The organism is Pseudomonas sp. Irchel 3A18, assembly GCF_900187465.1.
Taxonomy (GTDB): domain Bacteria; phylum Pseudomonadota; class Gammaproteobacteria; order Pseudomonadales; family Pseudomonadaceae; genus Aquipseudomonas; species Aquipseudomonas cichorii.
The window spans coordinates 1-56,783 of the sequence record NZ_FYDI01000016.1 but is presented as its reverse complement, the minus strand read 5'-3'; the positions used below and the strand labels follow the sequence as shown (position 1 = coordinate 56,783).

At 59.6% G+C, this 56,783-nt stretch carries 53 protein-coding genes and 1 riboswitch (1 of these 54 running past the window's edge); of the genes, 20 read left to right on the top strand and 33 right to left on the bottom strand.

All coding sequences use genetic code 11. From position 1 onward, the window contains the following. On the top strand, positions 1-514 hold the 3' portion of the coding sequence (gene madM, locus CKW23_RS22515) for a malonate transporter subunit MadM (RefSeq protein ID WP_025262234.1). 251 nt of this gene lie to the left of the window's left edge; only the last 514 of its 765 coding nucleotides appear in the window; its start codon lies off the left edge, out of view; it ends in the stop codon at positions 512-514. An 83-nt stretch (positions 515-597) separates the two neighbouring features. Here the strand turns inward: madM and CKW23_RS22510 are convergent, their stop codons facing one another. Beyond that, the gene (locus CKW23_RS22510; protein WP_025262233.1) at positions 598-1,521 is read right to left on the bottom strand and encodes a LysR substrate-binding domain-containing protein; all 924 of its coding nucleotides are present in this window, start codon (positions 1,519-1,521) and stop codon (positions 598-600) included. A gap of 141 nt (positions 1,522-1,662) precedes the next feature. Between CKW23_RS22510 and CKW23_RS22505 the strand changes: the two genes are divergently transcribed. After that, the gene (locus CKW23_RS22505) at positions 1,663-2,277 is read left to right on the top strand and encodes a hemolysin III family protein (protein ID WP_025262232.1); all 615 of its coding nucleotides are present in this window, start codon (positions 1,663-1,665) and stop codon (positions 2,275-2,277) included. A gap of 48 nt (positions 2,278-2,325) precedes the next feature. On the opposite strand, the gene CKW23_RS22500 is transcribed toward CKW23_RS22505, so the two are convergent. After that, positions 2,326-3,045, bottom strand: a complete 720-nt coding sequence (locus CKW23_RS22500; protein ID WP_025262231.1) for a 16S rRNA (uracil(1498)-N(3))-methyltransferase — start codon at positions 3,043-3,045, stop codon at positions 2,326-2,328. Between the two features lie 74 nt (positions 3,046-3,119). Beyond that, complete coding sequence (locus CKW23_RS22495; protein ID WP_025262230.1) at positions 3,120-4,526, bottom strand: adenosylmethionine--8-amino-7-oxononanoate transaminase; 1,407 nt, start codon at positions 4,524-4,526, stop codon at positions 3,120-3,122. Positions 4,527-4,714: 188 nt separating this feature from the next. Between CKW23_RS22495 and CKW23_RS22490 the strand changes: the two genes are divergently transcribed. The 4 genes from CKW23_RS22490 to CKW23_RS22475 are packed head-to-tail and all read left to right on the top strand — an operon-like array spanning position 4,715 to position 8,025. After that, positions 4,715-6,535, top strand: coding sequence for a flavin monoamine oxidase family protein (locus CKW23_RS22490; protein ID WP_025262229.1), 1,821 nt, complete (start codon positions 4,715-4,717; stop codon positions 6,533-6,535). 4 nt (positions 6,536-6,539) lie between these two features. Next, entirely contained in the window at positions 6,540-6,848 is a 309-nt protein-coding gene (locus CKW23_RS22485) for a hypothetical protein (RefSeq protein ID WP_025262228.1), read from the top strand. A 22-nt stretch (positions 6,849-6,870) separates the two neighbouring features. Next, positions 6,871-7,419 (top strand): cytochrome b, encoded by a 549-nt coding sequence (locus tag CKW23_RS22480; RefSeq protein ID WP_025262227.1) that lies wholly within the window; start codon positions 6,871-6,873, stop codon positions 7,417-7,419. A 27-nt stretch (positions 7,420-7,446) separates the two neighbouring features. Continuing rightward, positions 7,447-8,025 (top strand): YceI family protein, encoded by a 579-nt coding sequence (locus CKW23_RS22475; RefSeq protein ID WP_025262226.1) that lies wholly within the window; start codon positions 7,447-7,449, stop codon positions 8,023-8,025. A gap of 107 nt (positions 8,026-8,132) precedes the next feature. Here CKW23_RS22475 and CKW23_RS22470 read toward each other — a convergent pair whose 3' ends face one another. The 3 genes from CKW23_RS22470 to ahcY all read right to left on the bottom strand — a co-directional run bounded on the left by CKW23_RS22470 (position 8,133) and on the right by ahcY (position 12,831). Then, positions 8,133-10,025 (bottom strand): DEAD/DEAH box helicase, encoded by a 1,893-nt coding sequence (locus CKW23_RS22470; RefSeq protein WP_025262225.1) that lies wholly within the window; start codon positions 10,023-10,025, stop codon positions 8,133-8,135. 366 nt (positions 10,026-10,391) lie between these two features. Then, the gene (gene metF, locus CKW23_RS22465) at positions 10,392-11,237 is read right to left on the bottom strand and encodes a methylenetetrahydrofolate reductase [NAD(P)H] (RefSeq protein ID WP_095068366.1); all 846 of its coding nucleotides are present in this window, start codon (positions 11,235-11,237) and stop codon (positions 10,392-10,394) included. A gap of 184 nt (positions 11,238-11,421) precedes the next feature. Next, entirely contained in the window at positions 11,422-12,831 is a 1,410-nt protein-coding gene (ahcY, locus tag CKW23_RS22460; protein WP_095068365.1) for an adenosylhomocysteinase, read from the bottom strand. Between the two features lie 23 nt (positions 12,832-12,854). After that, a riboswitch (S-adenosyl-L-homocysteine riboswitch) is annotated at positions 12,855-12,959 on the bottom strand. Between the two features lie 167 nt (positions 12,960-13,126). Here ahcY and CKW23_RS22455 point away from each other — a divergent pair. Then, positions 13,127-13,525: an acyl-CoA thioesterase gene (locus tag CKW23_RS22455; RefSeq protein WP_025262222.1), complete on the top strand. Its 399-nt coding sequence runs from the start codon at positions 13,127-13,129 to the stop codon at positions 13,523-13,525. A 46-nt stretch (positions 13,526-13,571) separates the two neighbouring features. On the opposite strand, the gene otnI is transcribed toward CKW23_RS22455, so the two are convergent. From otnI to CKW23_RS22420, 7 genes are all read right to left on the bottom strand, one after another. After that, the gene (gene otnI, locus CKW23_RS22450; RefSeq protein ID WP_025262221.1) at positions 13,572-14,351 is read right to left on the bottom strand and encodes a 2-oxo-tetronate isomerase; all 780 of its coding nucleotides are present in this window, start codon (positions 14,349-14,351) and stop codon (positions 13,572-13,574) included. Positions 14,352-14,372: 21 nt separating this feature from the next. Then, entirely contained in the window at positions 14,373-15,830 is a 1,458-nt protein-coding gene (locus CKW23_RS22445; RefSeq protein ID WP_025262220.1) for an SLC13 family permease, read from the bottom strand. Positions 15,831-15,991: 161 nt separating this feature from the next. Beyond that, positions 15,992-16,630 (bottom strand): aldolase, encoded by a 639-nt coding sequence (locus CKW23_RS22440; RefSeq protein ID WP_025262219.1) that lies wholly within the window; start codon positions 16,628-16,630, stop codon positions 15,992-15,994. Next, on the bottom strand, positions 16,630-17,919 hold the full coding sequence (gene otnK / locus CKW23_RS22435; protein ID WP_025262218.1) for a 3-oxo-tetronate kinase: 1,290 nt from the start codon (positions 17,917-17,919) through the stop codon (positions 16,630-16,632). Before otnK ends, CKW23_RS22440 begins: the two co-directional genes overlap by 1 nt. Positions 17,920-17,929: 10 nt before the next feature. Beyond that, positions 17,930-18,835, bottom strand: a complete 906-nt coding sequence (gene ltnD / locus CKW23_RS22430) for an L-threonate dehydrogenase (protein ID WP_025262217.1) — start codon at positions 18,833-18,835, stop codon at positions 17,930-17,932. Between the two features lie 243 nt (positions 18,836-19,078). Next, positions 19,079-19,792, bottom strand: coding sequence for a PolC-type DNA polymerase III (locus CKW23_RS22425; protein ID WP_025262216.1), 714 nt, complete (start codon positions 19,790-19,792; stop codon positions 19,079-19,081). After that, on the bottom strand, positions 19,789-21,723 hold the full coding sequence (locus CKW23_RS22420; protein ID WP_025262215.1) for a DUF294 nucleotidyltransferase-like domain-containing protein: 1,935 nt from the start codon (positions 21,721-21,723) through the stop codon (positions 19,789-19,791). Before CKW23_RS22420 ends, CKW23_RS22425 begins: the two co-directional genes overlap by 4 nt. Before the next feature lie 233 nt (positions 21,724-21,956). Here CKW23_RS22420 and CKW23_RS22415 point away from each other — a divergent pair, with 233 nt between their 5' ends. Then, complete coding sequence (locus CKW23_RS22415; RefSeq protein ID WP_025262214.1) at positions 21,957-22,403, top strand: response regulator; 447 nt, start codon at positions 21,957-21,959, stop codon at positions 22,401-22,403. 62 nt (positions 22,404-22,465) lie between these two features. On the opposite strand, the gene CKW23_RS22410 is transcribed toward CKW23_RS22415, so the two are convergent. Next, entirely contained in the window at positions 22,466-24,640 is a 2,175-nt protein-coding gene (locus CKW23_RS22410; protein WP_095068364.1) for a malate synthase G, read from the bottom strand. A 320-nt stretch (positions 24,641-24,960) separates the two neighbouring features. On the opposite strand from CKW23_RS22410, the gene CKW23_RS22405 reads away from it, so the two are divergent. Then, positions 24,961-25,479, top strand: coding sequence for a glycine cleavage system protein R (locus CKW23_RS22405; RefSeq protein WP_025262212.1), 519 nt, complete (start codon positions 24,961-24,963; stop codon positions 25,477-25,479). A gap of 231 nt (positions 25,480-25,710) precedes the next feature. On the opposite strand, the gene rarD is transcribed toward CKW23_RS22405, so the two are convergent. The 5 genes from rarD to CKW23_RS22380 all read right to left on the bottom strand — a co-directional run bounded on the left by rarD (position 25,711) and on the right by CKW23_RS22380 (position 31,274). Continuing rightward, a complete protein-coding gene (rarD, locus tag CKW23_RS22400; RefSeq protein WP_025262211.1) occupies positions 25,711-26,598 on the bottom strand; it encodes an EamA family transporter RarD in 888 nt (295 codons plus the stop codon). A gap of 29 nt (positions 26,599-26,627) precedes the next feature. Continuing rightward, entirely contained in the window at positions 26,628-27,602 is a 975-nt protein-coding gene (locus CKW23_RS22395) for a serine/threonine protein kinase (RefSeq protein ID WP_025262210.1), read from the bottom strand. A 125-nt stretch (positions 27,603-27,727) separates the two neighbouring features. After that, complete coding sequence (locus CKW23_RS22390) at positions 27,728-29,629, bottom strand: PhoX family phosphatase (protein WP_025262209.1); 1,902 nt, start codon at positions 29,627-29,629, stop codon at positions 27,728-27,730. Positions 29,630-29,711: 82 nt separating this feature from the next. Continuing rightward, complete coding sequence (locus tag CKW23_RS22385; protein ID WP_025262208.1) at positions 29,712-30,476, bottom strand: TOBE domain-containing protein; 765 nt, start codon at positions 30,474-30,476, stop codon at positions 29,712-29,714. A gap of 63 nt (positions 30,477-30,539) precedes the next feature. Next, a complete protein-coding gene (locus CKW23_RS22380) occupies positions 30,540-31,274 on the bottom strand; it encodes a ComF family protein (RefSeq protein ID WP_095068363.1) in 735 nt (244 codons plus the stop codon). A 92-nt stretch (positions 31,275-31,366) separates the two neighbouring features. Between CKW23_RS22380 and bioB the strand changes: the two genes are divergently transcribed. The 10 genes from bioB (at position 31,367) to CKW23_RS22330 (ending at position 42,532) form a co-directional block, all read left to right on the top strand. After that, positions 31,367-32,425 carry a biotin synthase BioB gene (gene bioB / locus CKW23_RS22375; RefSeq protein ID WP_025262206.1) on the top strand — a complete coding sequence of 353 codons (1,059 nt, stop codon included), beginning with the start codon at positions 31,367-31,369 and terminating at the stop codon, positions 32,423-32,425. A 66-nt stretch (positions 32,426-32,491) separates the two neighbouring features. Further along, entirely contained in the window at positions 32,492-33,682 is a 1,191-nt protein-coding gene (gene bioF / locus CKW23_RS22370) for an 8-amino-7-oxononanoate synthase (protein WP_025262205.1), read from the top strand. After that, positions 33,675-34,406, top strand: coding sequence for an alpha/beta fold hydrolase (locus tag CKW23_RS22365; protein WP_025262204.1), 732 nt, complete (start codon positions 33,675-33,677; stop codon positions 34,404-34,406). The genes bioF and CKW23_RS22365 overlap by 8 nt, the downstream gene beginning before the upstream one ends. Further along, on the top strand, positions 34,399-35,208 hold the full coding sequence (bioC, locus tag CKW23_RS22360; RefSeq protein WP_025262203.1) for a malonyl-ACP O-methyltransferase BioC: 810 nt from the start codon (positions 34,399-34,401) through the stop codon (positions 35,206-35,208). Before CKW23_RS22365 ends, bioC begins: the two co-directional genes overlap by 8 nt. A gap of 31 nt (positions 35,209-35,239) precedes the next feature. Then, on the top strand, positions 35,240-35,920 hold the full coding sequence (bioD, locus tag CKW23_RS22355; protein ID WP_025262202.1) for a dethiobiotin synthase: 681 nt from the start codon (positions 35,240-35,242) through the stop codon (positions 35,918-35,920). A gap of 162 nt (positions 35,921-36,082) precedes the next feature. Next, positions 36,083-36,379, top strand: coding sequence for a pyrroloquinoline quinone biosynthesis protein PqqE (locus CKW23_RS22350; protein WP_095068362.1), 297 nt, complete (start codon positions 36,083-36,085; stop codon positions 36,377-36,379). Positions 36,380-36,700: 321 nt separating this feature from the next. Beyond that, positions 36,701-38,506 (top strand): phenylacyl-CoA dehydrogenase, encoded by a 1,806-nt coding sequence (locus CKW23_RS22345; RefSeq protein WP_025262200.1) that lies wholly within the window; start codon positions 36,701-36,703, stop codon positions 38,504-38,506. Positions 38,507-38,744: 238 nt separating this feature from the next. Next, positions 38,745-40,043: a diguanylate cyclase gene (locus tag CKW23_RS22340; RefSeq protein ID WP_095068361.1), complete on the top strand. Its 1,299-nt coding sequence runs from the start codon at positions 38,745-38,747 to the stop codon at positions 40,041-40,043. A gap of 226 nt (positions 40,044-40,269) precedes the next feature. Beyond that, positions 40,270-42,048, top strand: coding sequence for an acyl-CoA dehydrogenase C-terminal domain-containing protein (locus tag CKW23_RS22335; protein WP_095068360.1), 1,779 nt, complete (start codon positions 40,270-40,272; stop codon positions 42,046-42,048). 322 nt (positions 42,049-42,370) lie between these two features. After that, positions 42,371-42,532 (top strand): YqaE/Pmp3 family membrane protein, encoded by a 162-nt coding sequence (locus CKW23_RS22330; protein WP_038400070.1) that lies wholly within the window; start codon positions 42,371-42,373, stop codon positions 42,530-42,532. Positions 42,533-42,651: 119 nt separating this feature from the next. Here CKW23_RS22330 and CKW23_RS22325 read toward each other — a convergent pair whose 3' ends face one another. From CKW23_RS22325 to CKW23_RS22270, 12 genes are all read right to left on the bottom strand, one after another. Further along, on the bottom strand, positions 42,652-44,478 hold the full coding sequence (locus CKW23_RS22325; protein ID WP_095068359.1) for a S9 family peptidase: 1,827 nt from the start codon (positions 44,476-44,478) through the stop codon (positions 42,652-42,654). Beyond that, entirely contained in the window at positions 44,444-45,610 is a 1,167-nt protein-coding gene (pqqE, locus tag CKW23_RS22320) for a pyrroloquinoline quinone biosynthesis protein PqqE (RefSeq protein ID WP_025262196.1), read from the bottom strand. Before pqqE ends, CKW23_RS22325 begins: the two co-directional genes overlap by 35 nt. Then, entirely contained in the window at positions 45,603-45,878 is a 276-nt protein-coding gene (pqqD, locus tag CKW23_RS22315; RefSeq protein WP_025262195.1) for a pyrroloquinoline quinone biosynthesis peptide chaperone PqqD, read from the bottom strand. Before pqqD ends, pqqE begins: the two co-directional genes overlap by 8 nt. Further along, complete coding sequence (gene pqqC / locus CKW23_RS22310; RefSeq protein ID WP_025262194.1) at positions 45,875-46,627, bottom strand: pyrroloquinoline-quinone synthase PqqC; 753 nt, start codon at positions 46,625-46,627, stop codon at positions 45,875-45,877. Before pqqC ends, pqqD begins: the two co-directional genes overlap by 4 nt. Before the next feature lie 8 nt (positions 46,628-46,635). Then, entirely contained in the window at positions 46,636-47,547 is a 912-nt protein-coding gene (gene pqqB, locus CKW23_RS22305) for a pyrroloquinoline quinone biosynthesis protein PqqB (protein WP_025262193.1), read from the bottom strand. Between the two features lie 96 nt (positions 47,548-47,643). Next, complete coding sequence (gene pqqA / locus CKW23_RS22300; protein WP_008365141.1) at positions 47,644-47,715, bottom strand: pyrroloquinoline quinone precursor peptide PqqA; 72 nt, start codon at positions 47,713-47,715, stop codon at positions 47,644-47,646. A 170-nt stretch (positions 47,716-47,885) separates the two neighbouring features. Then, a complete protein-coding gene (pqqF, locus tag CKW23_RS22295; protein ID WP_038400068.1) occupies positions 47,886-50,153 on the bottom strand; it encodes a pyrroloquinoline quinone biosynthesis protein PqqF in 2,268 nt (755 codons plus the stop codon). Positions 50,154-50,214: 61 nt separating this feature from the next. Beyond that, the gene (locus tag CKW23_RS22290) at positions 50,215-50,787 is read right to left on the bottom strand and encodes a HupE/UreJ family protein (protein ID WP_025262192.1); all 573 of its coding nucleotides are present in this window, start codon (positions 50,785-50,787) and stop codon (positions 50,215-50,217) included. A 26-nt stretch (positions 50,788-50,813) separates the two neighbouring features. Further along, positions 50,814-51,431 carry an urease accessory protein UreG gene (ureG, locus tag CKW23_RS22285; protein WP_025262191.1) on the bottom strand — a complete coding sequence of 206 codons (618 nt, stop codon included), beginning with the start codon at positions 51,429-51,431 and terminating at the stop codon, positions 50,814-50,816. 17 nt (positions 51,432-51,448) lie between these two features. Continuing rightward, entirely contained in the window at positions 51,449-52,123 is a 675-nt protein-coding gene (locus CKW23_RS22280; RefSeq protein ID WP_025262190.1) for an urease accessory protein UreF, read from the bottom strand. After that, positions 52,120-52,620, bottom strand: a complete 501-nt coding sequence (gene ureE, locus CKW23_RS22275; protein ID WP_025262189.1) for an urease accessory protein UreE — start codon at positions 52,618-52,620, stop codon at positions 52,120-52,122. Before ureE ends, CKW23_RS22280 begins: the two co-directional genes overlap by 4 nt. Before the next feature lie 181 nt (positions 52,621-52,801). Then, the gene (locus tag CKW23_RS22270; RefSeq protein WP_025262188.1) at positions 52,802-53,434 is read right to left on the bottom strand and encodes a TetR family transcriptional regulator; all 633 of its coding nucleotides are present in this window, start codon (positions 53,432-53,434) and stop codon (positions 52,802-52,804) included. Between the two features lie 226 nt (positions 53,435-53,660). Between CKW23_RS22270 and CKW23_RS22265 the strand changes: the two genes are divergently transcribed. Further along, on the top strand, positions 53,661-55,727 hold the full coding sequence (locus CKW23_RS22265) for an AsmA family protein (protein ID WP_025262187.1): 2,067 nt from the start codon (positions 53,661-53,663) through the stop codon (positions 55,725-55,727). A gap of 85 nt (positions 55,728-55,812) precedes the next feature. On the opposite strand, the gene CKW23_RS22260 is transcribed toward CKW23_RS22265, so the two are convergent. Together CKW23_RS22260 and CKW23_RS26370 are read right to left on the bottom strand one after the other, a co-directional pair. Continuing rightward, positions 55,813-56,346 (bottom strand): bacterioferritin, encoded by a 534-nt coding sequence (locus CKW23_RS22260; protein WP_025262186.1) that lies wholly within the window; start codon positions 56,344-56,346, stop codon positions 55,813-55,815. Positions 56,347-56,536: 190 nt separating this feature from the next. Continuing rightward, the gene (locus CKW23_RS26370; RefSeq protein WP_143499003.1) at positions 56,537-56,743 is read right to left on the bottom strand and encodes a hypothetical protein; all 207 of its coding nucleotides are present in this window, start codon (positions 56,741-56,743) and stop codon (positions 56,537-56,539) included. Positions 56,744-56,783: the final 40 nt, after the last annotated feature.

The window sequence follows — 56,783 nt, the reverse complement described above, 5'->3', positions numbered from 1 at the left end:
GCGCGACTTCGCCATCGTCGCCACGGCCTTCGAGGTGCAAGCCACCGAAGCACGCAAGGCCGGGATGATCGGCGCGGTTGCCTTGTTCCTGGGCACTATCCTGCCGTTCATCGTGGGTGCGAGCGTTGCCTGGGTGTTCGGTTATCGCGACGCCATCAGCATGACCACCATCGGCGCGGGCGCCGTCACCTACATCGTGGGGCCGGTGACGGGCGCTGCCCTGGGCGCAACCTCGGATGTGATGGCCTTGTCCATTGCCACAGGTTTGATCAAGGCGATTGTCGTGATGGTCGGCACACCCATGGCGGCCCGCTGGATGGGCCTGGACAACCCACGCTCCGCGATGGTCTTCGGCGGCCTGGCCGGCACCGTCAGCGGCGTGACGGCTGGCCTTGCCGCGACCGACCGGCGCCTGGTGCCTTACGGCGCACTGACCGCCACCTTCCACACCGGGCTGGGCTGCCTGCTCGGGCCGTCGCTGCTCTACTTTATTGTGCGAGCCATTGTGGGGTAGGGCGTTGGAGCGACAAGCTGCAAGCTTTAAGTCTCAAGTCAAAAGCTTGTAGCTTGTAGCCGCCTTCGCGAATAAATTCGCTCCTACGCGATATTGGTCAGGCGGTTGGTATACATCCGGCACTCGGCAATCAGTGCCAGCAGGTTCGGGTCCCGTTCTCTGGATTTGAGAAACACCAGGCCGATGTGTTGTTGCATGCGATAGCGTTCCTGCAGCGGGATCAGTCGCACGCGGTTTTCATAGACCGCTGCGATGCGCCCCGGCAGCAGGGCGTAACCCACGCCTGAGCTGACCATGCTCAGCAGGGTGAAGATGTCGTTCACCTGCATCGCGACCTTGGGCTCGAAGCCCGCCTGTTGAAATACCCGTATGCCGTCGCGGTGTGTGGCGAAGCCTTGGGTCAGGGTAATGAAGGTCGATTCGCACAGGTCGCTCAGGTCCACTTCCTGATGATGGGAAAAGGGCGAGTCGGCCGGTACGGCGAGGAAGATATCGTCGGAAAACAGCGGCAGGTGCTCGCAGTCCGTGTCATTGAGACTTTCATCCAGCGAGACCAGCATCGCATCGACTTCCATGTTCTTGAGCTTGTAGAACAGGTCGATGTTCGAGCCCAGGATCAGGTCGATATTCAGTTCGCTGCGGCGGATCTTCAGGCCCATGATGAGCTGCGGCACCGTCTTGACCGTCAATGAATACAACGCCCCGAGCTTGAAACGTGCAGCCGAAAAGCCGGCAGCCTGGCGGGTTGCTTCAACGGTGCTCAGCACGTCCTGGATCAGCTTCTGGGCGCGCTCTTCCAGCACATAGGCGCTTTCCATCGGCGTCAGGTTGCGGCCCTCATGCTTGAACAGCGGGCAACGCAAGGCACTCTCCAGCGAATGAATGGCGCGATGCACGCTGACATTGCTGGTCTGCAATTCCGCAGCCGCCCGCGCCAGATTGCCGGTGCGCATGAAGGCCAGGAAAATTTCAAGTTTTTTCAGGGTCAGCTCGTCATCGATCTGCATGTCGTGGCGCTTGTTGTTGGTGTGGGCACGATTGTGCCTGACCCCGAAGACGATGACTGCTGCAAATATCTGCATTGCGCTTTACATCTGTAACCGCGAGCCTCTAAAAAGGTGTTTCTTGCAGTCAGAGGTCATGTGCGGATGTACTACGGAGAAAAATTCAACGCCTGGTCGCATCTGGTGGGCGCTGTATTGGCGGCTGTCGGTGCGATCTGGTTATTGGTGATGGCGAGCCTGCAGGGCGATATCTGGAAGATTGTCGGCGTGGCCATCTACGGCCTGTGTCTGGTGAGCCTGTATAGCGTTTCGACGGTGTATCACAGCGTCCGCGGACGGGCGAAAGTCATCATGCAGAAGGTCGATCACTTTTCGATCTACCTGATGATTGCAGGCAGTTACACGCCCTTCTGTCTGGTTACGTTGCGCGGCCCGTGGGGCTGGAGCCTGTTTGGTGTGGTCTGGGGACTGGCGCTGATCGGCATCCTGCAAGAGATCAAGCCACGCTCCGAAGCCCGGATCATGTCCATCGTGATCTACGCGGTCATGGGCTGGATCGTGCTGGTGGCCGTCAAACCGCTGTTGGCGACACTTGGGTTGGCGGGTTTCATCTGGCTGGCAGGCGGTGGCGTGTTGTACACCGTGGGCATTATTTTCTTTGCCTACGACCACATTCGCCACTGGCACGGGATCTGGCACCTGTTCGTGATTGCCGGAAGCCTGATGCATTTCGTAGCGATCTGGTTTTACGTGCTGTAGAAGCAAATTCATTCGCGAAAGGTCGCGAATGATTCGCTTCTACCTGATTTAGAAATCCCCCCACAGTTGCTGAGCCACACTCAGCGCAACCACCGGCGCTGTTTCGGTGCGCAGCACGCGCGGGCCCAGGCGGGCGGCGTGGAAGCCTGATGCTTTGGCTTGCTCGACTTCTGCATCGTTCAAACCGCCTTCAGGGCCGATCAGAAAGGCCAGGGTCGTCGGTTTTTCATGACTGGTCAGGGCTTCGGCGACCGGGTGCAGGACCAGCTTGAGGTCGGCCTCGGTCTGCTTGAGCCAGTCGGCCAGTGGCATCGGCGGATGAATCACCGGCACAACCGAACGGCCGCATTGCTCGCAGGCGCTGATTGCGATCTGTTGCCAGTGCGCCTGACGTTTTTCGGCGCGTTCGTCCTTCAGGCGGACTTCGCAGCGTTCACTGACGACAGGAGTGATTTCAGTGACGCCCAGTTCTGTGGCTTTCTGGATCGCCCAGTCCATCCGCTCGCCACGAGACAGGCCCTGGCCCAGATGAATGCGCAGCGGCGATTCGATCTGCCCGGCCAGGCTTTCAGTGAGCTGGACGCGCACGCGCTTCTTGCCGACTTCCACCAGCGTGCCGCGAAACTCCGTGCCCGAGCCGTCGAACAGTTGCAGCGTATCGCCCTCGGCCATGCGCAGGACGCGACTGATGTAGTGCGCCTGAGCCTCGGGCAATTCGTGTTCGCCCAGGCTCAGGGTGGCGTCGGTAAAGAAGCGGGACAGTCTCATGGTGGGTCTCTGGGTGATTATTCTTTGTGCAGAAGAGGTTCGGGGATGAATCCCCTCCTACGGTTCAACGGGGTTTAGCCCGGATCACGAAAATCCGGATGGAAATTCTCGCGCACGGCCACGCTGATGCTGCTGCGGGTCGCGATGTCGATGCCTTCGCTGGCGACTTCGGCCAGGAAGTCGATCTGCTCGGGTGTGATCACGTAGGGCGGCAGGAAGTACACCACGCTGCCCAGTGGCCTCAACAGTGCGCCGCGCTCCAGCGCGTGCTGGAAAACCTGCAGGCCCCGGCGCTCCTGCCATGGGTAGGCGGTCTTGGTTGCCTTGTCCTGCACCATCTCGATGGCCAGCGCCATGCCGGTCTGGCGTACTTCGGCTACATGGGGATGATCCACCAGATGCGCCGTGGCAGTGGCCATGCGTTGTGCCAGCGCCTTGTTGTTTTCGATGACATTGTCCTGCTCGAAGATATCGAGAGTCGCCAATGCCGCCGCACAGGCCAGCGGATTGCCGGTGTAACTGTGGGAGTGCAGGAAGGCGCGCAGTGTCGGGTAGTCGTCGTAGAAGGCGTCGTACACTTCGTCTGTGGTCAGGCAGGCGGCCAGTGGCAGATAACCACCGGTCAGGGCTTTGGACAGGCACAGGAAGTCCGGGCGGATGCCAGCCTGTTCACAGGCAAACATGCTGCCGGTACGACCGAAACCCACGGCGATTTCATCGTGAATCAGATGCACGCCGTAACGGTCACAGGCCTCGCGCAGCAACTTGAGGTAGACCGGGTGATACATGCGCATGCCGCCTGCGCCCTGGATCAACGGCTCGACGATCACTGCCGCCACGCTGGCGTGATGTTCGGCCAGGGTCTGTTCCATGGCGGCGAACATGTTGCGTGAGTGCTCTTCCCAGCTCATGCCTTGCGGGCGGTTATAGCAGTCCGGGCTCGGCACCTTGATGGTGTCCAGCAGCAACGCCTTGTAGGTTTCGGTGAACAGCGGCACGTCACCCACCGACATGGCGGCCATGGTTTCGCCGTGATAGCTGTTGGTCAGGGTCACGAAGCGTTTCTTGTCCGGCTTGCCGCGGTTGAGCCAGTAGTGAAAGCTCATTTTCAGCGCGACTTCGATGCAGGAAGAACCATTGTCGGCGTAGAAGCAGCGTGTCAGCCCTTCGGGTGTAAGTTTGACCAGTCGCTCGGACAGCTCGATCACCGGCTGGTGGCTGAAGCCTGCCAGGATGACATGTTCAAGCTGGTCGACCTGATCCTTGATCCGCTGGTTGATGCGGGGGTTGGCATGGCCGAACACGTTGACCCACCAGGAACTGACGGCATCCAGATAACGCTTGCCTTCAAAGTCTTCCAGCCAGACGCCTTCACCGCGCTTGATCGGGATCAGTGGCAGGTTTTCGTGATCTTTCATCTGCGTGCAGGGGTGCCACAGGACCTTGAGGTCACGTTGCATCCACTGGTCATTCAGGCCCATTGGCAATCTCCGGGTAGCGACTCGCATGACGCGAGGGCGAACAATCGCGCAAGCCTATGCAATGCCTGGCTGTGGGACAACCATTTGTGTCGTTTTGAACATCGCTGGCGGGCATTTTATGGCTGGCGTATGCTGCGCGCCTCTTCTTTGTTTCTGGCAATTTTCCCCACGTTTTCGGAGTTCGCGGAATGCTTTCTGGGTGGCTGCGCGCGTGTGCGCTGATAGTGATAGGTCTGGTCAGCGTTTCGACGTTCGCCAATGAAAAACAACGTACAGCCATTGTCGTCGGAGGCGGTCTGGCCGGCCTGACGGCGGCTTATGAGTTGCAGAACAAAGGTTGGCAGGTCACGCTGCTGGAAGCCCGGCCCGTTATCGGCGGCCGTTCGGGGCTCGCTACCAGTGAGTGGATCGGCAACGCCAAGGCGCAGCCCGTCCTGAACCGCTATCTGGACAGCTTCAAGATCCAGAGCGTGCCGGCTCCGGAGTTCGTGCGCACCCCCAGCTACCTGATCGACGGCGTGCATTTCACCCAGGCCGACCTGGCGCTCAAGCAACCGGCTACTGCCGAAGCTATCAAGCGTTATGAGGAAACTCTGGATAACCTGGCTCGCTCCATCGAAGACCCGGAAAACCCGGCTGCCAACAGCACGCTGTTCGCCCTGGATCAGATCAACGTGGCCAACTGGCTGGATCGTCTGAACCTGCCTGCGACGGCGCGCCAGTTGATCAACCAGCAGATCCGCACCCGCTATGACGAGCCTTCGCGTCTGTCGCTGCTGTATTTCGCCCAGCAATCGCGGGTCTACCGTGGCGTGGACGAGCGCGATCAGCGCGCTGCACGCCTGCCGGGCGGCAGTGCGGTACTGGCCCAGGCTTTCGTCAAACAACTCAAGACCATCAAGACCAGCTCTGCGGTCTCGGCCATCGTGCAGGACAAGGACAGCGTTACGGTCAAGGTCGGCAGCGTCGGCTACAGTGCCGATTACGTGGTGCTGGCCGTGCCTTTGCGCTCGCTGGGCAACATTCAGATGACGCCGGCGCTGGATGCCCGGCACCTGGGCGCCCTGAAGGGCACCAACTATGGCTGGCGCGACCAGATCATGCTCAAGTTCAAGACGCCGGTCTGGGACAGCAAGGCGCGCATGTCGGGCGAAGTGTTCAGCAATACCGGCCTGGGCATGCTGTGGATCGAGCCCGCGCTCAAGGGTGGCGCCAATGTGGTGATCAACCTGTCTGGCGACAATGCCCGGATCATGCAGGCGTTTGGCGACAAGCAACTGGTGGATCAGGTGCTGATCCGCCTGCACACCTTTTATCCACAGGCGCGTGGTGCCTACACCGGTTATGAAATCCGCCGCTACAGCGTCGATCCATCCACCGGCGGTTCTTACCTGGCATTTGGTCCCGGCCAGATCAGCAAATACTGGCGCCTGTGGGAAAAGCCCGTGCAGCGTGTAGCTTTTGCGGGCGAACACACTGACGTTCTGTATCCGGGCACACTGGAAGGTGCTCTGCGCAGCGGTCAGCGTGCCGCCAGTCAGGTACAGGATCTGGCAGCTGGCAAGTCGTTCGAGCCGGTCAAAGTGGTTCCACCTGTGGCACCTGCGCCTGCGCCAGCGGTGAAGAAGTCGGAAGGTGGTTTCTTCAGCAACCTGTTCGGTTTCGGTGATTCTTCCGACAAGCCTGCTGAAAAACCTGCCGAGAAGCCGGTCGAAAAAGCACCCGAGCCAGCTCCAGCCCCGGCGCCTGTGCCAGCGCCTGTTGCCCCGGTGGTTGCACCTGCGGTTGAGCCGGCCAAGACGCCTGCCAAAACCGAGCCTGCCAAGAAAGCTGCGGCCAAGGCCGAGCCAGCCAAAAAGGCACCGGCAAAGGAAACCGTGAAAAAAGAGCCTGTGAAAAAAGAGGCCGCCAAGAAAGAAACGGCAAAGGAAAAGGCACCTGCCAAACCGGCTGCTGCCCCGAAAACACCGGTTAAAACCGAAGCAGCACCGGCCGACGTCAAGAACTGAAGCCATGGCTGACAGAAAAGGCGCGGATAAAACCGCGCCTTTTTTTATGGGCGATCGATTCGTTCTTTATAAAACCGTGCAGTGGAACCTCAACAATAGTGCCGTTCATCGCCATCGAAATGCCGACGGTCATAGCACAGTGTTACTGAGCGGAATTTATCGAGATGCTGCGCCAGCAGAACAGCCAGCGGTCCTCAAAAGGGCGCTGGTTGAAATCGAAAGATCGATGATGGAAAAATTTTCATCATGTTTTTCGATGGTTCAGAGCAAAATTTTGCGCTTTCAATCGATAGATAAAAAGCTAGTCTGGTAACACTTCTAACAGGGTATTTGCGATGCAGTTACGTAATTCATCCTCTCGCTACGGTCTGGTCGGCATGGTGCTGCATTGGGGCGTGGCCATTGTAGTCTTCGGGTTGTTTGCGCTTGGGCTTTGGATGATGGGGCTGGATTATTACGATACCTGGCGCAAGGCCGGGCCTGATCTGCACAAGAGCATCGGCCTCACGCTGTTTGCCGTGATGCTGTTTCGCGTGGTCTGGCGCTTTATCAGCCCGCCACCTGCGCCGTTGGCCAGCTACAGTAGGTTGACGCGCCTCGGAGCTGCATTCGGTCACTTCTTTCTGTATGCCGCTCTGTTTGCCGTGATGTTCGCCGGTTACCTGATTTCCACTGCCGATGGTGTCGGGATTCCGGTCTTCGGCCTGTTCGAGGTTCCAGCGCTGATCAGCGGCTTGCCTGGACAGTCGGAGACAGCGGGCTGGATTCACTTTTATCTGGCATGGACCATCGTGGTTTTTGCGGGGTTCCATGGCCTGGCTGCACTGAAACACCACTTCATCGATCGCGATGTGACCCTCAAGCGTATGCTGGGTCGTAACTGATTGTTCAACCAAAACGGGAATAAAAGCATGTTGAAGAAGTCTCTCGCCGCTCTGGCTCTTGGTACTGCTCTGTTGTCTGCCGGTCAGGCGATGGCTGCCGATTATGTGATCGACAAGGAAGGCCAGCACGCTTTCGTCGACTTCAAGATCAGCCACCTGGGCTACAGCTTCATCCACGGCACTTTCAAGGACTGGGACGGTACTTTCAGCTTCGATGCTGCCAAGCCTGAAGCCAGCAAGATTGCTGTCGAACTGAAAACCGCCAGCCTGTTCACCAACCATGCCGAGCGCGACAAGCACATCCTCAGCAAGGACTTCCTGGACGCTGGCAAATACCCTGAAGCCAAGTTCGTTTCCACCAGCGTCAAATCCACCGGCGCGAAAACCGCTGACGTCACTGGCGACCTGACCCTGCACGGCGTCACCAAGCCAATCGTGATCAAGGCTACCTTCAACGGCGAAGGCAAGGATCCATGGGGCGGCTACCGTGCCGGCTTCAACGGTACCAGCACTCTGAACCTGAACGACTTCGGCATCAAAGGCCCAGGTCCGACTTCTCAGACGCTGGACCTGGACATCACTCTGGAAGGTATCCAGAAGAAGTAAGCGCTGCCTGATCGACGGAACGCCGGCCTTGTGTCGGCGTTTCTGTTTTTGCAGCACATACAAAAACGCCCCGAACCAGTCGGGGCGTTTCTGTTCCAGTCGTGCTGTCAGCTATCGCGGTTGCGAGTCAGCAAGGCCGGTTTTTCACCGCGTGGTCGGCTTGGCAACTGATCGAGCTGCTCGGCAGACGGGAACCGGTCGATTTTCGATTCCTTGTGCACGATTTTCGGCTGAGGTTGCTGGCCTTCACGGGAGCTGCGAACGGCCGGTTCCTGACGTGGCTGATCGTCACGTGCCGGACGGCGATTGCGTGGCTGACCATCACGGGCACCGCCCCCAGTGCGCGGGCCGGAACCCGAGCCATTACGCTTGGCGGGTGCGCCGGTGCCAGTACCTGCACCAGAGCTACGTGGGTTGGCAGGGCGGCCCGAACCTTGTGGGCGTCCGGCGCCAGCTGGTGCTGCGCCTGGAGCGGCAGGGGCTCCGGGACGACGGCCACGGCCCTGGTTCTTGCCTTGATAAGGGCTTACATAGTCAGCGCGGTTGCCGAAGTTATCCACTTCGTCATCCCGAAACTCGTCAGGTGCGCGATCAGGCGATGGACGTGGCGGTTGCGAATGACGCTGCTCGCGTGGCGTGCCTTCGCGAGGTTTTCTTTCACGCGGCTGGCGTGCCGGACGTTCGCCGGACGCTGCGGCTGCTGCCGGCTTTTCCTTGCCTTTGTCCTTGCCCTTGTCGCGACGGCCGCCGTTGTTGCTGCTCTTTTCGCCTTCAGCACGTGGGGCACGGGCTGAGCGTGGATTGCGAACGTCCGGACGCTCACGAACTTCAGGCTTTTCAGCCTCGACTGCATTGATGTCGAAACCCATCAGGTCGCCGTCAGGGATTTTCTGACGGGTCATGCGCTCGATGCTTTTGAGCAGTTTTTCTTCGTCCGGCGCAACCAGCGAGATGGCCTCGCCGGTGCGGCCTGCACGGCCGGTACGACCGATGCGGTGCACGTAGTCTTCATCGACGTTTGGCAGCTCGAAGTTGACCACGTGTGGCAACTGGTCGATATCCAGGCCGCGGGCGGCGATATCGGTGGCGACCATGATCCGTACGTCACCGGCCTTGAAGTCGGCCAGGGCTTTGGTACGAGCGTTCTGGCTCTTGTTGCCGTGGATCGCGACAGCGCTGAGGCCGTGCTTGTCCAAGTACTCGGCCAGGCGGTTGGCGCCGTGCTTGGTGCGGGTGAAGACCAGAACCTGCTCCCATGCGCCCTGAGTGATCAGGTGGGCCAGCAGCGAACGCTTGTGGTTGGCTGGCAGGCGGAAAACCCGTTGCTCGATACGCTCGACCGTGGTGTTCGGTGGCGTGACTTCGATGCGCTCGGGGTTGTGCAGCAGCTTGCCTGCCAGGGCGGTGATGTCGTTGGAGAACGTTGCCGAGAACAGCAGGTTCTGGCGCTTGGCCGGCAGGCGGGCAAGGACCTTTTTCACGTCATGGACGAAGCCCATGTCGAGCATCCGGTCGGCTTCATCGAGCACCAGGATTTCAACGTGGGACAGATCGACGCTGCCTTGTCCGGCCAGGTCGAGCAGGCGGCCCGGGCAGGCGACCAGCACGTCCACGCCACGGGCCATGGCCTGGACCTGCGGGTTCATGCCGACGCCGCCGAAGATGCAGGCGCTGACGAACTTCAGGTCGCGGGCATACAACTTGAAGTTGTCATGCACCTGCGCAGCCAGTTCGCGGGTTGGGGTCAGGACCAGTACGCGGGGTTGGCGCGGGCCATGACGCTGGGATTTGTCCGGGTGACCGTTGGGGAACAACCGCTCCAGAATCGGGAGGGCGAAGCCACCGGTTTTACCAGTACCTGTCTGTGCCGCAACCATCAGGTCGCGACCTTGCAACACGGCGGGAATGGCCCGCTGTTGCACCGGAGTAGGCTGGGTATAGCCCGCTGCCTCGATGGCGCGGACTAAAGCCTCGGAGAGACCGAGGGAAGCAAAGGACATGAGTAATCCTGTTCTGTTGGAGCTTGAGCTCAAGGGATAGTCTGCCTGGCGCGAATGACGTTCAGCTCTTGTAGAAGCGGCCAATCGCTGGATTGCCGACCTTGTGTACGAAGACTGAGAAGACGCGATCCCGTCCGGTCCTGCAGGGTCTTTGATTCATCTCGTGTCATCGGCGCGGGTTGGAAATGCGCTGTTTTCGTGATCGAGATGGCTTCTGCAAGACCGAGCGTCCGGGCGTAAGCCTGGCGGGAAGGCTGGAGTATAACAGAGCAAACGCGCTGCGCTGCTTTCATGCTGCCCAACGGTTTCTGCTGCAGGATCTTTCGCACGGTAGTCGCCGAAAGACCCTGCCTGGAGAATGGCCTGTCAGCGTGGCAGCTTCAGGTTGTTCCAGATGGCCAGGCTCGGTTCTGCCTGGTTGAGCGTGTAGAAGTGCAGACCCGGTGCGCCGCCTTCGAGCAGGCGTTCGCACATTTCGGTGATCACCTGCTCGCCAAACGCCTGGATGCTCTGGATGTCGTCTCCATAGGCTTCCAGTTGCTTGCGAACCCAGCGCGGGATTTCCGCACCGCAGGCATCTGAGAAACGGGCCAGCTTGCTGTAGTTGGTGATAGGCATGATGCCCGGCACGATCGGCAGGTTCACGCCTTGCTTCTGGACACGGTCCACGAAGTGGAAGTAGCTGTCGGCGTTGAAGAAGTACTGGGTGATCGCACTGTCTGCACCGGCGTTGGACTTGTGCACGAAGTTTTTCAGGTCGTTTTCGAAGTTGTGAGCCTGAGGGTGCATCTCCGGGTACGCCGCCACTTCGATATGGAAGTGATCGCCGGTTTCTTCGCGGATGAAGGAAACCAGGTCGCTGGCGTAGCGAAGTTCACCGCTGGCCATACCCATGCCGGACGGCAGGTCGCCGCGCAGGGCGACGATGCGTTTGATACCGGCATTCTTGTACTGGGTCAGCAGTTCGCGCAATTCGGCCTTGCTGTCACCCACGCACGACAGGTGCGGTGCGGCAGGGATTTTGACTTCGTTTTCCAGCTGCAGCACGGTGTTGATCGTGCGGTCACGGGTAGAACCACCGGCACCATAGGTGCAGGAGAAGAAATCCGGGTTGTAACTGGCCAGCTGACGAGCAACGGTCAGTAGCTTTTCATGCCCAGCGTCGGTCTTGGTCGGGAAGAACTCGAAGCTGAAACGGCGGTCTTGGGACATGGTGGAGGGAACCTCCAGCGGCAAGCTCCAAGCTCCAGGCTGCAAGAGGGCTGTGCGCCTGTCTCCAGAGTCTGAAGCTTGCAGCTCACGGCTGCGTAATAAATAAAGATGCAAGCTCCGGTATCAAGCAGCAAGCCAATTAAGTGCTTTGACTTGCTGCTTGAAGCTTACCGCTTGCCGCTACTTAGTAACGATACGCGTGTGGCTTGAACGGGCCTTCGACGGTCACGCCGATGTAGTCGGCCTGGGTCTTGGTCAGTTTGGTCACGACGCCGCCGAAGCCGCGGACCATTTCCAGGGCCACTTCTTCGTCGAGTTTCTTCGGCAGTACTTCAACGGTCAGGCGCTCGGCTTTCTGGGCTGGCGACAGGTCGGCGTACTTCTGGTCGAACAGGAAGATCTGGGCCAGAACCTGGTTGGCGAACGAGCCGTCCATGATGCGGCTTGGGTGGCCTGTGGCGTTGCCCAGGTTAACCAGACGGCCTTCGGCCAGCAGAATCAGGTAGTCGTCGTTCTGTGGGTCGAAAGTGCCAGCGCCGGTGCGGTGGATCTTGTGAACCTGTGGCTTCACTTCTTCCCATGCCCAGTTCTTGCGCATGAAAGCGGTGTCGATTTCGTTGTCGAAGTGACCGATGTTGCAGACCACTGCGCGTTTTTTCAGCGCTTTGAGCATGTTTGCGTCGCAGACGTTGACGTTGCCGGTGGTGGTCACGATCAGGTCGATCTTGCCCAGCAGGGCCTTGTCGATGCTGGCTTCGGTACCGTCGTTTTCACCGTCGATGAACGGGGAAACCACTTCGAAACCGTCCATGCAGGCTTGCATGGCGCAGATCGGGTCGACTTCGGTGACCTTGACGATCATGCCTTCCTGACGCAGGGACTGAGCCGAGCCCTTGCCCACGTCACCGTAACCGATGACCAGCGCTTGCTTGCCGGACAGCAGGTGGTCGGTACCGCGCTTGATGGCGTCGTTCAGGCTGTGACGGCAACCGTACTTGTTGTCGTTCTTGCTCTTGGTGACCGAGTCGTTGACGTTGATGGCCGGGATTTTCAGCTCGCCCTTGGCCAGCATGTCCAGCAGGCGGTGTACGCCAGTGGTGGTTTCTTCGGTCACGCCGTGGATGCGATCAAGCATCTGTGGGTATTTCTTGTGCAGGATCTCGGTCAGGTCGCCGCCGTCGTCGAGGATCATGTTGGCGTCCCATGGCTGGCCATCTTTCAGGATGGTCTGCTCGATACACCACTCGTATTCTTCTTCGGTCTCGCCTTTCCAGGCGAAGACAGGAATGCCGGCAGCGGCGATTGCGGCAGCGGCCTGATCCTGGGTGGAGAAAATGTTGCACGACGACCAGCGAACTTCGGCGCCCAGTGCGACCAGGGTCTCGATCAGCACGGCAGTCTGGATGGTCATGTGGATGCAGCCGAGGATCTTGGCGCCCTTGAGCGGTTGCTCACCGGCGTACTTGCGGCGCAGACCCATCAGGGCAGGCATTTCGGATTCGGCGATGATGGTTTCGCGACGGCCCCAGGCAGCCAGGGAAATATCGGCCACTTTGAAATCGTTGAATTCTGCAGGCGTGATTACAGCACTCATTGAGAGTCTCCATTCCATAAAAATGCGAATGGGCGCCGTTGTGCGTTTAAGGCTTGACCAGTGGACCGGTCAAACAACGCCCCATCCGAGCCTGACAGGGAAAACCTGCTGCAGCGCCCCTCGGACAGGTGGCGGGAACGGTATCAAGCGAAGATGACCGTTTTAAAACGGATGGCAGTATAGCTGCGCTGACGATTCTTCCCAAGGTTTTCTATCGGTGAAATCCCGGACACCGGGTTTTTAGGTATGCTGCCATTGAAGACAGGCATCGATTGACAGTCGCTCAGGAGTGAATATGAATTTCCACACCCGCAAGTGGGTCAAGCCCGAAGACCTCAACCCCAACGGCACGCTGTTCGGCGGCAGTCTGTTGCGCTGGATCGATGAAGAGGCGGCGATCTACGCCATCGTCCAGTTGGGCAATCAGCGTGTGGTGACCAAGTACATCTCGGAAATCAACTTCGTCAGCGCTTCGCGCCAGGGCGACATCATCGAGTTGGGGATCACCGCCACCGAGTTCGGGCGTACGTCGATCACTCTGATGTGTGAGGTCCGTAACAAGATCACTCGCAAGAGCATCCTGACGGTAGAGAAGATGGTATTCGTCAACCTGGGCGACGACGGATTGCCTGCGCCTCATGGCCGTACTGAAATCCGCTACATCAAGGATCAGTTCGATATACCGGAAGAATAAAGAGAAGCGTCCTGCCTCAAAGCGCTTGAGGCAGGACGGCAAGCGGTCAGCCCTGCAATTGGCGCAGCCACGCCAGGCCTTCACTGGTATCGCCTTTCGGTCGATATTCGCAACCGATCCAGCCTTCATAGCCCAACTGGTCGATCACCTCGAACAGGTGCGCGTAGTTCAGCTCGCCCAGATCCGGTTCGTGACGATCCGGCACGCCAGCGATCTGGATATGGCCGATCCCTGAAAAATCACGGCGCAGCTTGGCTGTCAGATCACCTTCGACGATCTGGCAGTGGTAGCAGTCGAACTGGACCTTGAGGTTGTCGGCACCCACCTGACGGCAAATATCCTGCGCCTGATCCTGACGGTTCAGGAAGAAGCCTGGCATGTCGCGGGTGTTGATCGGCTCGATCAGCACGGTGACTCCGGCTGCCTTGGCCTGCTCGGCCGCGAAGGCCAGGTTTTCCAGGTACACCGCCTGATGGCGCTGACGCAGGTCTTCGCTGGGCAGCAGGCCTGCCATGACGTGAATCCGGTCATTGCCCAGCACCTGGGCATATTCCAGAGCCTTTTCAATGCCGCTGCGAAATTCAGCCTCGCGGGCCGGCAAGGTGGCGATGCCTCGTTCACCGGCGGCCCAGTCTCCCGGTGGAGCGTTGAACAGCGCCTGCACCAGACCGTTGTCGCTCAGGCGTTGCTTGAGTTCTTGCGGGCTGTAGTCGTAGGGAAACAGATACTCGACCGCGCCGAAACCATCGGCAGCGGCTGCGGCGAAGCGCTCAAGGAAATCATGCTGCGGGTACAGCATGCTGAGGTTGGCGGCAAAACGAGGCATGTTAACTCCAGTCTCTAAAGGTCAGACGAAGGGCCAGAGCAGCAGGGTCAGGACGAAGCCCAATGTACCCAGCAGCGTGACCAGTACGGTCCAGGTGCGCAAGCCGTCGGCGACGTTCAGGCCCGCCAGCTTGGTAAACATCCAGTAGCCCGCATCGTTGATGTGCGACATGGCCAGACCACCACCGCCCATGGCCAGGCAGAGCAGGGCCAGATGGTTGGCGCTCAGGTCCAGCGTAGCGATCAGCGGGCTGAGAATACCGGCGGTGGTAACCAGCGCCACAGTGGTGGAACCCTGGACCGCACGCAGCAGCATGGTCAGCAGGAATCCCAGAGCCAGAACCGGCAGGCCGGTATTGCGCAAGGCTTCGGAAACCACCGCGCCGATGCCGGTATCGACCAGCACTTTACCGAACACACCACCGGCACCGGCGATCAGGATCACCATGGCCACGCCCGGCAGTGCCGAGCCGATGACGTCCGATACCTGGGAACGGCTCCAGCCGCGGCGTGTGCCCAGCAACCAGGCGCACAGCAGAGTATCGATCAACAGGGCAACCAGTGGCGCGCCCAGTACGGTCAGAACACTGCGCAATGTGGACGTCACAGGCAACATGGTGGTGGCCAGCGTGCCGAGCAGGATCAGCACGATAGGCAGCAGAATCAGGGCAATGATCAGACCGAAACCTGGTGCAGGCGCTGGCGGTAGCTTGCTTGCCAGGCTGCTGGCGCTTTCTTCGCCACCCAGTGTCTTGGTCTGAGTCGCTTCGCGAACCGTGGAGTAGTCGTTACGCGCCCAGGCTTCCAGGTCTTCGTTGGTGACATGCGGGCCGTAGACTTCGCTGCGGATATCGTCGGTCATCGGGTAGGTCTTGCGGGTCATGCGACCGGCGACGAAGTAACCGATGATGCACAGCACCGCGACCATCGGAATACCCAGCATCAGCACACGACCAAGGTCTGCGCCCAACTGGCTGGCAGCGGCGACGGCACCCGGATGCGGCGGCAGGAAGGCATGCACGGCCAGCAACGCGGCGCACATCGGCAAAGCAAAGATCAGCAGCGGTTTGCGCGCAGCACGTGCCACGCCGTAGGCCAGTGGCATGAGAATGATCACGCCGACTTCAAAAAATACTGGAATGCCGACCATGAAGCCTGCAACGGTCAGCGCCAGTGGCGTGCGCTTGTTACCGAAGCGGTCGATCAGCGTCCTGGCCAGGGCTTCGGCGCCTCCTGACAGTTCGATGATGCGCCCGATCATTGCGCCCAGGGCAATGATGATTGCGATATGGCCAAGGGTCTTGCCCATGCCGCCTTCGATGGTTGCGACCAGATCGGCCGGTTTAACACCGGCCACCAGTGCCACGATGATGCTGACCAGCATCAGGGCAACGAAAGGCTGGAATTTGTATTTGAGAACCAGAAACAGCAGCAGGGCGATACCCGCGCCCGCGATGGCCATCAACATGAAGGGAGTCATGCCTGTGCACTCCGGCGAAGGGTGAGCGAGACAAACGCTGAGCAATAGCTGACAAAAGCGAGATAGGGATGATTCATGCTCTTGAGTCCTGTTGTTATTGTGTGTGGTGATGCTGTCGTCGGTCGGGAGTCGCCAGGCAACTCCCGATCAATGCGTGCGAGTTACCACTTCGCGCCGAAGACCTGACGCAGCTCTTCGAGGGCTGCCGGGTCCAGTGGCGCAGGCTTGGGGTTGGTCATCAGCCACAGGCGAGCGGTTTCTTCGAGTTCTTCCAGGGCGTAGCAGGCCTTGGCGACCGAGCTTTCCCAGACTACGGGGCCCAGTCGCTCCAGCATCACGCCGCGAACACTGTTGGCCAGTTGTGCGACGCGCTCGGCGACTTTCGGGGAGCCCGGACGTTCGTAGCCAATCAGCGGGATATGCCCGACTTTCATCACCTGATACGGCGTCAGTGGCGGCAGGATGTCGTCTTCTTTCCAGACGCCAGCCAGGGTCAGCGCGACCAGATGCGTGGAGTGGGTATGCACCACACCGCCTACTTCAGGGTTCCGGTCATAGACTTCGCGATGCAGGGCCAGGGTCTTGGACGGCTTGTTGCCGGACACCCATTCACCCGCCAGATTGACCTTGGCGATATCCGCCGGGTCCAGACGGCCCAGGCAAGCGTCGGTCGGGGTGATCAGCCAGCCGTCGTCGAGGCGGGCGCTGATGTTGCCGGCGCTGCCGACCGTGTAACCACGGCCATAAAGCAGCCTGCCGACATCGCAGATTTCTTCGCGCAGGGCTTTTTCGCTACTCATCAAGCTTCTCCTGCCAGTTGCTTGAGGGCTTTGGCGAAGAAGTCACGGGCACCGAAGTTGCCGGACTTGAGTGCCAGCGCCAGCGGTTGTGCGCCGCTGCTGACAGTCGCCGGAACGCCCGGATCGATCTGTGCGCCGATCTGCAGCAGTTGCACGCCGAGCGCCTGAACCACGGCGCCCGACGTTTCGCCACCGGCGACGACAAAGCGACGCACGCCAGCGCCCAGCAAACCTTTGGCGATCTGGCCCAGCGCTTCCTCGACCATGGCGCCGGAGCGTTCGACACCCAGCTCCTTTTGCACGGCCTTGACTTCATCCGGCGTGCTGGTGGCGTAGATCAGAACGGTTTGCCCGGCATCGCGGGCGAAAGCCAGGGCCTGCTCGACCACGGGCTTGCCAGCCGCGAGGTCCAGCGGATTGATGCGCAGGGCAGGGCGGTTGTCTTCCAGCCAGGCCGCGACCTGACCATTGGTGGCCACCGAAGCGCTGCCTGCCAGCACCACTTCGCCACCGCTGACTGCGGCCTGTTTTGCAGCATCGATATCGCGCAGCTTGCCTGCCTTGCGGAAGTTGCCCGGCAGGCCCAGCGCCAGACCCGAACCACCGGTCAGCAGCGGCAGGTCAGCACAGGCTTCGCCCAGTACATAAAGGTCTGCATCGGAAACGGCATCGGCAATGGCCATGCTCACGCCATCGGCGCGCAGCTCGGCGATCTTGCTGCGCACGGCTTCTGCGCCCTTGGCCACGGTGTCATAGCGCAACAGGCCGACTTTCTTGCTGGTCTGTTCCTGCAGGACACGCACCAGATTGGCGTCAGTCATTGGGGTCAGCGGGTGATTCTGCATGCCGGATTCGTTGAGCAGTTGATCCTGCACGAACAGATGGCCACGGAAGATCGTGCGACCGTTTTCCGGGAACGCAGGGCACGCCAAGGTGAAGTCACTGCCGAGTTTTTCCAGCAGGGCTTCGCTGACCTGGCCGATGTTACCAGCGGCTGTCGAGTCGAAGGTCGAGCAGTATTTGAAGAAGATCTGCTCACAGCCGCGTTCGCGCAGCCATTCGAGTGCAGCCAGCGATTCATCGATGGCTTCGGCGGTGGGTGTGGTGCGTGACTTGAGCGCGATCACGATAGCGTCGGCATCAAGACCGGCGGCCATTTCAGCGCTCGGGATACCGATGCTTTGCACGGTGCGCATGCCGCCGCGAACCAGCATGTTGGCCAGGTCCGTGGCACCGGTGAAGTCATCGGCGATGCAGCCCAGCAACGGGCGAGAGGAAGTCGAAGTCATGGGGCGCTCCTCAGGCTTGTTTCGGTTTGGCTTTCGGCAGTTCGATGCCCGGGAAGATTTTGATCACCGCGGAGTCATCTTCCCGGCCGAAACCGGCGCTGGAAGCCTGCATGAACATCTGGTGAGCGGTGGCCGACAGCGGCAGCGGGAATTTGCTGGTGCGGGCGGTATCCAGTACCAGGCCCAGATCCTTGACGAAAATGTCCACCGCCGACAGTGGGGTGTAATCCGCGTTGAGGATGTGCGGTACACGGTTCTCGAACATCCACGAGTTACCGGCGCTGTTGGTGATCACTTCGTACAGGGCGTCGGCATCGACACCTTCGCGCAGGCCCAGGGCCATGGCTTCGGCGCTTGCCGCGATGTGCACGCCAGCCAGCAACTGGTTGATGATTTTGACTTTCGAGCCCAGACCATGGACATCGCCCAGGCGATAGACCTTGCCCGCCATGCCGTTGAGCACGGCTTCTGCCTTGGCGTAGGACTCGGCCGGGCCGGAAGTCATCATGGTCATCTGACCGGCTGCTGCCTTGGCAGCGCCGCCGGATATCGGGGCATCGAGGTACAGCAGGCCTTGATCGACCAGGCGCTGGCCCAGTTCGACTGCGAAGGTTGGAGCGACGGTGGCGCAGCCGATGACCAGGCTGCCGGGACGCAGTGCGCCGATGGCGCCGTTCTCGCCAAAGAGGACCGTTTCAGTCTGCTCGGCGTTGACGACGACGGTAATGATCACATCACAGGCCGCGGCCATGCTGGCAGGCGAGTCACAGGCAACACCGCCTTCCTGGGCGAACGCTTCGGTCACGCTGGTGCGAACATCGCAGGCATGCACATTGAAGCCACTGCGCAGCAGCGAACGGGCAATGCCCAGACCCATGGCGCCCAGGCCGATAACGCCAACATTCTTCGTAGTCATGATGCAATCCTCAAGTCAGTGCCGATGCCTGTGGAGCTGGCAAACGGGCGATATTGTTCTGATCTGTGAATCTGATAGTGAATCAGTGAGTAGATAATGTGAAGTATTTTTTGTTTTTAACAAAAGTTCACATCGAAAAAGCATCGCGGGCAAGCTCCCTCCCGCATTGGAATGATGGTGTGGGTGGGGGCTTGCACGCGACGACAGAATTTCAGGTGCTGAAGGAAGGGGTGATGCGAGGAATTAAAACGAATGGTTCTGCTTGCGCCTGCGCCATTGACCCAGGGATTCCTCCAGACGGGCGGGGCTGTCGATGCCCTGGCGGCGTGCATGGCTGAACAGGATCAAGGCCAGTTCAGCCGTGACCAGCGCGTCGGCGCTGGCATGATGGCGCTCTTCGGCGTGCAGCCCGAAAAAGTTCGTCCAGTCGTCCAGGCCGGCCTGACGCAAACTGGCGTCGGGGCAGAGCATCGGGGCGATATCTGCGACATCGAAGAACGGATGCTGCAAGCGATAATCCAGGCTGTCCTTCAGGGCGCGGGACAGCATGTGCTGGTCGAAAGGTGCATGGAACGCCAGCATCGGGCTTGAGCCTGCGAACTCCAGGAAGTCCAGAAAAGCCTCCACCGGCTCGCTACCCGCGGCGATGGTGCTGGGCGCCAGACCGTGGATCAGCACTGCCGGGCTGACCTTGTGATCGACACGAAGAATGGTGCGCTCGAACTGCTGGCCCAGATCGATGGCACCGTCTTCTATCACCACGGCACCGATGGACAGGACCTGATCGCGGTTCATGTTCAGGCCGCTGGTTTCCAGGTCGAGCACGACCCAGCGCTGTTTGCGCAAGGACTCTTCGTTCAGCGGCGCGAAGGCTGGCAGCTCTGCCAGACGCTGCAGGTGCTGCTGCTCCAGCGGCGTCTTTTTCGGTCGTGGTCGTAGCCACTCGAACAGATTCATAGTTGATAACGTAGGGTCAGGCTGGTTTGCAGGCGCTGTGCCTGGCGGAATGATTCGCGCAGGATGCGCCGGTCCAGGTGGTTGAGCGTGTCCGGATCGATGCGGTTGGAGTACGGCAGGTTCTGACGGCTTTGCAACTGATGTTGCAGCATGCGGGTCTGTTGGATGAAGTGATAAGCCTCTTCATAGGCGGCGCCGTCCAGCGGGTCGATGACCTCGCGCTCCACCAGTTGCCGCAACCGTTCCAGAGTGTTATTGGCGCCGATACCGTTGGCCAGCGCAAGCAACCGTGCGCCATCGACAAACGGCGTCAGGCCTTCTGTTTTCAGGTCCAGAGTGTCCTTGTCGCTGCCTTTGCGCGCCAGCACGAAATCCTTGAAACGCCCGACCGGAGGGCGCTGCCGCAGCGCGTTATCGGCCATCATGCGCTGGAACAGGCGATTGTCTGCGACCTGATCGAGAATGCCGCGGCGTAATTGTTCACACCCGGCTTCGTCGCCCCAGACCACTCGCAGATCAAAGTAGATGCTCGATGCCAGCAGGTTTTCAGGCGTGGCTTCGCGAATGAAGGCCGAGAAGCGTCTGGACCATTCGCTGCGTGACAGGCACAGCTCTGGATTGCTGGCCATGATATTGCCTTTACACAGGCTGAAGCCGCACTGGGCAAGGCTCTGGTTGATGCGCTCGGCGATGGGCAGCAACAGCGCTCGTATTTCCGCTGCTTGCGCGGCATCACTGGCTTCAAACAGGATTCCGTTGTCTTGATCGGTGTGCAGCGTCTGTTCACGCCGTCCTTCGCTGCCGAAGCACAGCCAACTGAAAGGCACGCCGGGATCGCCTTTCTCTTCCAGCGTCAGTTCGATGACCCGGCATACGGTGTGGTCGTTGAGCAGGGTAATGATCTGGGTGATCTGGGTAGACGACGCGCCATGGGCCAGCATGCGGTCGACCAGTTGCACAATATCACCGCGCAGATTGGTCAGTGCTTCGATCCGTGGTGCATTGCGAATGGTTCGGGCCAGATGCACCAGATCCACACGTTGCAGGGAAAACAGGTCGCGTTCCGATACCACGCCGCACAGGCGCCCGTTCTTGACCAGGCAGACATGGGCAATATGGCGACCGGTCATGGCGATGGCCGCATCGAAGGCGCTGGCGTCGGGGCTCAGGTGAAACGGTGCCTGGCTCATGGTGTGCCTGATGGGCTGGCTGAAGTCGGCATTCACGTCGGCAACCGCTTCGCGCAAGTCCCGCAGGGTGAAGATCCCGAGCGGTGCCTGCTCCTCATCGACAATCACGATGCTGCCCACTTGCTGCTCATGCATCATCCTGACGGCTTCGCGCATCGGCGTTTCAGGGTCGCACATCACCGGATGGCGCATGGCCAGTTCGCCAAGGCGGGTATTCAGGGAGTATTGAGTGCCCAGGGTTTCCACGGCGCGTTGCTGGACTTGATGATTGACCTGATCCAGCAGACTGCTGACGCCGCGCAAGGCGAAATCCCGGAAAGTGGTGGACAGTGCAAACAGCTTGATGAAGGCCTGTTTGTTCAATTGCAGGCAAAAAGTATCTTCGGCTGCCAGATGTTCGGTGCGTGTGGCCCGTTCGCCCAGCAGGGCTGCCAGCGGGAAGCATTCTCCGGTGGTGATTTCAAAGGTGGTTTCGGTGCCACCTTTTGCCGAATGTGGTCGTTCCCCTACCACTCGGCCTTGCTTAACGATATAAAAGTGCTCTACTGCACCATCTGCCGGCTTGATGATGCTTTCGTCGCAGGCGTAAAAACGTAGTTGGCACTGCTCAACCAGGTACGCCAGATGGGCATTTTCCATCTGGTTGAACGGTGGAAATTTTTGCAGGAACTGCATGGTGCCGTGGATGTTCTGCAACACCGCAGTTTTGCCTGCCTGGTTGAAAGCGTCGGCTTTGCTCATGACCTGTACCGCGTTTTTGTTATTGGCGGTCATGGTCGACCGCTTGGGCCGCAGTGCCCATTGGACGTAAGTCTTACGCTGACAGGTAGTGCCCTGATGCACAGGTTTGTGTAGAGCTGTTTTAACGAACGCATGGGATCGCGCTCGAATACCCGGCTGGGAGGCCCGTAAAGTGCGCTGCAGGTTTAACCTGATCTGCTGTAGGAATTAGTCCAGGGAATGATGAGGCGGGAATGAGTGACCACGACATCTTGAGCGATGAAGAGCGCGACGCCCTTACAGAGGTCATGCTCCAGTCCAATCGTGACTTGCCGCAACGTGTGCTGATCGTCGATGACGACAGCGACGCCCGGGAGTTGCTGGCAGAAATTCTTAGTCTCAATGACATCAGTTGCTTGACGGCTGGTGGCGGCAACAGCGCCATGGAGCTGCTTGAAACCCGTCAGTCCATAGGCCTACTGATCACCGATCTGCGCATGGCGCCTTGTGACGGGCTGGACCTCATCCGCCAGGTCCGCGACTCCGAACGCGCGGCTTTGCCGATCATCATCGTTTCAGGCGACGCCAACGTGCGCGATGCCATCGATGCCATGCATTTGAGTGTGGTGGACTTCCTGCTCAAGCCGCTCAATACCAAGCAGCTTGTACGGTTGGTGAAGCGTGAGCTGGGGATGACCTGAGTTCCGGTTCGCGACTGAATTCGCTCCCACATGTGCAGGAGCGACTTCAGTCGCGAAAACCACTACCTGTTTTGAGCCTTGAACTCCCGACGACGGCGATGCAGCACCGGCTCGGTGTAACCGTTAGGCTGCTTTGTGCCTTCTATCACCAGTTCGACGGCGGCCTGGAACGCGATATTGCTATCGAAATCCGGGGCCAGCGGGCGGTATAGCGGGTCGTTGGCATTCTGGCGATCCACCACCGGTGCCATACGCTTGAGGCTTTCCAGTACCTGCGCTTCGGTGACCACGCCATGGCGCAGCCAGTTGGCCATGTGCTGGCTGGAGATGCGCAGTGTGGCGCGGTCTTCCATCAGGCCGATGTCATTGATGTCCGGCACTTTCGAGCAACCCACGCCCTGGTCGATCCAGCGCACGACGTAGCCAAGAATGCCCTGGGCATTGTTGTCCAGCTCGTTGCGAATCTCTTCCGGCGTCCACTTGACCTGTGGGGCCAGCGGGATGGTAAGGATGTCGTCCACCGAGGCGGGCACCCGTTGCGTCAGTTCGGCCTGACGGGCGAACACGTCGACCTTGTGATAGTGCAAGGCGTGCAGGGCGGCTGCGGTAGGCGAAGGCACCCAGGCGGTGTTTGCACCCGCCAGCGGATGGGCGATTTTCTGTTCCAGCATCGCGGCCATCAGGTCCGGCATGGCCCACATGCCCTTGCCGATCTGAGCCCGGCCTTGCAGGCCACACTTGAGGCCGATATCGACGTTGGAGTTCTCGTAGGCTCCGATCCACTTCTCGGCCTTCATCTGCGCCTTGCGAACGACCGGGCCTGCTTCCATGGAGGTATGGATCTCGTCGCCCGTGCGGTCCAGAAAACCGGTGTTGATGAACACCACACGCTCGCTCGCCGCCTGGATACAGGCCTTGAGGTTGACCGTGGTGCGGCGCTCTTCGTCCATGATCCCGACTTTCAGCGTGTTGCGCGGCAAGCCCAGGACCTGCTCGACACGGCCGAACAGTTCGTTGGTGAATGCTGCTTCTTCCGGGCCATGCATTTTCGGTTTGACGATGTACACGGAACCGCTGCGGCTGTTGCTGCGCGACGTATTGCCCTTGAGGTTGTGAATCGCGGCAAGACTGGTCAGCAGGCCGTCCAGGATGCCTTCTGGCACTTCGTTGCCGTGTTTGTCCAGAATGGCGTCGATGGTCATCAGGTGACCCACGTTGCGGATGAACAGCAGCGAGCGGCCATGAAGTGTGACGTCGTTGCCTTCGGGCGTGGTGTAGACGCGATCCGGGTTCATGGTACGGGTAAAGGTTTCGCCACCCTTGGCCACTTCTTCGGACAGGTCACCTTTCATCAGGCCCAGCCAGTTGCGATACACCACGACCTTGTCGTCGGCATCGACTGCGGCGATGGAGTCTTCGCAGTCCATGATGGTGGTCAGCGCGGCTTCCATCAGGATGTCTTTCACGCCTGCCGGGTCGGTGAGGCCGACAGGGCTGGACGCATCGAGCTGGATCTCGAAATGCAGGCCGTTGTGCTTGAGCAGAATGGCCAGCGGTGCAGAAGGATCGCCCTGGAAGCCGATCAGTTGTGCGTCATCCTTGAGGCCGGTATTGCTGCCGCCCTTGAGGCTGATGACCAGTTTGCCATCGATCAGCTTATAAGCCGTCGAGTCGACGTGGGAGCCGGCCGCCAGTGGTGCGGCTTCGTCCAGGAAGGCGCGGGCGAAGGCAATGACCTTGTCGCCGCGAACCTTGTTGTAGCCCTTGCCCTTCTCGGCACCGCCTTCTTCGCTGATGGCATCGGTGCCATAAAGCGCGTCGTACAGCGAACCCCAGCGGGCGTTGGAGGCATTGAGGGCGAAGCGGGCGTTCATCACTGGCACGACCAGTTGCGGGCCTGCCATGGTGGCAATTTCTTCATCGACGTTTTGCGTCGTGATCTGGAAGTCCGCCGCTTCTGGCAGCAGATAACCGATTTCCTGAAGGAAAGCTTTGTAAGCCGAGGCGTCGTGGGCCTGTCCGGCATTGGACTGGTGCCAGGCATCGATTCTTGCCTGCAAGTCATCACGTTTGGCGAGCAAGGCTCTGTTCTTTGGCGCAAGCTCATGGATCAGTGTGTCAGCCCCGGCCCAGAACGCTGTGGTATCGATGCCGGTTCCTGGGGTGGCTTCGTTCTGCACGAAGTCGAACAGGACTTTGGCGACCTGCAGGTCACCGACTTGAACGTACTCAGTCATTGCACTTGCCTCACTCTGCTCAGCAGGTCGAGCTCACTCAAGGAGCGCTCTGTTTATTGGTTTTAATGTTATGTAGTGCGCGCCGCGAAATACTACATGAGCAGCAGCGATGGGGGATGAATATGTCACCAAACGACTGAAGTTTCACGACCAGTCACGCTGCCGACCCGGATGTTCTCAAAAATGACGGCGATTGTTCCAGAAAATTATCAAAACGGTACACGTTCTGCGCTTTGCAGTGCCGGCGTGAACCTTGCCTATACTTTCGCGACATCCGTCGGGGTCTGACGGCACCTTTTTAAAAGCAGAGGAAGTCACCTGTGAATCATCTCGTAGTCACTGTGGTTGCACCCGACAAACCGGGCCAGGTCGAGCGTATAGCCCACTGCATCGCCGATCATGGCGGCAACTGGCTGGAAAGCCGCATGTCGCGCATGGCCGGGCAGTTCGCCGGCATCCTGCGGGTCGGTGTACCGGCTGAAAATCAGGATGAGTTGATCCAGGCACTGCGGGTGCTGACGGTCCATGGCATTCATGTGCAACTGGCCGAAAGCACCGCCGAAGCCCTCGGCTCCTGGAAAACCATCAGCATGCAACTGGTGGGCAATGACCGACCCGGCATCGTGCGCGACATCACCCGCTTGCTGACCGGGCAGGGCGTCAACGTCGAAAGCCTGATCACCGACATCACCCCGGCACCCATGAGCAGTGAACTGCTGTTCCATGCCGACGCCGTACTGGGCGTGCCCCTGAACCTGTCACTGGACGATCTGCAGGCCCGGCTCGAAACCCTGGCGGACGATCTGATGGTGGAGTTGGTGTTGAAGACGGAGAGTTGAGAGGGAGTACGAATGGTCAGGTTATCCAAGTTAACCGTGCACCCACCTGTGGATAACCTGGGGAGATGGCCTTGTGCGCCACGGTGGACGTGGCTTTGCGGGGTTTGATCAAAAAACCAGCAGTTTCAATGGCTTGTGCACAAATAAGGTGAACCTGCCTGTGGATAACCGTTGGAGAACCCTTTGCAGGCCATATGAATCGTGGCTTGCAAAGGGTTGTATGTTTTTTGATCAGCGACGGCGGCGCAGACTTAGCCAGGCATCGACGCTGTAGATTGCCAGCCCTGCCCAGATGCAGACGAAGGTGATGATGGTGCTGGTGTTCAGGTGCTCGCCATAGAGCAGGACCGCAAGGGCGAGGACCAGGGTCGGCGCGACGTATTGCAGAAAGCCCAGTGCGGTATAGGGCAAGTGGCGGGCGGCGGCGTTGAAGCATACCAATGGGATCAGCGTTACCGGGCCGGCCGCTGCCAGCCATATCGCCTGGCTGGTGGTCCAGAACTCAGGCTGTGCGGTTTGTGCCACGGGATTGAGCAGCAGCCACGCCAGTGCCAGCGGAACCAGCATCCAGGTTTCCACGACAAGGCCGGGCAGGGCAGCCACGGGGGCTTTCTTGCGGATCAGGCCGTAGAAGCCGAATGTCAGTGGCAATAACAGTGACACCCACGGCAGATTGCCGACCTGCCAGACTTGCTGGGCAACTCCGGCGGCGGCCAGCAGCACCGCCAGCCATTGCAGGCGTCGCAGACGTTCGCCCAGCAGCAACATCCCGAGCAGCACGTTGACCAGCGGGTTGATGTAATAACCCAGGCTGGCCTCGACCATGCGCCCGTTGTTCACCGCCCAGACATAAACCATCCAGTTGCAGGCTATCAGGCTGCCGCTGAGCGCCAGTACCGCCAGCCGTTGCGGGTTTTCCCGCAGTTCGCGCCACCAACCGGGATGTTTCCAGAACAGGAGCAGCAGGGAGCCGAACAGCGCCGACCAGATCGCCCTGTGAATGATGATCTCAAGGGCGGGAACGGTGGCGAGTAGTTTGAAGTACATCGGGAACAGGCCCCAGATGATGTAAGCACTCAAGCCAAGAATGTATCCACGGCGTGGGTTGGCAGCTTGCATGTAGCGTCCTTGTACTCAACAACAGGTTTTCAGAACAGTTTCAGGGGGGCTTCGTTCAGGGCCGACAACTGCTCGCGCAGTGCCAGGATATGGTCGCCCCAATAACGCTCTGTGCCGAACCAGGGAAAGCTGCGGGGGAAGGCCGGATCGTCCCAGCGTCGCGCCAGCCAGGCGCTGTAATGCATCAGGCGCAGGGCGCGCAGCGGCTCGATGAGCGCGAGTTCGGCGGGATCGAAGTCGTGGAATTCGTTGTAGCCGTCCATCAACTCCGACAATTGCCCCAGACATTCCTGACGATCACCTGCCAGCATCATCCAGATGTCCTGTACGGCGGGTCCCATGCGGCAGTCGTCCAGATCGACAATGTGGAACATTTCGTCACGGCACATCATGTTGCCCGGGTGGCAGTCGCCATGGATGCGGATATTGTTGTGGGGTGTTGCGGCGTAGACATCCTCGACACGCTTGAGCAGGTCCCGGGCGACGGACTCGTAGGCCGGGAGCAGGCTGCGCGGAATGCAATCGTTGCTCAGCAGGTAGTCGAGGGAATCATGGCCGAAGTTTTTCACGGCCAGGGCTTCGCGATGCTCGAACGGCCGGGTTGCGCCCACTGCATGAATGCGTCCCAGCAACTGGCCCAGGCGATAGAGCTGATCGAGGTTGCCCGGCTCCGGGGCTCGTCCGCCACGGCGCGGGAACAGCGTGAAGCGGAAGTCACCGTGCTCGAACAGGGTTTTACCGTCATGCACCAGAGGGGCTACGACTGGCACTTCGACTTCTGCCAGCTCGAAGGTGAAGCTGTGTTCTTCAAGAATCGCTTCGTTGCTCCACCGTTGCGGGCGATAGAACTTGGCGATCAAGGGCTGTTCGTCTTCGATACCTACTTGATAGACCCGGTTTTCATAACTGTTCAGGGCCAGGACGCGGGCGTCACTGAGAAAGCCGATACTTTCTACGGCGTCGAGAACGAGATCGGGGGTGAGTGTTGCAAACGGGTGGGCCATGCTGACTCCTGCGCGCAGCAAGTCGCCGCGTTCGACTGCAGATGGTAACGCAGAGTGCTCGCAGTTTTTCCGTAGGAGCGAATTTATTCGCGAATGGGGCTTTTCGCGAATAAATTCGGCTGGAATCAGGCGCCGATAATGCCGCCATCTTCACGGGTAATCACCATCACCGAAGAGCGGGGCTTGCCGTTGGGCTGGTGCTCGGGGAAGGTGGAGCCGCCGTTTTCACCAGGATGCTGGATACCCACGAACATCGTCTTGTAGTCCGGCGCGAAGCTGATGCCGGTTACTTCGCAACCGATCGGTCCGACCAGGAAGCGACGGATTTCACCGCTGTGCGGGTCGGCGCAGAGCATCTGGTTATTGCCCATGCCAGCGAAGTCACCCTTGTTGCTGGAGTCGCCGTCGGTCTGTATCCACAGGCGTCCCGCTTCGTCGAAGCTCAGGCCGTCCGGGCTGTTGAACATGTTCTGGGCATTGACGTTGCTCGACCCGCCTTGTGGTTTGCCAGCATGTACGACCGGGTTGCCCGCGACCACGAACAAGTCCCACTCGAATTCCATGGCCGAGGCATTATCTTCGGCTTCTTTCCAGCGCAGGATCTGCCCGTACTGGTTCTTGGCCCTCGGGTTCGGACCGCCGACCGGCTGGCCGTCATCGCCGCGCTTGGCGTTGTTGGTGAGGGTGCAATAGACCTGACCATCCTTGGGGCTGACCACGATCCATTCCGGGCGGTCCATGCGTGTGGCTTTCACCACGCTGGCGGCCAGACGTGCATGAATCAGCACTTCAGCCTGATTGTTGAAACCGGCTGCGGCATCCAGGCCGTTCTTGCCATGGGTCAGTTCGATCCACTGGCCTTTGCCTTTCGGACGATCCGGGTTGTTGTCACCGCCATCGAACTGCGCCACATACAAGGTGCCGTGATCCAGCAGGTTGCGATTGGCTTTGGGATCGTGATGATCTATCTTGTCGCGACTGATGAATTTGTAGATGAACTCGCCACGCTCGTCGTCGCCCATGTACACCACGACGCGACCGCCCTTGGTTTCGGTCAGTGCGGCGTTTTCATGCTTGAAGCGGCCCAGCGCGGTGCGTTTGATTGGCGTGGATTTCGGGTCGAACGGGTCGATCTCGACCACCCAGCCATGACGGTTGACCTCGTTGGGGTTCTTGGCCACATCGAAGCGCGGATCGTGTTGATGCCAGTTGATGTCCTTGCTGGCAGCCACGACGCCGTAACGCTTGAGGCCCGCATCGAACTTCTGCTCCGGATTGCTGCTGCCGAAACAGTCGGTGAAGTTCTCTTCGCAGGTCAGGTAAGTGCCCCACGGCGTCTTGCCGTTGGCGCAGTTCTGGAACGTGCCCAAGGCATGCTTGCCCGCCTTGTCGGCGTCGGTCTTGAGCCATTCATGACCGGCAGCGGGGCCGCTCAGGTCGATGGGCGTGTTGCCATGAATGCGGCGGTTGTACTTGGAGTCCTGCACGAACTGCCACTGGCCGTTCTTCTGCTGGACCTCGATGACCGACACGCCTTCAGCGGCCAGTGCCTTCTGTACGTCTTCGGCCGATTGCGGCTCCTTGCCGTGATCGAAGAGGTAGCGATAGTTGGTGTATTCGTTGTTGATCGCCATCAGCGCCCGGTCTTTGTGGCCGGGCATCGGGAACAGGCTCATGCCGTCGTTGTTGTCGCCGAACTGCACTTCCTGTGCCTTGGCGGTGCCTTTGCCGCTCGGGTCGAAGGCCGGGCCGCCTGCCTGCAAGGGCTGACCCCAACTGATGAGAACCGAGGATTTGTAGCCCGGCGGCAGGCTGATGGTGTCGGCGGTGGCTGCCGGAATGCTGTCAAAGCCCAGCAGATTGCCCGATGCGGCGCTGACGCTGTTGGCCAGTGCGCTACGGGTCAGCAGGTTGCCGCCCAGGAACATCGCGGCACCGCACAGGGCGCCTGCGCTGATGAACCCACGGCGAGTGAGGCCGACCATCTTTTCGAGGTCGGTGGATTGATTTTCTTCTAATAGATTCATCATCACGGCTCCCACAGAGGTGGCAGCCACGATAATTGCCGTATATGACGAAATTGTGTCTCAGGAGTGACGACACAGCCGCTTACAAAGGTGTGCCCAGCAAGACCCGTGACGGGGCGAAACGGACTTGCACCTGACTGCCTGTTTCCAGGCTCAGAGCCTGAAGCTGCTCAGATGGCGTCAAGGCACACAGCGTCTGGCCTCCAGGCAGATTGATGCGCACTTCGCAGGGGCCGTCTTCGGCTTCGAGAATGCTGTCGATCAGCCCGAACAGGCAATTGTTTCCATTTGTTTCTTCGTGGTCGTGTGGAAACAGCTCAAGCCAGCCCGCCTTGATGAGAGCGACGACATCGGTATCGATCTGCAGGTCCAGACGCAGGGTGCTGTCATGGGTAATCTGCGCCTCGATGAACACCTCGTCGGCCATTTGCAGACGAATATGGTCGTTGTGCCCATGTCGCGTGATGCTCACGATGCGGCCCAGTAACTGGTTGCGGGCGCTGGTGCGCAGGGTCAGGCGACTGAGCAGGTCCAGGTCCGTGCTTTCTTCGGTGGCTTCCAGCACCTGCGCTTGCAGTGCCTGCAATCGCTGATAGAGACGCAGCACACGCTCACCTTCGGCAGACAGTTTCGCACCGCCACCACCACGCCCGCCGACACTGCGCTCCACCAAAGGCTTTTGCGCCAGGTTGTTCAGCTCATCGATGGCATCCCAAGTCGCCTTGTAACTCAGGCCTGCGCTTTTGGCGGCACGTGTGATGGAGCCTTGCTCGGCGATGTGTTGCAGCAACTCGATACGCTGCGGGCGACGGACCATGTGTTGCGTCAGCAGAGTCGGTAAGGGCATGGCGACGGATTGGGTGGCTGATGGGAAAGGCGAGTGTAAGACAAGTCGGCGTCCAGAAGCTGATCAGCCCTCCGGACTGGGCGTTCTGGCCAGGCAATAGACATCCACCCGCCGGGCACCGTTCCTGAGCAAGGTGCGGGCAATCACATCGGCTGTGGAGCCTGTGGTCAGTACATCATCGACCAAGGCCAGGTGCTTGCCTTGCACCGATGCCGCATCCACCACCTTGAAGGCTCCGTTCAGATTGCGTTTGCGGCTTTTTGCATCCAGGTCCTGCTGAGCCGTTGTCTCGCGAATTCTCAGCAACTGGCGTTCATCCACAGGCAGATTCAGGGCTTTGCCCAGCCAGCCGGCCAGCATGCCCGCCTGGTTGTAGCCACGCTGGCGCAGACGCCGGGTGGCCAGTGGAACGGGCAACAGGCAATCGGGCCGGGCCAGGCCTTCCTCAAAGCGGTGCTGCAGAAACTGCCCGGCCAGCTCCGCCAGCAAGCGCCCCATGGGCCACCGGCTCTGGTGTTTGAAGCGCGTAATCAGGCTGTCCACCGGAAAGTCGTACAGCCAGGGCGCGATGACTTCTGTGAATGCCGGTGGTCGTTTGAGGCATTGCCCGCAATTCATGCCGGAGGCCGGAAGCGGCAGGGCGCATTGCAGGCACTGATCCCCAAGCCAGGGCAACTCGGTTTCGCAGGCCACGCAAACGGGAAAAGGCGCATCGCTGAATTCATCGCACAATAAGCAGATATGTTTACTTTTTAACCAGATGTAAACCTCTTGATTGTGATTGGGTTGACAGGGCATGGCTCTTCCTTAAATATGCCGAACATCCGTGTAGCGCTTGTGGGCTTTCCTCGCCTTGGCGCACTGCCTGAATAAAACCAAGGAGCCGCCCGATGAGCGCCAGCACCACCGCCACTCTGCGTCACGACTGGACTTTAGCCGAGGTCAAGGCGCTGTTCGTACAGCCATTCAATGACCTGCTGTTTCAGGCGCAGACCGTGCACCGCGCTCACTTCGATGCCAACCGCGTTCAGGTTTCCACCCTGCTGTCGATCAAGACCGGCGCCTGCCCCGAAGACTGCAAGTACTGCCCGCAATCCGGTCACTACAACACCGGTCTTGAGAAAGAAAAGCTGCTGGAAGTGCAGAAGGTGCTGGAAGAGGCCGCTCGCGCCAAAGCCATCGGTTCGACCCGTTTTTGCATGGGCGCAGCCTGGAAGCACCCATCGGCCAAGGACATGCCTTACGTGCTGGAAATGGTCAAAGGCGTCAAAGCCATGGGCCTGGAAACCTGCATGACCCTGGGGCGTCTGGATCAGGATCAGACCGAGGCGCTGGCCCAGGCGGGCCTGGATTACTACAACCACAACCTGGACACCTCGCCGGAGTTCTACGGCAGCATCATCACCACCCGCACCTACAGCGAGCGTCTGCAGACACTGGCGTATGTGCGCGATGCCGGGATGAAGATCTGTTCCGGCGGGATTCTGGGCATGGGCGAGTCGCTGGATGACCGGGCCGGGCTGCTGATCCAGTTGGCGAACCTGCCTGAGCACCCGGAGTCGGTGCCGATCAACATGCTGGTGAAAGTCGCCGGTACGCCGCTGGAGAACGCTGAGGAAGTCGATCCATTCGACTTCATCCGCATGCTGGCCGTGGCTCGTATTCTGATGCCGCAGTCCCATGTCCGCCTGTCGGCCGGTCGCGAGGCGATGAACGAACAGATGCAGGCCCTGGCGTTTTTCGCCGGAGCCAACTCGATTTTCTACGGCGAGAAATTGCTGACTACCGCCAACCCGCAGGCCGACAAGGACATGCTGTTGTTCTCGCGCCTGGGGATCAAGCCCGAAGCCCGCGAAGAGCACGCCGATGAAGTGCATCAGGCGGCCATCGAGCAGGCGCTGGTCGAGCAGAAGAGCAGCGCCATGTTCTACGACGCGGCGTCTGCCTGATCCTCTTGACTGGGCCGCATGCGAGCGGCCCGGTTTGAATCATCTTTTCCGAAGACCGGGGCTTGCATGTCTTTCGATCTCCGCACGCGCCTTGAAGCCCGTCGCGCCGAACATCTCTATCGCCAGCGCCCGCTGCTGCAAAGTCCGCAAGGTCCGCAGGTAACGGTTGATGGCCAGCCGCTTTTGGCGTTCTGCAACAACGATTACCTGGGTCTGGCCAATCATCCTGAAGTGATCGCTGCCTGGCAGGCGGGCGCATCGCGCTGGGGCGTGGGTGGCGGCGCATCGCATCTGGTGATCGGCCACAGCGGCCCGCATCACGAACTGGAAGAAGCCCTGGCCGAACTCACCGGCCGCCCGCGAGCGTTACTGTTTTCCAATGGCTACATGGCCAACCTCGGTGCCGTCACGGCGCTGGTGGGGCAGGGTGATACGGTGCTGGAAGACCGGCTCAATCATGCATCATTGCTGGATGCTGGCCTGCTCAGCGGTGCGCGCTTTTCCCGCTACTTGCATAATGATGCGGCGAGCCTTGATGCCCGGCTGGACAAAGCTGTCGGCGATACGCTGGTGGTGACCGATGGCGTGTTCAGCATGGATGGCGATATCGCCGACCTGCCCGCGCTGGCACAAGTCGCGAAAACCAAAGGCGCCTGGTTGATGGTGGACGACGCCCATGGCTTCGGACCGCTGGGTGCCAAAGGTGCCGGTATTGTCGAGCACTTCGGTCTGGGCATCGAAGAGGTGCCGGTGCTGGTGGGCACGCTGGGCAAGTCGTTCGGTACGTCGGGCGCCTTTGTGGCGGGCAGCGAGGAACTGATCGAAACCCTGATCCAGTTCGCCCGGCCCTACATTTATACAACCAGCCAGCCGCCTGCGCTGGCCTGCGCCACCCTCAAGAGCCTGGAGCTGCTGCGCACCGAACACTGGCGTCGCGAGCATCTGGGGCGTTTGATCCAGCAGTTTCGACGTGGCGCCGAGCAGATCGGTCTGCAACTGATGGACAGCTTCACACCGATCCAGCCGATCATGATCGGCGATGCGGGGCGCGCCTTGCGCCTGTCGCAGATGCTGCGCGAGCGGGGCTTGCTGGTCACGGCGATTCGTCCCCCTACTGTACCTGCTGGCAGTGCCCGTTTGCGGGTGACGTTGTCTGCGGCGCACAGTGCCGACCAAGTGCAGCTATTGTTGAATGCACTGGAGCAGTGTTACCCGCTGCTGGGCACAAGTGAATCGATGGAGTCCGAGCATGCGTGATCGTTTGATCCTGCTACCCGGTTGGGGCCTTGGTGTCTCGCCACTTGAGCCGCTGGCGGCCGCGTTGCGCGGGCTTGACGAGCATTTGCGGGTCGAGATCGAGCCGTTGCCGGACCTCGACAGTTGTGATGTTCAGGAATGGCTCGACGAACTGGACGCCAATATCCCGACCGGTGCCTGGCTGGGCGGCTGGTCGCTGGGTGGCATGCTGGCTGCGGAGCTGGCGGCACGACGCGGCGATGACTGCTGCGGGCTGCTGACCCTGGCCAGCAATGCCAGTTTCGTGACCCGTGGCGCGTGGCCCAATGCGATGGCGGAAGGCGAGTTCTCGGCCTTTCTGGCCGGTTGCTCGGCTGACTCCGAAGCGACTTTGAAGCGTTTCAGCCTGTTGTGTACCCAAGGCGCTGAAGACCCGCGCGGCCTGTCACGGCTGCTCAAGGCCGGAGCGCCACAGACGTCGACGAATACGCTGGTCGATGGCCTGAAAGTCCTCGGGCAACTCGATACCCGCAGTGCCTTGCAGACCTATCGCGGGCCGCAACTGCATCTGTTTGCGGGGCACGATGCGTTCGTGCCTGCCGAAGCTGCGGGCGACCTGCTGGCATTGTTGCCTGATATAGAAGTGGGTCTGATTGAACAGGCCAGCCATGCCTTCATTCTGGAAAACCCCCACGGCGTGGCAGCGGCGATCCAGGCCTTCTTGCATGAGTCGGGCGATGACTGATCTTTCTCACGTGAAATTACCGGGCGGCCTGCCTGACAAGCGTCAGGTGGCCGAATCGTTTTCCCGGGCTGCCGGCAGTTACGACAGCGTGGCCGATTTGCAGCGCGCAGTCGGTCATGAACTGTTCGCCCGTTTGCCTGAAACACTGAGCCCTTCGCGCTGGCTGGATCTGGGGTGCGGCACGGGTTATTTCAGCCGGGTGCTGGGGCAGGCCTTCCCGCAAAGCGAAGGTGTTGCACTGGATATCGCCCAAGGCATGTTGCGTCATGCCCGTCCCTTGGGCGGCGCCCGTCACTTTGTGGCTGGCGATGCCGAGCGCCTGCCGTTGCAGGCGCACCGTTGCGAACTGGTGTTCTCCAGCCTCGCGGTGCAATGGTGTGCGGATTTTGCAGCCGTGCTCGGTGAAGCCAGCCGGGTCTTGCAGCCGGGCGGTGTATTCGCGTTTTCCAGTCTGTGTGTCGGCACTTTGCAGGAGCTTCGGGAAAGCTGGCAGAGCGTCGATGGGCTGGTGCACGTCAATCGCTTTCGCGAGCGGGATGACTATCGTCAGTTGTGCGCGGCCAGTGGCTTGCGGGTGCGCAGTCTTGAGGTTCGGCCTCACGTGTTGTATTACCCGGATGTGCGCAGCCTGACCCATGAGCTTAAAGCGCTGGGCGCGCATAATCTTAATCCCGGACGTCCCGGTGGCCTGACGGGAAGGGCGCGGATTCGTGGCTTGGTCGAGGCGTACGAAAGGTTCCGTCAGGAGCCTGGGCTGCCCGCGACTTATCAAGTGGTCTATGGGGTGCTGGAAAAAAACTGATGGGCTTGCGAGACAAGGGAAGGATGCCGAGATGAGTGCTGCGTATTTCATCACTGGAACCGATACGGACGCGGGGAAGACCACTGTCGCCGCTGGCCTGCTGCATGCGGCCCGACTGGCCGGGCTGAGCACGGCGGCGGGCAAGCCTGTCGCTTCCGGTAGTGTCATCACTCCCCAAGGGCTGCGCAATGCCGATGCCCTGGCCTTGCTGGCTGAATGTTCGCTGGAGCTTGGCTACGACGACGTCAATCCCTACACCTTCGAGCCCGCCATCGCGCCGCATCTGGCCGCCCGGGAGGCCGGTGTGTCGCTGACGGTCAATGCCTTGCTGCAACCCATGCGCCGCCTGCTGGAACGAAACGCGGATTTCACCCTGATCGAAGGCGCGGGCGGCTGGCGCGTACCGCTGGCGGATCAGAGCAACCTTTCCGATCTGGCCATGGGGCTGAGGCTGCCGGTCATTCTGGTGGTGGGTGTGCGCCTGGGTTGTATCAACCATGCGCTGCTGACTGCCGAAGCCATCGCCCAGGACGGGCTGCAACTGGCGGGCTGGGTCGCCAATATCATCGAGCCCAAGACCTCACGGCTGGAAGAAAACCTTGCGACCCTGTCCGAGCGCCTGCCAGCACCCTGTATCGGGCGTGTGCCGCGCCTCAAGAAAGCGAGTGCCGATGCCGTTGCGGAACATCTGCACCTGGAACTGCTCGACTGATTTTGAAACACATTCACTATGTCGCTGATACACAAGGCGCTTTTGCCCGGTTCAAGGCATAACCTATTATCCGGCTATGTGCCATTAGTCTTTTTGTCGAGTATTCCGCTGCATTTACTGGTTCAATAGCTCCTGTTCGCTATTTGAACTGAGGAACGGCTTATGCAAATCACCATGAACAATACTCTCTATCCAGGCCTGAGCGCGATTCAGGTTGGGCAGGAGCGTGTCGATCAGGCGGCCACCCAGATCGCCAGCACCAACATCGAAGTTTCCGGCAGAAGCCAGTCTTCGGATTTCCAGCTCGAAAACCTGCGCTCGGTCGACCGTAGCCAGCGTTCCGACCTGCCCGCCAACATCGTTGAGCTGGCCGCTGGCAAAGAACAGATCCAGGCGGGTCTGGCAGCTCAGAAAGCCAGCGATGAAGCGCTGGGTACACTGATCGACACTTACGCCTGATCCCCTGCGCCGTGCCTTCCGTGCACGGCGGCATTTTCTGAATTTCCCCCTGCCAGCAGCCTGTATCGCCTGCGCAACCTTTTTTCCCTCATCTAGACTCACAGTATCGTTTTCTCGACGCTGTATGCCTTTGCGTGCGCGGCCTGTAGCGTATTGATGACAAACGGTGTGTGAAGCGCTATTGACAAGGTTTAGGCGTAAACGTATGTTTCAAACACCTGTTTGACCGTAAGGCATACGAGATTGTCTGGTGCCTGGGAGTTTGCTCCCGGCGACCGCCCGGTCATTCGTTCCAGGATTCATCAGCAGAGGTTTATCGCTATGCCTGAATACAAGGCCCCCTTGCGTGATATTCGTTTCGTTCGTGATGAGCTGCTCGGTTATGAGGCGCACTATCAGAGTCTGCCGGCATGCCAGGACGCAACGCCAGATATGGTCGATGCCATTCTTGAGGAAGGTGCCAAGTTCTGCGAACAGGTACTGGCTCCCCTGAACCGTGTCGGCGACACCGAAGGTTGCACCTGGAGCGAGTCGGGCGTTAAGACGCCGACCGGCTTCAAACAGGCATACAAGCAATTCGTCGAGGGCGGCTGGCCGAGCCTGGCCCATGACGTCGATCACGGCGGTCAGGGTCTGCCCGAGTCTCTGGGCCTGGCCGTCAGCGAGATGGTTGGCGAGGCCAACTGGTCATGGGGCATGTACCCGGGCCTTTCGCACGGCGCGATGAACACCATTTCCGAGCACGGTACGCCTGAGCAGCAAGAGGCTTACATGACCAAGCTGGTGTCCGGCGAATGGACCGGCACCATGTGCCTGACCGAACCTCACTGCGGCACCGACCTTGGCATGCTGCGCACCAAGGCCGAGCCTCAGGCCGATGGTTCCTACAACGTCACCGGCACCAAGATTTTCATTTCCGCTGGCGAACACGACATGGCCGACAACATCGTCCATATCGTACTGGCGCGTCTGCCGGATGCTCCGGCGGGCACCAAGGGTATTTCGCTGTTCATCGTGCCCAAGTTCCTGCCTGCCGCCGACGGCAGCATCGGTGAGCGCAATGCCGTGACCTGCGGTTCCATCGAACACAAGATGGGTATCCACGGCAACGCCACCTGCGTGATGAACTTCGATTCGGCCAAGGGTTTCCTGATCGGTCCGCCGAACAAAGGCCTGAACTGCATGTTCACCTTCATGAACACCGCTCGTCTGGGGACTGCACTGCAAGGTCTGGCCCACGCCGAAGTCGCGTTCCAGGGTGGCCTGAAATACGCTCGCGACCGTCTGCAGATGCGCTCGCTGACCGGCCCGAAAGCGCCCGACAAGGCCGCTGACCCGATCATCGTTCATCCTGACGTGCGCCGTATGCTGCTGACCATGAAGGCTTTCGCCGAAGGTACGCGGGCCATGGTGTACTTCACGGCCAAGCAGGTCGATATCGTCAAGTACAGCGAAGACGAAGACCAGAAGAAAGCCGCCGACGCACTGCTGGCGTTCATGACGCCGATTGCCAAGGCCTTCATGACCGAGGTGGGCTTCGAGGCCGCCAACCATGGCGTGCAGATCTACGGTGGCCATGGTTTTATCGCCGAGTGGGGCATGGAGCAGAACGTTCGCGACAGCCGTATCTCGATGCTGTACGAAGGCACCACCGGCATCCAGGCGCTGGACCTGCTGGGCCGCAAGGTCCTGATGACCCAGGGCGAAGCGCTCAAGGGCTTCACCAAGATCGTCCACAAGTTCTGCCAGGCCAACGAAGGCAGCGAAAGCGTTCAGGAATTCGTGACGCCACTGGCAGCGCTGAACAAGGAATGGGGCGAGCTGACCATGAAAGTGGGCATGGCCGCCATGAAGGATCGTGAAGAAGTCGGTGCGGCTTCGGTGGATTACCTGATGTATTCCGGCTATGCCTGCCTGGCTTACTTCTGGGCCGACATGGCGCGTCTGGCGGCCGAGAAACTGGCAGCCGGGACTTCCGAGCAAGCCTTCTACAACGCCAAGCTGCAGACTGCGCGTTTCTACTTTCAGCGCATCCTGCCGCGTACCCGTACTCACGTCGCCGCCATCCTTTCCGGTGCTGGCAACCTGATGGACATGAAAGAGGAAGACTTCGGCCTGGCTTACTGACAAGTCCGGTCGTAGCTCAAAGCCGTCTGGCCCTTCGGGTCAGGCGGCTTTTTCGTAGGTTGATGAAAAAGCGTGAGAAAGCGCTTTCTTGCTCAAGCAATCAATAAACCTTTTCGATCTCCTGCCGTTACAGAAAAGTAGCCAGCTATCAATCCTGCTGTATGCATTGTTCACTGGAGAGAGGCACAATGCCACTGCTCCAGATATTCACTCCGATGCCGAGTAGGAGATATTCCCCTTGTTGCGTCCATCTGCTGCACGATTGAGTCATTTTCTCCCTTCTGCAGCGTTGTTGTTTGCAGGGCTGGCGGCTGCCTACGTCAAGGACCTGAACGTTTTCTTAACCTCCCTGTTCAACGTGCTGCCGACATTGGTGCTGTTGCTGGGCGGTGCGTATTGCGGTGTGTACCGGCGTCAGCGTGAGCTGTTTCTGATGATCACTGTCTACGTCGCCTACTTTCTGCTCGACACTCAGACTGATTACTACCGCGATAATGGCAAGGTTCGCGAAGACGCGGCGGTGATCTTTCATCTTGTGTGTCTGCTGTTGCCGTTGATGTTCGGGCTTTACGCGGCCTGGGAAGAGCGTACGCACCTGTTCCAGGATCTGGTGGCGCGTATTGCGGTGCTGGTGGCTGTGGGCGGTGTTGCATTCGGGCTTGAGCAAAGTTATCCCGTCGCAGTGCAGACCTGGCTGGCGGATATCCGCTGGCCGGCGCTGCATGGTTCGTGGATGAGTCTGATCCAGTTGTCGTATGCGATGTTTCTGGGTTCGTTCGGTCTGTTGATCTGGCAATACCTGGAAAAGCCACGGCCTTTGCATGCAGCGCAGATCGTCGGATTGCTGGGACTCTTCTGGGCATTGCCCAAGACCTTCATCCTGCCGTTCACCCTGAATATCCTGTGCAGCCAGGTGATGCTGATGATTGCCGCGGCGGTCGCCCATGAGGCCTATCAGATGGCATTTCGCGACGAACTCACCGGTTTGCCGGGGCGTCGTGCGCTCAATGAGCGTATGCAGCGTCTGGGGCGCAATTATGTGCTGGCCATGAGCGACGTCGATCACTTCAAGAAATTCAACGACACCCACGGCCATGATGTGGGCGATCAGGTGTTGCGCCTCGTGGCCAGCAAGTTGTCGAAAATCACCAATGGTGGCGGCAAGGCCTACCGCTATGGCGGTGAAGAGTTCGCTATCGTTTTCGCTGGCAAGACCCTGGAGGAATGCCTGCCGCACCTTGAAGCCATCCGCGAAAGCATCGCCAATTACGAAATCCTGCTGCGCAACCAGGACAATCGCCCCAAGGACGACCAGCAAGGTCGGCAAAAACGGGGAGCGACAGCGTCCAACAGTGTTTCGGTAACGGTGAGTATCGGAGTTGCCGAGCGTCAGCCCGAGCACCGCACGCCGGAAGAAGTCCTCAAGTCTGCCGACCAGGCGCTGTACGCCGCCAAGGGCGCGGGCCGTAACTGCGTCATTTCCCACACTCAGTTGAACAAGCGCGGAGCGGTGCGTACCGCTGACGCCGCGAGCTGATATAGACGAACTGCACGTGAGCGGCGCAGTCTGTCTGACGGCGCCGTGTTGTTTCGTCTGTCTGTCGTGTATGTGACTTTAAATTGATTTATAGTCACACCATGACCCTATGTCTCTGAATCGTTGTTCGGTTAGACTCGCGATCATTGCCACCTGATTCCAGGCATGTAGCATGTCCGGATCTTCTTTTTCAGGTTTTTCTTGCTCCCTGCTTGTGAGGTTTGCCATGGCTGACTACAAAGCCCCGTTGCGCGATATGCGTTTCGTCCTCAATGAAGTATTCGAAGTTTCTACACTCTGGGCTCAACTGCCCGCGCTTGCCGAAACTGTCGATGCCGAGACGGTCGACGCGATCCTCGAAGAGGCAAGCAAGGTCTGCAGTAAAACCATTGCTCCGCTCAGCCGTAACGGCGACGAAGAGGGTTGCCACTGGAACGACACCGTCGTCACCACTCCGGCAGGTTTCCCCGAGGCCTACCGGACCTACGCTGAAGGCGGCTGGGTCGGTGTTGGCGGCAACCCGGATTTCGGCGGCATGGGCATGCCCAAGGTGGTGTCGGCTCAGGTCGAGGAAATGCTCAACTCCGGCAGCCTGGCGTTCGGGCTGTACCCGATGCTGACCACCGGCGCCTGTGTCTCGATCAACACCCACGCGAGCGAAGAACTCAAGGCGATTTACCTGCCGAACATGTACTCGGGCGTCTGGTGTGGCTCCATGTGCCTGACCGAAGCCCATGCCGGCACTGACCTTGGCATCATCCGCACCAAGGCCATACCTCAGGCAGACAGCTCCTACAAGATCACCGGCAGCAAGGTGTTCATCACCGGCGGCGAGCACGACCTGACCGAGAACATCATCCATCTGGTACTGGCCAAGCTGCCGGATGCGCCCGCTGGGCCTAAAGGTATTTCCCTGTTCCTGGTGCCCAAGTTCATGGTCAACGCGGATGGCAGCCTGGGCGAGCGCAATACCGTCAGTTGCGGCTCCATCGAGCACAAGATGGGTATTCAGGCTTCTGCTACCTGTGTGATGAACTTCGACGATGCCGTCGGCTATCTGATCGGCGAGCCCAATAAAGGCCTGGCGGCCATGTTCACCATGATGAACTACGAGCGCCTGGGTGTCGGCATTCAGGGGCTTGCCTCCGGCGTGCGCTCTTATCAGAACGCCGTGGAATATGCCCGCGACCGCCTCCAAAGCCGTGCGCCCACCGGCGCGCAAAACAAGGACAAGGCGGCTGACCCGATCATCGTTCACCCGGACGTGCGCCGCATGCTGCTGACGATGAAAGCCTTCAACGAAGGTGGCCGTGCCTTCTCCAGCTATGTGGCCCTGCAACTGGATATCGCCAAGTTCAGCGAAGACGATGCCGCTCGTCAGCGCGCCGATGATCTGGTCGCGCTGCTGACACCGGTCGCCAAGGCGTTCCTGACCGATATCGGCCTGGAAACCACGGTTCACGGCCAGCAGGTTTTCGGTGGCCATGGCTACATTCGCGAATGGGGCCAGGAGCAACTGGTACGTGATGTGCGCATCACCCAGATCTATGAAGGCACCAATGGCATCCAGGCGCTGGATCTGGTGGGCCGCAAGATTGTCGGGTCGAACGGTGCGTTCTATCAGTTGTTCGCCGACGAAGTGCAGGCCTTCATCAGCGAATCCGACAGCTCACTGGCCGAGTTCACCAAGCCTCTGGGCGCTGCGCTGGACATGCTCAATGAGCTCACTCGCTGGGTACTGGACCGCGCGCGCTCCAACCCCAACGAAATCGGTGCGGCCTCGGTCGAGTACCTGCACCTGTTCGGCTACACCGCTTACGCCTACATGTGGGCGAGGATGGCCAAGGCAGCGCTGGGCAAGGAAGGGCAGGAAGAGTTCTATGCCAGCAAGCTGGGTACTGCGCGTTTCTACTTCGCCCGCCTGCTACCGCGTATCCATTCCCTGGATGCCAGCGTGCGTGCGGGCAGTGAGTCGTTGTATCTGATGGATGCTTCACAATTTTGAAGGTAATAGTCTGTAAGCATTTGCTTACACAACGTGTTGGCTTTTTGCCTCTTCCCTCAGAATGGATCCAAAGTTACTCTAAATCCATGGACGTAGCGCAGGATGCGCAATAAGACATAACAGGGACACGAAGGGATACCTGCCAGGATGGCGGGACGAAAGGGATATCAGGGAAACAGTCTGGAAAGCCCCGCTTAGGCGGGGCTTTCTTTGTTCCTGCGATTTAATAATGGCTGTGTGCCAGATCGCGTGGAACCCTTGCTGATGCCCAGGGTCGATTAGCTACCAGGCCTGCAAAAGGTCATCCACTAGGAGCTTGCCCATGGACATCATTCGTATCATCTTCGCTATCCTGCTGCCACCACTGGGCGTTTTCCTGCAAGTCGGCTTCGCGGGAGCCTTCTGGCTGAATATCCTGCTGACGCTTCTGGGTTACATCCCGGGCATCGTGCATGCCGTGTACATCATCGCCAGCCGTAAGTGATCTCCATTCGTTAAATGGAGTTTCCGTAGCGAACTCATTCGCGAGGCGTCATCCAAGGCGATAGATTTTCTTCAGGTGTACGAGCCTTCGCGAATGGATTCGCTCCCACAGCAGTGGATTCATTCGCGAAATGCATCCTGGTAAAACTGCCATTCAGCTTCCAGTGCATCAGCCAGGTTCTGCGCCTTGCGAAAACCATGGCGTTCGTCTGGATAGAAATGCGCCTGGGCCGGAATGCCATTGCCCTGCAGCGCCTTGAGCATGGCGCGTGTCTGCTCCGGGACGACCACGGCATCCAGTTCGCCCTGAAAGAAAATCACCGGAACACGGATGTTTTGCGCGTGTAGCACGGGCGTTCTGGCCTGATAGCGTTCGACATCTTTCACCGGGTCGCCGATCAGCCAGTCCAGATAGTCACCTTCAAACTTGTGAGTGGCCTTGCCCAGGGCAATGGGGTCGCTGACGCCATAAAGGCTCGCCCCGGCGCGGAATACTTTGTGGAAGGCCAGGGCGCAAAGCGTCGTATAGCCGCCTGAACTGCCTCCACGAATGAACGCCCGGTCTTTGTCGATCAGGCCTTGTTGTGCCAGATACTCCACGACCGCACAGGCGTCTTCCACATCCGCAACACCCCAGTTCAGATGCAGGCTTTGCCGATAGGCACGGCCATAGCCCGTGCTGCCCCGATAGTTGAGGTCGGCGACGGCGAAACCCCGTTGGGCCCAGAACTGAATGCGCGGGTCCAGCACCGGGTAACAGGCCGAAGTAGGACCACCATGGATGAACACGACCAGTGGCGGTTTCTCGGTGCCGTCCATGGCCGGATAGAAGTAACCATAAGCCTCGGCATCACCACTGGCGTATCGCAACGATTGCGGGCGGCTGATGCGTTCGGGCGGCAAGGGCGCGACACCGCCAGCCAGTACGTGCGTACTGTGATCCTTGCGGGAAATGGCCAGCACGGCAGATGGACTGACTGCCGACGCCGCGATGCAATAGATGAACTGCTCATCAATGGCCAGACTGCGAAACCGGGTGTAATCGCCGCTGAACGCTTCGACCGAGCCATCGGCATGACGCAGACCCAATACACCAAAGCCGTCTTGCGACCAACTGGCAAGGTAGCCGCTGTCTACCGGCAACCAGGTGCAGCCGCCCAATTGCCAGGGAGCTGGCGAGTGATCGGCAGCCGCGGCGGGGAAGGGCGCAAAACCTGAAGGGGTTTCACCCCAGGGCTGCCAGAAGCCATCACGATCCGTCAGGCAACATAGTCGCCCTTTGGCATCGAAGCGCGGTTGTTGCAGGGATTCTTCCTTGGGGCCGTCGCCTGCCACGCAACGTCCCCTGGACCAGCCGCCATCGCTCAGCCGTTCGGCACACATCAACCGGGTTCGGGTCCAGGGCTGGTGCGGGCGTTGCCATTCAATCCAGGCCAGTCGCTGCCTGTCCGGGCTGAGGACGGGCGACGAATAGAAATCAGCGCCTTCGGCCAGCAGATGACGATGACTGTCAGCCAGATCGATCGCCACCAGACGATGAATGTCGTGATCTTCTTCCACCGCCAGAATCTGCCCGGCAGCGAAATGCACCGCGCCATAGCGTCGCTCGCCATGTGTAAGCTGAAAGGGCGCGCCGGCGTTCAGGGGCTGTCGATAGAGCTGCTGGTCGCGTTCATTGACGAAGACCACGGCATCGTCGGCAATGCAGAAGGCTCCACCGCCGTATTCGTACACCCGGCTGCGCACGCTGAAACCCTCGGGCGTCAGGCAGCGAGCGTGACCTTCGCACCAGTGCCAGATTCGGCTGGCCGCATCCTGTGGGCGAAATTCGCTCCAGAACAGGCCAACCGGGCTTGCGGCCAGTTCGGCATAGTCGACACCGGCTGCTACGGCCTGGGCGGCGCTGAACAGTTCAGGACTTGGCGATGAGGCGTGAGTTTCGTTCATTGCGAAAGGCCAGTTCTTCGATGGTTTGGGTCGCTGTTTCAGCTTCGTCACGGGCCTGGGTGATCATCCCGTGATGCGGGGATTTGCTGCACACGGGATCGGCATTGGCGGCATCGCCCGTCAGCATGAAGGCCTGGCAACGGCAGCCTCCGAAGTCTTTTTCCTTCTCGTCGCAGGAGCGACAAGGTTCGGGCATCCACTCGTAACCGCGAAAGCGATTGAAGCCGAACGAGTCGTACCAGATGTGCTGCATGCTGTGGTCGCGCACGTTGGGAAACTGGACCGGCAATTGCCGCGCGCCATGGCAGGGCAGCGCAGTGCCGTCCGGGGTCACGGTCAGGAACAGGTTGCCCCAACCGTTCATGCAGGCCTTGGGACGTTCTTCGTAGTAGTCCGGCGTGACGAAGATCAGCTTGCAGGGATGCTTTTCAGCCGCCAGCTTTTCCCGGTACTGGTTGGTGACGGCTTCTGCCCGCACCAGTTGATCCTTGGTGGGCAGCAGGCCAACGCGGTTCAGGTGCGCCCAGCCATAGAACTGACAGGTTGCCAGCTCTACGAAGTCGGCTTCCAGCGCCAGGCACAGCTCGATGATCCTGTCGATCCGGTCGATATTGTGCCGATGGGTGACGAAGTTCAGCACCATCGGGTAGCCGTGCTTTTTCACTGCACGGGCCATTTCCAGTTTTTGTGCAAAGGCTTTTTTCGAGCCCGCGAGCATGTTGTTCACTTGCTCGTCGCTGGCCTGGAAGCTGATCTGGATATGGTCCAGGCCCGCTTCCTTGAAATCGATGATCTTCTGTTCGGTGAGGCCGATCCCGGAGGTAATCAGGTTGGTGTAATAACCCAATCGTCGGGCTTCGGCGATAAGCACGGCCAGATCCTGGCGCACCAGCGGCTCGCCGCCGGAAAAGCCGATCTGGGCCGCGCCCATCTGTCGTGCCTGTTGCATCACTGTGAACCACTGCTCGGTGCTCAACTCCTGGCCTTGTTTGGCAAAGTCCAGCGGGTTGGAGCAATACGGGCATTGCAACGGACAGCGATAGGTCAACTCCGCCAACAGCCACAGCGGCAGCCCGACAGGTGGCGTTGGCGGAATGAGTGCGTTCCCGGTGGTGAGTCCTGTTTCAGCCAAGGTTGATCCAACTCTTTTCCTGGGCAACGTTCATGAAGTCCTCCACATCGGTACCCACCTCCGGGAAGTTCGGAAAGCGCTCCTGCAGCGATGCGATGATCTGCGCCACATTGCGCTGTCCGTTCACCAGATCGCCGATCAGGCCTGCACTTTGGTTCAACTGGATCATGCCCTCGGGGTAAAGCAGTACATAGCACTTCTGTGCCTCTTCGTACTGGAAGCGATAACCCTGGCGCCAGGTGGGGACTAACTGTCTATCGAATTTCATAGGCTGATTCCCTTATGCCATACGTTCTTGTGGGTGACGCTGTGGTAAGGCGGGCGGTTCAACTCGTACGCCATGCTCATGGCGTCCAGCATGCTCCACAAAATGTCGAGTTTGAACTGCAGAATTTCCAGCATGCGCTGCTGGCCTTCATAGGTGGTGTAGTACTCAAGTGTAATCGCCAATCCATGTTCCACATCGCGACGTGCCTGACCGAGGCGAGTGCGAAAGTACTCATAGCCTGCCGGATCGATCCACGGATAATGCTGCGGCCAGGTGTCCAGGCGCGACTGGTGGATCTGCGGCGCGAAGAGTTCGGTCAATGAACTGCTGGCCGCTTCCTGCCAATTGGCGCGGCGTGCGAAATTCACATAGGCATCCACGGCAAAGCGAACACCCGGCAGCACCAGCTCCTGCGAGCGCAGTTGGTCCGGGTCCAGACCGACCGCCTGGCCCAGACGCAGCCAGGCTTCGATACCGCCGTCTTCGCCGGGGGCGCCATCGTGGTCCAGCAAGCGCTGAATCCACTCGCGGCGGATTTCGCGATCCGGGCAGTTGGCCAGAATCGCCGCATCCTTGAGCGGGATATTCACCTGGTAGTAGAAGCGGTTAGCGACCCAGCCCTGAATCTGTTCGCGAGTCGCCCGGCCTTCATACATCGCCACGTGGAACGGGTGGTGAATATGGTAGTAGGCACCCTTGGCGCGCAGGGCCTGTTCAAATTCGGCGCGGGACAGCGCTGCTTCGCTCATCTTGGCTCCTAAAGTTCGATACTCATGCCGTCATAAGCCACTTCGACATGGCGGCGAACCAGCTCGGCGCGCTCCGGGGAATCTTCGTCGAGGATGGGGTTGGTGTTGTTGATGTGGATAAGTACCTTGCGCTGCTTCGTAAAGCCTTCGAGTACTTCCAGCATGCCGCCCGCACCGTTCTGGGCAAGGTGGCCCATTTCCCGGCCGGTGCGCGTGCCGACGCCACGGCGCTGCATTTCGTCGTCGTCCCACAGTGTTCCGTCCACCAGCAGGCAATCGGCGGCGTGCATTTTTTCCAGCAGCGCCTCATCGACCTTGCCAAGGCCAGGCGCGTAGAAGAGTTTGCCGCCGGTTCTGAGGTCTTCGACGATCAGACCGATGTTGTCGCCGGGGTGCGGATCAAAGCGGTGTGGCGAGTAGGGCGGTGCGGCGCTGCGCAGCGGGAACGGTGTGAAGCGCAGGTTCGGGCAGGCGGGAATGACGAAACTGCCTTGCAGCTCGATACGGTTCCAGTTCAGGCCGCCATTCCAGTGCTTGAGCATCTCGAACAGCGGAAAGCCTGTGCTCAGGTCTTCGTGGACCATGTCGGTACACCAGACCTGATGCGGGCAACCTTCGCGCAGGCTGAGCAGCCCTGTGGTGTGATCGATCTGGCTGTCCATCAGCACGATGGCGCTGATGCCAGTATCGCGCAGTGCCCGGCCCGGCTGCATCGGCGCGAAACCTTGCAGTTGTGCCCGAATGTCCGGCGAGGCGTTGCACAGGACCCAGTTGACGCCATCGTCGGAGATCGCGATGGAGGATTGGGTACGCGCCTTGGCGTTAAGGCTGCCATCACGAAAGCCTGCGCAGTTCACGCAATTACAGTTCCACTGGGGGAAACCACCGCCGGCAGCGGAACCTAGAATCTGGATGTACATGTCAGCTCCATACCGCGTGACCTGAAACGCTGAAATAAAAATGATTCGACCCATAAAAAAAGCCCCGGCGAACCGAGGCTTTGCACCGCATATACATCAACGGCTTGCGAAGTACATGGTGACTTCAAAGCCGATACGCAGATCAGTGTAAGCAGGTTTGGTCCACATGGGAGACTCCTTCTAGGTGATTGCAGCGGTTCAATCAGGGTGGTGACTACATCTTAGTGTGTACGCGCGTACATACGTTCAGATGCTTAGGAAGCTATCTTACTTAATTTAACGATTTGGCAGGGCGCGAGTTTCATGAAAGATTTCTGTTACAACCAGCGGTTGCCCGTTCAGGCCGCAGGAACAGGGCGGTTGGACAGAATGAGCCACCCTGCGCTGGCATCGTTCAACTGACCGGCGGCAGCCAGTAACGAGTGTTTTTCCAGATGTAACAGTGCTGTTTTAAGCGGCTCGGGACCGCTCTTTTCATGCCCGGCCAAGCGAGCTTGCCACAGCAGCTCTGCCGTCTGTTCATGGGGCATCGTCGCTGTATCGAACTGCCCGGCCAGTGCCTGCCGCAGTCCCGGAAGGTCGGCGTCGTCGATCAGGTCTGGCAGCTCACCCATGAACGTCTCGATGTGCCGGACAATCTGCCCGGCGCTGCATGTGGGCGATTGCACACCAAACAACAACCCGGTTCGTCCGGCGATTTGCCTCAAACCGCTGAAAACGGCGTAGCCCAGTTGCAGTTCGACTCGCAGGCGTTGATAGAAGGGAGCCTGTATCAAGTGCGCCAGCAGACGCCAGGCTGCTTCATCTTCCATGGACAGGCCGGGAGCGGTGCAGAACACCAGCACGGCATCTTCCGGTGAGCCTGATTCCAGCGTGTGCCAGCGCTTGCCGGGTAGCACTGAAGGCGCTTCAGTTGCCGTGTCATCCACTGCGCCAGGCATGTCCTGTAATGCGGCATTGACGAGCGCCAGGCTGTGGGCGGGCAGGCCAACGGCAAGGCTGATCCGTCGGGAACTGGCCCAGACTGTCTGAATATCATCACTGCATTGCCCGGCAGTCATGTTCAGGAACTGATCGGGAAGCGCCTTGAGCAATTCTCTGATCGGAATCAGCGCTGGCCCGCTGTGCGCCTGAGCATGGCGCGGGTCGGGGTGCAACAACAATTGCCGGGCGTGTTCGATGATGGCTGGCATCGGTTCGTGAATGCCGCTCAGCCTGAGCTCCCAATAAGTGCCGTAGGCGCTGAAAGATACTGTCACACCGGCTTGCCGAGCCTGTTCGATCAGGTTCTGCAGGCTGCCATTGAGCATCCGCCACAATCGGGGTTGTGGGGCCTGTAACTGCCAGCGCAGAAAGAGGGCTGCTTCGGCACTGTCAGTGCTTGCGACCAACAGCAAAGGATTGGCGGTCGGCAGGCACCATTCGACTTGTCCACAGGCCGGGTTATCCACAGGCTGCGCGGTGAGAAGGGTTTCGGGCTTCAACTGGTCGAGCACTGCTCTCAGTGCGTGCAGGTCGTCACCGGACGCAGTGCGGCAAAAATGATGCGCCAGCTCCAGGGCACCACAGGTTTGCAGACGCCGTTGTTGCAGGCGACGGTATTCATCGATCAGCTCGGGCCAGCGGGTCTTGAAGAAGGCGAGCCAGTCGAAAAACAGCGTGGCCAGGGTGCCGGATGAATCAGGCGCTGCGCCCACGCACTCGATATCAAGCAGCAACTGACCCTCGAACTGATACAGCGGCGTTGCCTTGAGCGAATCGATCAGCCCTTGGCTAATAAGTGCTGCAACCAGCCCGCCCGTGTGGGGCTCCATCAGCCAGTGGCAGAAAAATGCGACAGCTTCTTCGGTGTTCGCCGGCAAGCCTTCGCAGGCAAAGAGCAGATGCGTACTGGTTGTTTTGTGATCAGGTCGTTTATCGATAAGGCGCGGCGGTGTGTGCTGCATGACCTTGCCGACGGCGCTGAAGCTTGCGCCATGCTCTGTGGCCAGGTCCTTCAATTCAGCCAGCGATTGAGGGCCGCTCAGGCACAGAGTGATCTGCCCGGCTTGATAGAAGCGCTGATAAAATTCATGAAGCGCCTGTTGAAACGCCGGATTGGGCACTGACAGGCTGTAACGGTTGCCCGCATGAAAGCCGCGCAGCGGATGCCGCGGGTTGATGGGTTCAAGCAGGCTGATCTGCTGGCGGGCCTTGGCATCCTGAGTCCAGGCGATGAATTCGGCATGCAGCACTTCGCGCTCGCGTAACTGATCGGGCAGTGACATGCGCGGGTGAGCGAGCATGTCGCACAGCCGTTCCAGCCCTGGGGCGAATGCCGAGGGTGGTAGCTCGAAGAAGAAGTCTGTGGTGCGTTCGCGGGTGCTGGCATTGATCTGTCCGCCATGGCGTTGCACGAAAGCCATGAGGTTCTGGTCGGCAGCGAAGCGCTCGGTGCCCAGGAAAAACAGATGCTCCAGAAAATGCGCCAGCCCCGGCCAGGCCTGTGAAACATCATGGCTACCGGCCGCGACCCGAAGCGACGCCGCGCAGCGCTTGAGCCGTGGCGCATGACACAGCACCACGTTCAAGCCATTGGGCAGCACAAGTCGCTGGATATCAAGCATGACCGTTTCCACGGAAAACAAGTCGTCATGCTAACGGATATTCGCTCCCACAGAACCCCTGTCAGGCTGCGAGCAACCAGACACCCGTTGCCGCCGAAGCTGCACCGGCAATCCGCACCAGCGGCGCAGCGGCCTGAGGCAGTACGCGCACGACTGCGTAGCCAGCGGCGTGCAAGGCTGCCGTTGCCGCGACGAAACCGGCCGCGTAAGCCCATGGGCTGGACATGTCCGGCAGCTCAAGGCCGTGGGCCACGCCATGGAACATCGCAAACACTGCCGTGGCCACTACGGCCAGTGCCAGCGGAGGACGCACAGCCAGCGCAACGGCCAGGCCCAGCGCCAGTACCGAGGCCGAGATACCGCTTTCCAGCGCAGGCAGTTCCAGACCGGCGAAGCCCAGCAGGCCACCGATCAGCATGGTGCCCACGAAGGTGCAAGGCAGTGCCCAGCGGGCTGCGCCTTGCTGTTGCGCGGCCCACAAGCCGACCGCAAGCATGGCCAGCAGGTGATCCAGACCACCGACCGGGTGGCCTAGGCCTGCAATCAGGCCGTTATCGCCATGGCCCGGATGCGCCATGGCCAATGCGGGGGTGAGCAGCAGGGCGAGGGCGCCGAGGGCTTTTTTGTAGTTCATGAGCAGGTTTCCTTGGAGGTTTGAATTCAGGCGTTGATCGTCAGCAGGCCCTGGCGCTCGATAATGGCAATGATCTCTTCCAGACCCTGGCCGGTTTTCTGATTGCTGAACACGAACGGCTTTTCGCCACGCATCTTCCTGGTATCGCGATCCATCATTTCCAGAGACGCGCCCACCAGTGGCGCCAGGTCGATCTTGTTGATCACCAGCAGGTCGGACTTGCAGATGCCGGGGCCGCCCTTGCGCGGCAGCTTGTCGCCTGCCGAAACGTCGATCACATAAATCGTCAGGTCCGACAGCTCCGGGCTGAAGGTCGCAGAAAGATTGTCGCCACCGGACTCGACGAGGATCAGGTCCAGCCCTTCGAAGCGGCGGTTGAGCTGGTCAACGGCTTCCAGGTTGATGGAGGCGTCTTCGCGAATCGCCGTGTGCGGGCAGCCGCCGGTTTCCACGCCAATGATGCGTTCTGGTGCCAGTGCTTCGTTGCGCACCAGAAAGTCGGCGTCTTCACGGGTATAAATATCGTTGGTCACGACCGCCAGGTTGTAGCGCTCACGCAAGGCAAGGCACAGAGCCAGAGTCAGTGCGGTCTTGCCGGAACCGACCGGGCCACCGATACCGACGCGCAGAGGTTGGCTGTTCATTGAGTTCTCCATGGATGCTAGGACCGGAACAACCGGCTGTATTGACGTTCATGGGCCATGCTCGCCAGTGACAGACCGAAAGCGGCGCTGCCGATCTGTTGGCTGTCTTGAGCTGTGGCGTTCTGTTGGGCCTGCTGCAACAAGGGCAGCAGTTCACTGGTGAGGCGTTGTGCAGCCTGCTGACCCAGCGGCAGGGTTTTCATCAGCACCGCCAGCTGGTTTTCCAGCCAGCTCCACAGCCAGGCCGCCAGCGCGTCCTGCGGGCTGATTTGCCAGGCCCGTGCGGCCAGCGCCCAGCCCAGGGCCAGATGCGGCTCGCTTGTCTGTTCCAGAAAGCGGCGGGCAGTGTGATCCAGCTCCGGCAGGCCATTGAGCAACTGTTGCAGGGAATAACCCATCTGCCGGCTTTCCAGATGCAGCTCACGGGTTTCCCGACTGGCACGGTGTTGTTCGCTCAGTTGCAGCAACTGCCCCCAGTCTTCCTCGGCGGCGGCTGTGCAATGGGCGAGCATCATGGGCGCCTCGAAACGGGCGAGGTTGAGCAGCAATTGATCGCCGATCCAGCGCGCAGCGGTTTGCGGATCGACCACGATGGATTGCTCAACGGCCATTTCCAGGCCCTGTGAATAGCTGTAGCCGCCAATCGGAAGCTGGGGGCTGGCCAGACGCAGAAGCGCCCAGGCACGGTTCACTTGCGCACGCCGAACTGGTGCAGACGCGGCGCGTAATTGAAGTCTTCCTCACCGGCCCGTGAATGGTGATGACCGCCCCCATAGGCTCCGTGTTCCGGCTGGAAGGGCGCTTCGATGGTTTCGGTGGTGGCTCCCAACTGGTCGAGCATGGCCTTGAGCACGTAGTCGTCCAGCAGGCGCAGCCAGCCGTCGCCCACTTGCAGTGCAACGTGGCGGTTGCCCAGGTGATAGGCAGCACGGGTCAGCTCAAACGTGCTGCTGCAGGTCACGTGCATCAGTTGTTCGGGACGGGCGCAGACCCGAACGATGCGACCATCTTCGGCTTGCAGGAATTCGCCGTCATGAAGAGGTGGCTGGCCGCGTTGCAGGAACAGTCCTACGTCTTCGTTCTCGGCACTGAAGCAGCGCAGGCGACTTTTGCTGCGGGCCTCGAAATTCAAATGCAGCTCGGCGGCCCACTCGTTTTGGGGGTCGATTCTTTTATGAATCACCAGCATCAGAATGTTTCCAGCTAATTGCGATGCTTCAAATCAGAGCAAGGGGCTTGCCAACAGTGCAGGAATCATAAAAAGGCAGGCGTGACGGGAGGCCTGAACAGAAAAGCGTCAATTGATTGCTCTGTTTTGGTGCGAGTGTTTATTTATGTTTCAAGCTGGTGCGATTTTTCTGACATGGATATCAGTCATTACTTCCAAGACCTTTCCAGTGCTTGGCGCCCATGAAGATAAAACGCAGTTGCTGGGTGATCTTGGCCTGGGGAGTGAGATGGGCCGCGAGGGTGGCAGCAGGCGGGTCGATCAGCTCGGGCAGCATGGCGAAGACGCTCTTGACCACCAGGTCGGCAATCACCGACAGCGCCTTGATATCGAGGTGTTTCCATTTGGGCATTTTCGCCAGGTCGGTGGTCAGGTCGGCGCTGATCCCTTCACGCAAGGCTCCAAGCGCCTGACGCACCTTGAGAGAGCCGCCATATTGCTCACGGGCCAGAAACAGGAACTGCGAACGGTTCGCTGCCACCTGATCGAGAAAGATCTGCACCGATGCATGAATCAGCCCGCCCATGACCAGCTCGTTATGGCGCACAAGGCGAATGGTTTCACGAAAGGTCTGGCCCACTTCACTGACCAGTGCCAGCCCCAACTGGTCCATGTCTTCAAAATGACGATAGAAGCCGGTCGGTACAATCCCTGCCGTGCGTGCGACTTCCCGCAGGCTCAGGCTGGCGAACCCGCGCCCGCTTTCCATCAGCTGATGCGCAGCGTCCAGCAAGGCTCTTCGGGTCTGTTGTTTCTGTTCGGCGCGGGGCAGCATGAGGTAAAGAGTTCTACGATTGGACTATGTTGCACTCTAGCAAATGAGCTTTGCATGCGTCGAAAGGCTTTTTATGGGATGGCCTGACGCGGCTACCTTTTCCATTGGATGGAACCTGTTGTGCTATTTACCTATCACAGCAAACCCTCGGCGCTTTTGTCAGTCGAAGGAACATGTCGTATTCAACGCTCCATGGCCGGGGCGTTGGTTTTTGGAGTGACGTGCGATGACGCGCAGCCGCAAGATTTTCGCCTGGACAGGCGCCACGTTGTTACTGGTGCTTGCCGTATTGGTCATTGTGATCGCCACCTTCGACTGGAACCGCATCAAACCCACCCTCAACGAAAAAGTCAGCGAAGCGCTGCATCGTCCGTTCGCCATTAACGGCGATCTTGCTGTGCACTGGCAGCGCGAGCCTGAATCCGGTGGCTGGCGCGCCTGGGTGCCATGGCCGCATTTCGTGGCTCAGGATCTGAGCCTGGGTAACCCCGAGTGGTCGAAAACTCCGCAAATGGTCACGCTCAAGCAAGTCGAGTTTCGTCTTGCCCTGTTGCCTTTGCTGGTGCAGGAAGTCGTGATTCCGCGTATCGACCTCACCGGCCCGGAAGCCAGGCTTGAGCGTCTGGCCGATGGTCGCGCCAACTGGGTCTTCGACCTGCCCAAGTCCGACCCCGAGGCCGAGCCTTCGCGATGGGTGGTGGATATCGGTGCGATCAAGTTCGATAAAGGGCTGGTCAGCTTCAATGACCAGACCTTGAAGACGCAACTGGATGTGGTGATCGACATGCTGGGCAAGCCGATCCCCTTCGGTGACATCGTCGGCAGCAAAGAGGTGAAGAAGGCCCAGGAGAAGGGCACTGTCCCGCAGGACTACGCCTTTGGTCTGTCGGTCAAAGGGCAGTATCACGAGCAGAAGGTCAACGGGACGGGCAAGGTCGGCGGTTTGCTGGCCTTGAAAGACGCCACGCAACCCTTCCCGGTGCAGGCCGATCTGAAAATCGGCGATACGCAGATTGCAATTGCCGGCACCCTGACCGATCCGCAGAACCTGGGTGCACTGGATCTGCGTCTGAAACTGTCCGGCACCAGTCTGAGCCATCTTTATCCACTGACCGGCGTTGCCTTGCCTGACTCGCCGGCCTACTCCACCGATGGCCGCCTGATTGCCAGGTTGCATGATGCCGCCGGGGCGAATTTCCGCTACGAAGGCTTCAACGGCAAGATCGGCAACAGCGACATTCATGGCGACCTGAGTTTCGTGGCCAGTCAGCCACGTCCCAAGCTGAGCGGGGTATTGGTTTCCAACCAGCTACTGTTCAGCGACCTTGCGCCCCTGATTGGTGCCGACTCCAATGCCGCGCAGAAAAAGCGCGGTGGCGAGAGCAAGCAGCCCAAGGGCAAGGTCCTGCCTGTGGAAGAGTTTCAGACGGACCGCTGGCGGGCGATGGATGCCGATGTGGAGTTCACCGGTAAACGGATCGTCCAGAGCCCGGACTTGCCCTTTACCGATCTGTATACGCACCTGTTGCTCAATGACGGTCAGTTGAGCCTTCAACCGCTGCGCTTTGGCGTGGCGGGCGGAAAGCTGGATGCCGAAATCCGCCTGGATGGCCGGACCCAGCCATTGCAAGGACGGGCCAGGCTGTCGGCGCGTAACTTCAAGCTCAAGCAGCTGTTTCCGACTTTCGAGCCCATGAAGACCAGCTTCGGTGAACTCAATGGCGATGCAGATATCAGCGGTCGCGGTAACTCGATTGCGGCTTTGCTGGGCACCGCCAATGGTGACCTGAAGATGCTGGTCAACGACGGCGCCATCAGCCGGGGCCTGATGGAGATTGCGGGGCTCAACGTGGGTAACTACGTGGTCGGCAGGTTGTTTGGCGACAAGGACGTGAAGATCAACTGCGCGGCGTCGGATTTCGGCATCAAGGACGGTCTGGCCACCAGTCGCCTGTTCGTGTTCGATACCGAGAACGCAATCATCTACATTGACGGCACAGCGAACTTCAAGACCGAACAACTGGACCTCAAGATCAACCCAGAGTCCAAGGGTTTCAGGGTGTTCTCGCTGCGCTCGCCACTCTACGTGAACGGCCCGTTCGCCAGCCCCAATGCGGGCGTGCAATCAGGCCCATTGCTGTTGCGCGGAGCGGGCATGGTGTTGTTGGGCGCTACGGTCGGCCCGGCGGCGGGGCTGCTGGCACTGGTCGCCACTGGCGACAGCACACCGAATCAGTGCGGGCCATTGCTGGAGCAGATGAGAGCGGGCAAGGCGCCCAAGACCGTGAAGTGAAACTGATACTGTCCTGACCTGTCGCGAGCAAGCGCCCTCCCACAAACCGTGGAAGGGCGCTTGCTCGCGACGGCGTTTTGAAGATTTACAGGTCGTTCAGGATATCGGCCATGTCATCCGCATGCTCTTCTTCCTGGGCCAGGATGTCTTCAAAGATGCGGCGGGTGGTCGGGTCGGATTCGCCGATGTACTGAATGATTTCACGGTAGCTGTCGACGGCGATGCGTTCGGCAACCAGGTCTTCGTACACCATTTCCTTGAGCGTATTACCGGCAACGTACTGTGCATGCGAGTGCTTGGTCAGCAGGTCGGGGTTGAACTCCGGTTCGCCGCCCAGTTGCACGATGCGCTCGGCCAGCTTGTCGGCGTGCTCCGCTTCCTGCTGTGCATGCTCCAGAAACTCCGCAGCAGCCACGCTTGCCTTCAGGCCGTTGGCCATGAAGTAGTGACGTTTGTAGCGCAATACGCAGACCAGCTCGGTCGCCAGAGACTCATTGAGCAGACGCAGGATGGTTTCCCGGTCCGCGCTATACCCTTCGGTGACGGCACCGTTCTCAACGTTGTGACGGGCACGTTCACGCAGGCTGCTGACATCGGATAGCTGGGGTGCAGAAATCATGATTTATCTCCATGGCTCATCAGGTTTTCGTCCCGCTCTTGGTGAAGGGCTCGGCGGGATCGTCACTAGGTGTGAGTGATGAACAACGAGAAAGTTTTATCGAATTTTGGATAACCCGACCTTTGCAGTCGATGTAAAAAATATAAGAAACGACTGCAGAACACAGTGGTCCTTAACTTGAGGCATTCATTTATGGAGAGACAAAATGCTCAAGTTTTTGGGTGGCACCGTCGGCATCATTTTCCTGATTGGTTTGATCGTGGTCATTGCTCTGTTCAAGCTGGTTTTCTAACGCTCGATCAAAAAGCCTGGTGCTCCAGGCACCGGGCTTTTTGATGAGCGAAGGCATTAGGCCTTGATGCGCAAATACCTGCGCACCCCATCCTTGATAAAACACCCCTGAAACCCTCGACAACCCTTATGAACAGGGCTTCTCG

Excerpts from the sequence above, each read along its gene's own strand:
- CKW23_RS22510 (WP_025262233.1), bottom strand. The coding sequence starts at position 1,521 with ATGCAGATCGATGACGAGCTGACCCTGAAAAAACTTGAAATTTTCCTG.
- CKW23_RS22505 (WP_025262232.1), top strand. The coding sequence starts at position 1,663 with ATGTACTACGGAGAAAAATTCAACGCCTGGTCGCATCTGGTGGGCGCT.
- CKW23_RS22500 (WP_025262231.1), bottom strand. The coding sequence starts at position 3,045 with ATGAGACTGTCCCGCTTCTTTACCGACGCCACCCTGAGCCTGGGCGAA.
- CKW23_RS22495 (WP_025262230.1), bottom strand. The coding sequence starts at position 4,526 with ATGGGCCTGAATGACCAGTGGATGCAACGTGACCTCAAGGTCCTGTGG.
- CKW23_RS22490 (WP_025262229.1), top strand. The coding sequence starts at position 4,715 with ATGCTTTCTGGGTGGCTGCGCGCGTGTGCGCTGATAGTGATAGGTCTG.
- CKW23_RS22485 (WP_025262228.1), top strand. The coding sequence starts at position 6,540 with ATGGCTGACAGAAAAGGCGCGGATAAAACCGCGCCTTTTTTTATGGGC.
- CKW23_RS22480 (WP_025262227.1), top strand. The coding sequence starts at position 6,871 with ATGCAGTTACGTAATTCATCCTCTCGCTACGGTCTGGTCGGCATGGTG.
- CKW23_RS22475 (WP_025262226.1), top strand. The coding sequence starts at position 7,447 with ATGTTGAAGAAGTCTCTCGCCGCTCTGGCTCTTGGTACTGCTCTGTTG.
- CKW23_RS22470 (WP_025262225.1), bottom strand. The coding sequence starts at position 10,025 with ATGTCCTTTGCTTCCCTCGGTCTCTCCGAGGCTTTAGTCCGCGCCATC.
- metF (WP_095068366.1), bottom strand. The coding sequence starts at position 11,237 with ATGTCCCAAGACCGCCGTTTCAGCTTCGAGTTCTTCCCGACCAAGACC.
- ahcY (WP_095068365.1), bottom strand. The coding sequence starts at position 12,831 with ATGAGTGCTGTAATCACGCCTGCAGAATTCAACGATTTCAAAGTGGCC.
- CKW23_RS22455 (WP_025262222.1), top strand. The coding sequence starts at position 13,127 with ATGAATTTCCACACCCGCAAGTGGGTCAAGCCCGAAGACCTCAACCCC.
- otnI (WP_025262221.1), bottom strand. The coding sequence starts at position 14,351 with ATGCCTCGTTTTGCCGCCAACCTCAGCATGCTGTACCCGCAGCATGAT.
- CKW23_RS22445 (WP_025262220.1), bottom strand. The coding sequence starts at position 15,830 with ATGACTCCCTTCATGTTGATGGCCATCGCGGGCGCGGGTATCGCCCTG.
- CKW23_RS22440 (WP_025262219.1), bottom strand. The coding sequence starts at position 16,630 with ATGAGTAGCGAAAAAGCCCTGCGCGAAGAAATCTGCGATGTCGGCAGG.
- otnK (WP_025262218.1), bottom strand. The coding sequence starts at position 17,919 with ATGACTTCGACTTCCTCTCGCCCGTTGCTGGGCTGCATCGCCGATGAC.
- ltnD (WP_025262217.1), bottom strand. The coding sequence starts at position 18,835 with ATGACTACGAAGAATGTTGGCGTTATCGGCCTGGGCGCCATGGGTCTG.
- CKW23_RS22425 (WP_025262216.1), bottom strand. The coding sequence starts at position 19,792 with ATGAATCTGTTCGAGTGGCTACGACCACGACCGAAAAAGACGCCGCTG.
- CKW23_RS22420 (WP_025262215.1), bottom strand. The coding sequence starts at position 21,723 with ATGAGCAAAGCCGACGCTTTCAACCAGGCAGGCAAAACTGCGGTGTTG.
- CKW23_RS22415 (WP_025262214.1), top strand. The coding sequence starts at position 21,957 with ATGAGTGACCACGACATCTTGAGCGATGAAGAGCGCGACGCCCTTACA.
- CKW23_RS22410 (WP_095068364.1), bottom strand. The coding sequence starts at position 24,640 with ATGACTGAGTACGTTCAAGTCGGTGACCTGCAGGTCGCCAAAGTCCTG.
- rarD (WP_025262211.1), bottom strand. The coding sequence starts at position 26,598 with ATGCAAGCTGCCAACCCACGCCGTGGATACATTCTTGGCTTGAGTGCT.
- CKW23_RS22395 (WP_025262210.1), bottom strand. The coding sequence starts at position 27,602 with ATGGCCCACCCGTTTGCAACACTCACCCCCGATCTCGTTCTCGACGCC.
- CKW23_RS22390 (WP_025262209.1), bottom strand. The coding sequence starts at position 29,629 with ATGAATCTATTAGAAGAAAATCAATCCACCGACCTCGAAAAGATGGTC.
- CKW23_RS22385 (WP_025262208.1), bottom strand. The coding sequence starts at position 30,476 with ATGCCCTTACCGACTCTGCTGACGCAACACATGGTCCGTCGCCCGCAG.
- CKW23_RS22380 (WP_095068363.1), bottom strand. The coding sequence starts at position 31,274 with ATGCCCTGTCAACCCAATCACAATCAAGAGGTTTACATCTGGTTAAAA.
- bioB (WP_025262206.1), top strand. The coding sequence starts at position 31,367 with ATGAGCGCCAGCACCACCGCCACTCTGCGTCACGACTGGACTTTAGCC.
- bioF (WP_025262205.1), top strand. The coding sequence starts at position 32,492 with ATGTCTTTCGATCTCCGCACGCGCCTTGAAGCCCGTCGCGCCGAACAT.
- CKW23_RS22365 (WP_025262204.1), top strand. The coding sequence starts at position 33,675 with ATGCGTGATCGTTTGATCCTGCTACCCGGTTGGGGCCTTGGTGTCTCG.
- bioC (WP_025262203.1), top strand. The coding sequence starts at position 34,399 with ATGACTGATCTTTCTCACGTGAAATTACCGGGCGGCCTGCCTGACAAG.
- bioD (WP_025262202.1), top strand. The coding sequence starts at position 35,240 with ATGAGTGCTGCGTATTTCATCACTGGAACCGATACGGACGCGGGGAAG.
- CKW23_RS22350 (WP_095068362.1), top strand. The coding sequence starts at position 36,083 with ATGCAAATCACCATGAACAATACTCTCTATCCAGGCCTGAGCGCGATT.
- CKW23_RS22345 (WP_025262200.1), top strand. The coding sequence starts at position 36,701 with ATGCCTGAATACAAGGCCCCCTTGCGTGATATTCGTTTCGTTCGTGAT.
- CKW23_RS22335 (WP_095068360.1), top strand. The coding sequence starts at position 40,270 with ATGGCTGACTACAAAGCCCCGTTGCGCGATATGCGTTTCGTCCTCAAT.
- CKW23_RS22330 (WP_038400070.1), top strand. The coding sequence starts at position 42,371 with ATGGACATCATTCGTATCATCTTCGCTATCCTGCTGCCACCACTGGGC.
- CKW23_RS22325 (WP_095068359.1), bottom strand. The coding sequence starts at position 44,478 with ATGAACGAAACTCACGCCTCATCGCCAAGTCCTGAACTGTTCAGCGCC.
- pqqD (WP_025262195.1), bottom strand. The coding sequence starts at position 45,878 with ATGAAATTCGATAGACAGTTAGTCCCCACCTGGCGCCAGGGTTATCGC.
- pqqC (WP_025262194.1), bottom strand. The coding sequence starts at position 46,627 with ATGAGCGAAGCAGCGCTGTCCCGCGCCGAATTTGAACAGGCCCTGCGC.
- pqqB (WP_025262193.1), bottom strand. The coding sequence starts at position 47,547 with ATGTACATCCAGATTCTAGGTTCCGCTGCCGGCGGTGGTTTCCCCCAG.
- pqqF (WP_038400068.1), bottom strand. The coding sequence starts at position 50,153 with ATGCTTGATATCCAGCGACTTGTGCTGCCCAATGGCTTGAACGTGGTG.
- CKW23_RS22290 (WP_025262192.1), bottom strand. The coding sequence starts at position 50,787 with ATGAACTACAAAAAAGCCCTCGGCGCCCTCGCCCTGCTGCTCACCCCC.
- ureG (WP_025262191.1), bottom strand. The coding sequence starts at position 51,431 with ATGAACAGCCAACCTCTGCGCGTCGGTATCGGTGGCCCGGTCGGTTCC.
- ureE (WP_025262189.1), bottom strand. The coding sequence starts at position 52,620 with ATGCTGGTGATTCATAAAAGAATCGACCCCCAAAACGAGTGGGCCGCC.
- CKW23_RS22270 (WP_025262188.1), bottom strand. The coding sequence starts at position 53,434 with ATGCTGCCCCGCGCCGAACAGAAACAACAGACCCGAAGAGCCTTGCTG.
- CKW23_RS22265 (WP_025262187.1), top strand. The coding sequence starts at position 53,661 with ATGACGCGCAGCCGCAAGATTTTCGCCTGGACAGGCGCCACGTTGTTA.
- CKW23_RS22260 (WP_025262186.1), bottom strand. The coding sequence starts at position 56,346 with ATGATTTCTGCACCCCAGCTATCCGATGTCAGCAGCCTGCGTGAACGT.